The organism is Nocardiopsis sp. SBT366 (assembly GCF_001083815.1).
GTDB lineage: Bacteria > Actinomycetota > Actinomycetes > Streptosporangiales > Streptosporangiaceae > Nocardiopsis > Nocardiopsis prasina.
This window is the reverse complement of the sequence record NZ_LAVM01000038.1, coordinates 1-56,481: the sequence shown is the minus strand read 5'-3', so window position 1 is coordinate 56,481 and position 56,481 is coordinate 1. Positions and strand designations below refer to the sequence as shown.

Below are 56,481 nucleotides of genomic sequence, written 5' to 3'. Positions count from 1 at the left end.
CCCCTCAACCCCCGTCACCCCCGGAGGTTCGCCATGAGCCAGTCCCATGTGATCTACCTGTCGGCCCTGCTCGCCTCCGTGCTGCTGATGGTCGCCATCAGCTGGTGGGTCGCCCGGCGCACCAAGGACGGGGAGGACTTCCTCCTCGCCGGACGCGGTCTGGGCACCCCGTTGGTCATGGGCAGCACCCTCGCCACCCTGGTCGGCACCGGATCCAGCCTGGGCGCGGTCGGTTTCGCCTACCAGAACGGCTGGGCCGGGACCCTGTACGGGGTGGGCGGAGCGGCCGGAGTCCTCCTCCTGCTGTGGCTCTTCTCCGACGTGCGCGAGAAGGGGTTCATGACCTTCCCGGAGGAGATGAGCTACTACTTCGGCGCGAGCCGCGCGATCAAGGGGGTGGTGGCCGTCCTGCTGTTCCTGGCCTCGGTGGGCTGGCTGGGCGCGCACATCATGGGCGGGGCCATGTACCTGTCCTTCCTCACCGACATGGACCAGAACACGGCCAAGGTGGTCATCGCCCTGGGCTTTGGCGTGTACACGATCGTCGGGGGCTACCTTGCGGTGGTCATCACCGACGCCATCCAGGGCACCATCCTCTTCCTCGGCTTCACCGTCCTCGCCGTCCTGGCCCTGGTGAGCGTCGGCGGACTCGACGGGCTCAGCGAGGGCTCCTCCGATGAGGCGCTCTCCCTGTTCGGCTACGAGGCTCTGGGCCCGGTGCCCGCGCTCTCCCTCGCCGTGGTCATCGCCGTCGGTGTGCTGGCCACCCCCTCGTACCGCCAGCGGATCTACGCGGCCGTCAACGTGCGGACCGTTCGGCGCAGCTTCCTCCTCGCCGGCGTCCTCTTCGCTGCCTTCTCGGCCCTCCCGGCGATCGCCGGGATGTCCGCCCGCACCCTCGAACCCGCCCTGGAAAACCCGGACATGGCGTTCCCGTACCTGGTCACCACCCTGTTCCCGGTGTGGCTGGGCGCGTTCCTGCTCGTGGCGGGACTGTCGGCCACGATGTCCTCGGGTGACTCGGACGCCATCGTGAGCGTCACCATCCTGGTGCGCGACATCTCCCAGGTCGTCACCGGCAGACTGCCCGACCCAGAACACGTGGTGCGCTACTCGCGGTGGGGGTTGACCGCGGTGATGGGGCTCGCCCTGGTGTTCTCCCTCATGGCCACGACCCTCATCGGTTACATCACCCTGATGATCTCCACCGTGCTCACCGGCCTGCTGGTGGCGTCGCTCCTGGGCAAGTTCTGGCCCCGTGCGACCTGGCAGGGCGGGATCGCCGCGATGCTGGGCGGCTCGGTGGCCGCCCTGGTCGTCAACAACGTCCCGTCGTTCACCGCCTTCTGGGGCAACGCGGTGATCCCGTCGCTGGCGGTGGCCCTGGTCGCCGGGGTGGCCGTCAGCCTGGTCACACCGCGCACCCCCATCTCCAAGGAGGAGGCCCTGCGGCTGCTGACCGAGGAGCGGTCCGCCCTCGAGGTCGGCGCCAAACTCCGGGGCGGTTCCGGCGAGGACGCCTGACCCGGGATCACGAAGGGGGCCACCACCGCGCGCGGTGGTGGCCCCCTTGCCAGTCCCGTCGCTACAGCCGCCCCTGGGCCTTGAGGTTGATGTAGGCGTCCGCGAGCGCCGGAGCGATCTGCTCGGGACCCGCGTCCACCACCTCGGCGCCCATCCGGCGCAGCTCCCTGCTGATCCGGTGCCGCTCGCTCAGCGTCCGCTCGGCCGACGCCGCCCGGTACAGGGCCTCGGGGCTGCCCCGACCCGCGGCCATCTCCTCGACCTCCGGGTCCCTGATCCCCGCCACCAGCAGCAGGTGGTGAGCCGACAGCAGCGGCAGCCTCGGCAGCAGCCCCTCCTCGAGCGAGGTCGCGTCGAGGTCGGTCAGCAGCACCACGAGCCTGCGCGACCGCCCCTGGGTGAGCACGGAGCTCACCAGTGCCGCCGGGTCCGACTCCACGAGCGTGGGCTCCAGCGGGGCCATGGCCTCCACCACCCGGTTGACCTGGCTGCCCTTTCCGGAGGCCCGGACCTGGGCGCGCACGGTCCGGTCGTGGGCCATGAAGTCGACCCGGTCGCCCGCCTTGCCCGCCAGCGCCGTCAACAGCAGCGCGGCGTCCATCGCGTGGTCCAGTCGCGGGGTGTCGCCCACCCGGCCAGCCGAGGTGCGGCCGGTGTCCAGCACGACGAGGATGCGCCGGTCCCGTTCGGGCCGCCAGGTCCGCACCACCACGCCGTCGTTGCGCGCGGTGGCCCGCCAGTCGATGGAGCGCACGTCGTCGCCGGGCACGTAGTCGCGCAGCGAGTCGAACTCGCTGCCCTGGCCGCGCACCATCGCCGTGTGCTGCCCCTCCAGCTCACGAAGCCGGGACAACTTGCCGGGCAGGTGCCTGCGGCTGTGGAAGGGCGGCAGCGTCCGCACCGTCCAGGGGGCCGTGAGCGTGCGCTGCCGCCCGGCCAGCCCCAGCGGTCCGACGCTGCGCACGGTCACCCCGGCGGCGCGGGCGTCACCCCGGCGCGTGGGTGTGAGCGTGGTCCGCACTCGGCGCCGCTCCCCGGGGCCCACCAGCAGCGGCTGGGCCCTGGGAGAGGAGTGCGCGCTCGGCTGCCAGGCGTCGCGGACCCGGCCGCGCAGCCGCCGCCGGGTCGGGTTGGCCACCGTCACGAACACCTCGGCCGTCTCGCCCAGGCGCAGTGTGGTGTCGCCCTCCCGGGACAGCCGAAGCCGCCCCGGACCGGTCGCCAGCAGCACGTCCAGAACGATCAGCAGTACCACCAGGCCCGCCGAGACGTAGGTGACGATCCCGCCGATGTCGCCGGAGATCGCCACCGCGCCCGCCGCGACGAGCGCCAGCAGAGCCGCCCGGCCGGTGACCACCATCAGCGCGGCACCGGGACGGAGGACAGCACGCCGTCGAGGATGCCGTCGGCGGTCGCGCCCTCCAGTTCGGCCTCCGGGCGCAGACCGATCCGGTGTCGCAGTGTGCCCTTGGCCAGGGCCTTGACGTCGTCGGGGGTCACGTAGTCACGGCCGGACAGCCACGCCCACGCCCGGCTCGTGCGCAGCAGCGCCGTGGCGCCACGGGGCGAGGCGCCCAGCTGGAGCGAGGGGGAGTAACGGGTGGCCCGGCACAGGTCGACGATGTAGCCCAGGACCTCGGGGGCGATCCGCACCTGTGCCACCGACGCACGGGCGGCGTGCAGCTCGGCGGCCCCGGCCACGGCGGTCACCCCGGCGGCGGTCAGGTCGCTCGGGTCGAACCCGGCGGCGTGCCGGCCCAGCATGGCCACCTCGGCGTTGCGCTCGGGCAGCGGGACGGTCACCTTGAGCAGGAACCGGTCCAGCTGCGCCTCGGGCAGCGGGTAGGTGCCCTCGTACTCGACCGGGTTCTGGGTGGCAGCCACCATGAACGGGTCCGGCAGCGCGACCGGACGCCCCTCCACGGTGACCTGCCGCTCCTCCATGGCCTCCAGCAGGGAGGCCTGGGTCTTGGGCGGCGTCCGGTTGATCTCGTCGGCCAGCAGCAGGTTGGTGAAGACCGGGCCCTTCATGAACTCGAACTTCGCCGTGTGCTGGTCGTAGACGAGCGAACCCGTCACGTCGCCCGGCATCAGGTCCGGGGTGAACTGCACCCGCTTGTGGTCCAGCGACAGGGCCTGCGAGACCGTGCGCACCAGCAGCGTCTTGGCGACACCCGGCACGCCCTCCAGCAGTACGTGGCCACGGCACAGCAGTGCCACGACCAGACCGGTCACCGTCTCGTCCTGGCCCACGACCGCCTTGGCCACCTCGTGGCGCAGGGCGGTCAGCGCCGCCCGGGCCTCGTCGGCGGAGGGCAGTGCCTCGGGTGTGAAGGCGCTCACGTGCCGTCTACCTCTCTCGATACCTCAGTGGTCAGTTCTCGTCCGGGGCGCGGTGGCGCGGGGCTCACCGCAGTGCCTCGGAGAGTCGGTCAAGCTCCTCGGCCAGCCGCAGCATGGCCGAGTCGTCGGCCGTGTGGGGGTCGGGTTCGGCCGGGTACAGCAACGGCCCGACGGTCTGGGGGTCGGCCCCGCTCCGCTCGGCCACGGCGGCCACCACGGCGTCCGGACCGGCCTCCGAGTGCAGGCCGAGCCTCGGCACCGACCGCTCCAGGAAACCCGCGCGCAGCGCGGCGACCGCTCGGTCGCGCGCCTGCCGGGACTGGTACAGCCCGGCGCGGCCCTCGGTGGTCTCGGCCGCCCGGACCACGACCGGGAGCGCCTCGGGGACCAGCGCGCCCATCCGCCGCCCCCGCCAGAGGGCGAACAGCAGCAGGGCCAGCGTCAGCGGAACCAGCGACCAGCGCAGACCCGGCGGGACCAGTTCCCACAGGCTGGCGCCCCCGACCTCTTGCGGCGGGTCCGGCCGCAGCCACACCACGTGCTCCGCGTCGATCAGGTTGAGCATCAGCGCCGCGTTGCCCGCCGAGTCGAGATCACGGTTGGTGAGCGGGGCGCCGGTGCCCAGGACCGTCGTCGTGGAGCCGTCGGGCCTGGCCACCTGGAGGACCGAGAAGCCGTCCCCGGACGGGTAGCAGCCCAGGGCCTCGACCCCGGACCCGGCGGAGTAGACCTCACCGGCCACCCCGGCGTCCCCCGCGAGGGTGGCGTCGGGCAGCGCGCAGTCGGGCGCGAGGTTGGCGTCCCCGTGAGCCCTTCCGGTCACGTCCGCACCGGGCGCGAAGGTGGTGAGGGAGCGCAACGAGGGCTGTACCAGGAAGGTGTCGGTCTCCAGCTCGGCGAGCGCCTCCAGCTCCTCGGGGAGCAGCCGGTGGTCGAGCATGAGCAGCAGGAGAGTGTCGTCCCCGGACTGCTCCACCGCCCGGACGGCCGCCTCGGAGGTGCGGGTGACTGACACGTCGGAGTCCTCGTCGAGCAACTGCGCCAGCGCGCGGGAACCCTGGGGTTCGGGACTGCCGGGCTCCATGTAGCCGGACGGGAACTGTTCCTCGCCCAGCGACAACAGGACGGCGGCCACGACCAGCACGGTGATGACGGCGAGTGGTAGCCGGCTGGCACGCCACAGGCGTCCGGCGGCTGGTCGGGGAGTGACCGGTCCCGGTGCGGTGGTCGTCATCGGGCCCCTTCGTCGTCGAGTACGGGGCGGGCCGCGCTCAGCCGTACGTCCAGTTCACGCATGGTGCGGGCGGACTCGGTCGTGGCGACGCGGTCGCCGTAGACCACGTCGTTGAAGAGGCGGGCGCCCTCATCCAGTCCCTGGGCCTGCCCGGGCAGCGACCGGGCGGCCTCGGCGGCCAGCTCGGTGGCGGTCCGTCCGGGACGCGGTGCGACGATCGCCCGCTCCTCCAGGTCCACACTGATGGCACGCAGCCGCTCCGTCACGGCCTCGGCGAAGTCGCCCCGCGCCTCGGCCTGGTCGGACAGCGCGCGGTGGTCGGCGGCAGTGCGCACCGCGCCCTTGTGCAGGGGAGGTTCCACCCCTCGGTTGCGGGAGGGGCGCAGGTAGACGATCAGGGCGATCACCAGGACCGCCACCACCAGCAGCACCAGGCCAAGGAGCCACCCGCCGGGGATGACCCCCGCGCCCGCTGAGGCCAGGCGGTCCAGGAGTTCCCCCAGCCAGTTGAGGAACCGGTCCAGCAGGGAGGGCTCGCTCTTGCCGTAGAGGGGGTCGGACAGCTCCTCGATGGCGCGGCGCCGACCCTCCTCCCCGGTCACGTCCATGGGAGCGACGAGCGGCCTCACGCCCGGTACCCCGGAAGGTAGACCTCCGCGCCGACCGGCTGCCCCCGCTGGGCGATCTGGTGCAGCTGGAGGTCCAGACCCTCACGGCGCATCCGCAGGTCGATGTACAGCAGCGTGGTGACACCGGCCACGAAGGGCAGCGTGAGGGCGTAGATCAGCACGGTGGCCACGTAGTTGACGACACCCGCCAGGACCGGGCCGAAGGTCTCCACCTCGAACAGGAAGGGCATGGCGAGGCCGACCGGTCCGGCCAGGATCAGGTTGACCACCAGCACGATCAGCGCGCTGAGCAGCCAGTAGCCGAGGGTGCGCCACCAGGCGCCCTGGGAGATCCGCCACGAGCGAGCGATGGCCTGGCCCGGCCCGAGCCGTTCCAGCACGACCAACGGCATGGCGTAGTAGAGGCGCACCCAGATCCACAGCGCGGGGACGCCGATCACCAGTGCCGCCACGAGCATGATGAGGAACCCGATAATGAGCCCGACCACGGGGTCGGCCATGCCGAAGCCCGTGATGAGGCCGACGAAGAGGGCCACGAAGAAGGCGATGAAGGCGACGACGCCGATGATGACCTGGATGGCCAGCCTGATGAAGGCCAGACCGATGATGGAGCCGATCTGTCCGCGAACCGAGGCCCAGGCCTGCTCGATGGTGAGCCGGTAGCCCAGTACCGCCATGCCGACGACACCGGAGAGCATGCCGATCAGCATCGCCCCGCCGACCATGACGACGAGGCTGCCGAGGAAGCTCAGCATCGTGGCCATCGGCGAGGTCGCGAACATCGGGTCGTCCGGGTCGAACGCCTCCGGGTCCGCCATGATCTCGTCGAACATGTTCAGGGACGCCAGGGAGTCGCCCGTGGCCCAGGTCGCCGCGACACTGCCGATGATCGACGCGGCCGCCATGACGATCAGTGACAGCAGGAAGGTGGTCCGGGGGTTCTGGCGGACGTAGCTGAACGCGCCGTTGAAGACGTCGCCGAGCGACATCGGCCGAAGTGCCACCACGCCAGGCTTGATGGGCGCCGGGCGGGGGACCGTAGCCCTGCTGCCCGTAGCCGGGCTGCTGGCCGTACCCGGGCTGTTGCCCGTAGCCGGGCTGTTGCCCGTAGCCGGGCTGTTGCCCGTAGCCGGGCTGTTGCCCGTACCCGGGGGGCGGGCCGTACCCCGGAGGTGGCGCGTAACCGGGAGGGGTTCCCGGGCCCGGCTGCTGCGGGTGGCCGGGTGCCTGCCCGTACCCCGGCGGGGTGCCCTGCCCCGCAGGGTTGCCGTATCCGGGGGTCGGCACCTGCTCGGGGGGAGCGAAGCCGGGGGTCCCTTGACCTGGCCGCGGTCCCGGAGGCGTGGGTGTCGCACCACCCTCACCAGGTGCGGCGGGGCCCTGTCCCGGAGCGGCCCAACCACCCGCCCCGGTGTCTCCAGAATCGGGCGACCCCTGTCCTCCGGAAACGTCGGGGGCGTCCCCCGGCCTCTCCCGGTGGTCGTCCTCCTGGCTCATCTGCCCGCCCTCCGTGAGGTTCGGTTACTGCGCGCGAGCGTTTTCGCGCCAATTCTGACGTGTCGGAAACCAACCTACCGGCCGGTTCCACCGCTTCTCAGTGGGCTTGCAGTGTGTCGTAGGCAACCCACGCACTTCATTCCTTTTGTATGCTTTCTGTTACCAACCGGCCAAGTCACGAAGCTTTCCGGGCCTTCCTTGCCAGGGATGACGCCGCCGGTGACCGAATACGGTCCAAAAGGGCCCAACACCGCTGACCGCTCTTCCAACAGTGTCCGAAGCTGGCAAGGTTGGGGGAGACGAAACGCGGTCCCCAGTCGGGGATCGTTCCCCGACACGGGGATCACGGGCACCGACCACTGACGCCGCTTGAGTGTTCCAGGAGAGAGGAGTAGGCGCCGGTATCCCCTCCGCCCCGAGGCGGTTGCGGACCCCTGGCGCCGGACACACCAATGAAGGGACGTGTACTGGTTGTCGACGATGACCTCGCCCTCGCCGAGATGCTGGGCATCGTGTTGCGCGGTGAAGGGTTCGAGCCCTCGTTCGTCCACGACGGCGACAAGGCTCTCGAGGCCTTCCGCGAGACCAAACCCGACCTGGTCCTCCTCGACCTGATGCTGCCCGGGGCCGACGGGATCGACGTGTGCCGTCAGATCCGCGCCGAGTCCGGGGTTCCCATCGTCATGCTCACGGCCAAGAGCGACACCGTCGACGTCGTCCTCGGCCTTGAGTCGGGCGCCGACGACTACATCGTCAAGCCCTTCAAGCCCAAGGAGCTCGTGGCCCGCGTGCGCGTGCGCCTGCGGCGCACCGAGGAGCCCGCGCCCGAGGTCCTCCAGATCGGGGACATCACCATCGACGTCGCCGGGCACGCCGTGCGCCGCGACGGCGAGCAGATCAGCCTCACCCCGCTGGAGTTCGACCTGCTGGTCGCCCTGGCCCGCAAGCCGCGCCAGGTCTTCACCCGCGAGGTCCTGCTGGAGCAGGTCTGGGGCTACCGCCACGCCGCTGACACGCGCCTGGTCAACGTGCACGTGCAGCGCCTGCGCGCCAAGATCGAGAAGGACCCGGAGCACCCCGAGGTCGTCGTGACCGTCCGCGGCGTCGGCTACAAGGCCGGGACCGCCTGACCCGCTCGGGACCCACATGACCGCGTCCGAACCCGAGGAGGGGAGGGGAGCCGACTCCGAGGGGGAGCGGTCCGCCCCTCCCTCCGGCCTGCCCGAGAGCGGCGGCTGGCGGGAGAACAACACGGGCCTGACCCGTGCCTACCTCCTCGCCCAGCGCGCGGCCCGCGCGCTGGTGCGCGGAGTGCACACCAACTGGCGCCGCTCCCTGCACCTGCGGGTGATCAGCACGACCCTGGTCCTGTCGTTGCTGGTCATGGCGGGGCTGGGGTACGTGCTCATCTCCGAGGTGCGCAGCGGTCTGCTGGACGCCAAGACCAACGCGGCGGTCAACGACCACCGCGCGGGGCTCAGCTACGCGCTCGCGGAGCTCCAGGAGAACGAGATCGGTGACCGCAACCGTCTCCTGAACAACGTCGCCAGCGAGCTGACCAGCCGCAGCGGCGACACCGGTCTCTACAGCGTGTTCATCCTGCCGTCGGTGAGCGACGAACTCGGCTGGGCCACCGGCGAGGGCAGCGTCCCGCCGCGGCTGGTCGAGCAGGTCCGCCAGTCCGAGGTGTTCGATCAGCAGTACCACACGTACACGCGCATCGACATGGAGGACGGTTCGGTCGAACCGGCCCTGGTCGTGGGCGCGCAGATCAACCAGGCCTACGAGCTCTACTACATCTTCCCGCTCCAGCACGAGCAGGAGATCCTGGACCTCGTGCAGGGCACGGTCGCCCTGGTGGCGGTCCTGCTGGTGATCCTCCTCGGGTTGATCGCGTTCATGATCACCCGCCAGGTGGTCACACCGGTGCGCTCCGCCGCGCAGTCGGCCGAACGGTTGGCGGCCGGGGACCTGACCGAACGCATGACGGTGCAGGGCGAGGACGACCTCGCCCGGCTCGCGATGTCCTTCAACGACATGGCGGGCAACCTCCAGGAGAAGATCCAGGAACTGGAGGAGCTGTCCAAGCTCCAGCGCCAGTTCGTCTCCGATGTCTCGCACGAGCTCCGGACGCCGCTCACCACCATCCGTATGGCCGGTGACCTCCTGTTCGACGACCGCGAGGAGCTGGACGTCTCCCACCGCAGGTCCGTGGAGCTGCTCCAGAGCCAGGTGGAACGGTTCGAGGAACTCCTGGCCGACCTCCTGGAGATCAGCCGCCACGACGCCGGGGCCGCCACCCTGGGCATTGAGTCCGCGGACATCCGGGACTCCGTCATGAAGGCGGTGGGCGACGCCGAACAGATCGCGGAGCGCCGGGGCATCAAGGTGATCCTGCGCCTGCCCGTCGACCCCGTGGTCGCCGAGTTCGACACCCGGCGGATCAACCGCATCCTGCGCAACCTGGTGGTCAACGCCATCGAACACAGCGAGGGACGCGACGTGGTGGTCGCCGCCGCGGGCGACCGCGACGCCGTCGCCATCGCCGTGCGCGACTACGGGGTGGGGCTCAAGGAGGGGGAGGAGCACCTGTGCTTCGACCGCTTCTGGCGGGCCGACTACTCACGGGTGCGCACGACCGGCGGGACCGGTCTCGGCCTGTCCATCGCCAAGGAGGACGCCACTCTGCACGGCGGCTGGCTCCAGGCCTGGGGCCTGCCCGGCCAGGGCTCGCAGTTCCGGCTCTCCCTGCCCCGCCAGTCCGGCGCCGAGCTGCGCGGTTCACCGCTGCCGCTGGTGCCGCCGGAGATCGCGCTGGGACGCAACTACCCGCCCTTCGGCGACAAGGACGGCGGCAACGGGACCGAGGACGTGCGGGGACCGGAGCGGGGCCGGTTCGGTCCCGACGAGGAGGAGGCGCTGTGAGCGACGTGGAGCGCCAGGGGCGACTGGCCCGGGCCGTGCGGTCCATAGCGGCCGGAACGCTCGCCTGTGTGTCCCTGGCGGCCTGTGCGAGCGTCCCCATGACCGGACCCGTGGTCCCCAGTGAGGGCGGGGACGGCTCCGGCGACCCCTATGGCGGTTACGTGCGCCTCCTGCCCGCCGGTCCGCAACCCGGGGTGGAGCCCGAGGGGCTGATCGACGGGTTCCTCAAGGACCTCGGCAGCTTCGAGGAGGACCACAAGGCCGCCCGCAGCTACATGCTCCCCGAGCAGAGCGAGGAGTGGACCCCGGACGCCGCGGTCCGGGTCTTCTCCGACCTCGACGCGGTGGACATGGACTCCGAGGTCTCCTCGGACGGCCTCAGCGCCACCGTGCGCATCCGCAGCAACGAGATCGCCAGCATCGACCAGAGCGGCAAGTACGTCCCGGCCGAGACCGGAACCATGCTGGAGGAGACGTTCACCCTCGCCAAGGAGGGCGACGACCCCGAGGGCGAGTGGCGCATCCAGGACCTGCCGGACGAGATCATCCTCAGCCAGCTGGATGTGGAGCGCACCTACCGCCCGTTCAACCTGTACTTCTTCAACCCGGCGGGGACGGCCCTGGTACCGGACCCGGTGTACCTGCCCGTGAGCACCGACCAGCTGGCCGAACGCCTGCTGCGCAAGCTCATCGGCGGCCCCACCGACTGGTTGGCCCCGGCCGTGCTGTCCGCCTTCCCCGAGGAGACCGCGCCCCGACTGGAGATCGACGCCGAACGCGCGGTCATCAACATCAACGGCCAGAACGAGGCCGACGAGTACGGCATGGGCGCCCAGATCGCCTGGACCCTGCGCCAACTCCCCGAGATCCAGGAGTTCACCCTCAGGATCAACGGCGAGGAGGTGAGCTTCCCGCAGTCCGACGGAGACAGCTCCGACCGCCCCCGCCCGGGCAGCGACTACTGGTCGCGGGTCAGCCCCGGCGCCACCTTCTCGGGGGTCCACGCCTACTACACGCACGAGGGCCAGCTGTGGTCGGCGGCCGACTGGGACGCCGACAACTTCAACGACGCCGAGCGGGTCGCCGGCCCCCTGGGCGCGGGTGAGGTCCCGCTCGACCGGTTCGCGGTCTCCCTCGACGAGAGCACCATCGCCGGCATCACCCTGGGCGGCCGTGAGGTGGTCACCAGCTTCGCCAGCCCCGGAGCCCAGACCCGGGAGGTGCTCGGCGACGGCGTGTTCACCGAACTGTCCTGGGACGTGAACGGCGATCTCTGGGTCGTCGAGGAGACCGGGGACGGGGGCCGTTCCGAGGACGAGGACGACGACGAGGACGCGCCCCGCGCCGACGAGGAACCCGGTACCGAGGGCGCGGCCGAAGAGGACCCGCCCGCCCCCGGGGACATCGCGCTGTGGTTGCTCCGTGACGGGGACGAGGTGGTCCAGGCCGAGGTCAGGGGCCTGCGGGACCAGTCGCTGGTGCACTTCAGGATCTCCCGTGACGGCGCCCGCGCCGCAGTGGTCACCGAACGCGACGGAGAGCGCTCGCTCCAGGTCGGCCGGGTGGTGGAGAACGAGGACGGTCAGGTGTCCGTCGGCGCCTTCATCAGCCTCGCCGACCAGGAACTCGAGGACATCACCAGCATCTCCTGGCGTTCGAGCGACCAACTGGTCGTCCTGGGCAGCCGGGACGGCGGCACCACGCAGGCCCTGTTCGTCTCCCTGGACGGCGGTACGCCCGCCGCCAGCGCTGGCGCGCCGGTCGCCGGGATGATCTCCATCTCCGGTGCCCCCGGCCAGCCGCTGCTCGCGGGGTCGGACGACGGCAACATCTGGGTGTCCAACGACCCCCTGAACTGGCAGAACGTGGTGGAGGGCGGCTCGCCCACCTTCCCGGGCTGACCGCTTCCGGCTCGGTTGTCCACAGGCCGCGGTCCCGCACTGGCGCCCGGGGCCCGGACCGCACAAGCTGGAAGCATGAACCCGATCGGTGCCTCCTGCGGGAGGCGGTGGCTCGGCGCGCTCCTGCGGGTGCTCCGGATGGTCGCCGCCCTCCTCGACCCCCTGACCGAACTCGTGCAGCGCCGGGACTGCGCGGGCTGCTCCGGCCCCGGGGATCCCCTGTGCGCGGCCTGTCGGGCCCTGCTGGACCACCGGCCGCACCGGGCGCGGGGACGCGAACACTGTCCGCCGGTCTGGGCCGCCGGGCCGTACGCGGGACACCACCGCCGGGTCCTGCTCTCCCTCAAGCACGGCGGCGAACGCCGTCTCACGCGGTTCCTGGGGGAGCGGATGGCAGTCGCCTACCGCGCCTCGGGCTGGGCGGCCCCGGACACCCTCCTGGTGCCGGTCCCGGCGCGCGGGGGCCCGCGCCCGGGACGGAGCCCCGTCCTGGGCCTGGCGGGCGTCTGCGCCCACGAGGTGGGCCCCACGGGCACGGCCGGGGTGGCGCCGGTGCTCCGCTACCGGCACCGCGCCCGCCCCCAGGCGGGACTGTGCCGTGCGGACCGCCTGGGCAACCGGCTGGACGTCTTCACGGCCGAACCGCGCAGGCCCGGTGGGGCGTGGAGGGGTTGGCGGCGCCGGGTGGGTCAGCGCCGGACGGAACGGCTCGGTGTGCCCGGCCTCGGGACCGGGCGTCAGTCGACGAACGGACCACGCGAGGCTCCACCGGACGACGTGTCCACCACGGCGGTCCGGAACGCGGGTCCGCCCGCGGTGGCGCGGGGTGACCGAACGGGTGGCCTGACGGCAGAGCCCCGGTCCTGGAGGGGTTGGTGGCGCCGGAGCCGCCCGGGAGAGGTCCCGGCTCGTGCGGACGGGCCGAGGGGTCAACGCTGGGACGTCCGCGGGCGTCGGGTGGTCGTGGTGGATGACGTGCTCACCACCGGGGCGACGGTGGAGGAGGCGACCCGGGCGCTGCGCGCGGAGGGTGCGAGGGTGGTGGGCGCCCTGGTGTTCGCGGAGCGGGACCGGGTTCCGGGCCGTCCAGGTTCGGGATTGGGGAGCAGGTCGGAAAGAAGGTTTTACAAACCCCCCTGATCGGGCGAAACATGCCTGTTCGCAAGGGTTTGCGGCGCTTGTCGACCGCTTGGTACCCCGTTCGCTACCTGACATCCGCGCTGGGACAGGTTACGGTCCAGGTATGGCACCCGTCCGGGTCCGTGGTTGCGCCGGATACTCAGAGCTCCCCGAAACACCGTGGAGCCCATCCGGCAAGCCGATGCCAGGCGCAGGCGAAACGGCCCACGTAAGGCGACTTTTCGTCGACCGATCACGGTGCGCCTTAGAGGTAAGCCCTGCCCCGCTGAGGGTCCCGATGTCCCTCATGACCGGGAGAAGAGCAGTAGTCGCGTACAAGAGCGGCGACACTCTCAGCAGGCGGATGTGGGGACGAAGACCAGGTCGGCCGGACGGGTGGCATACCGACGTTGGGGGGTCCGTCGTGCCCGGGGTGCAGACCCCGGGGGCGCGGGCCCTCACGCGCTTGCCCACGGCCCGACGACGCCTCGGCACTCCCCTCCCGGAGCTTCCCGGGCTCCGATCGGCCCGCCCGGTGTGCGCCATCTGGTGGGTGACTCACCCCAATCGAGTCTCATGTCTTCTTTTCCCTCCAGAGGTCCCGGCCAATCGAGTCCCTGGGGCGCGTGATGACCCTGCCTCTGGTGGGTATACGCATTTCCAACCGAGCGGTGTCCCTCCAGGGAACGGGGCACGAACGGAAGGAGGGCTGACGCGTCACACCCTCCCCGCCACGGGAGGGGAGCAGAGCCAGCCTGGCCGTCGCCTTCACGGCGGCCACGCGATGAAGGGGGTCCTATGGACATCATCGTCAAAGGTCGACGCACTGGTGTGAGTGAGAAGTTCCGACAGCACGTCGAGAACAAGCTCGACAGGCTCTCCAAGTGGGAGCGCAAGGGCATGAGCGTCGATGTGGAGGTGTCCCAGGAGCGCAACCCCAAGCTCGCTGACGTCCGCGAGCGGGTTGAACTGACCATCCACTCCGACGGCCCGGTCATCCGGAGCGAGGCCGCGTCCGTGGACCGTCACGGCGCTCTCGACCTCGCGATTGACAAGATCGAGGCCCGCCTCCGCAAGTCCGCGGACCGCCGTAAGGTGCACCGCGGCAACCACACTCCCGTCTCCGTCGCGGCCGCGACGGCCGACCTCCCCGGGGATCTGCCCTCATCCGTCCAGACGGTCACCAAGGCCCCCCCGGCCCAGCGAGGTGACGACGAGGCGATCGACGGCGTCGAACTCGACGGACGCTTCTCCGACGAGTTCGTGGAACTCGAGACCCAGGGGGAGACCCCCGTCGTCGTGCGGGAGAAGTTCCACCAGGCCAAGCCGATGAGCATCGACCAGGCGTTGATGGAGATGGAACTCGTCGGACACGACTTCTACCTCTTCCACGACGAGGTCAAGGACACCCCGAGCGTCGTCTACCGCCGCAAGGGCTTCGACTACGGAGTCCTGCGTCTGGTGGACTAGTCCGCACCGTCCTCGTCCCCGACACCCCCGCACGGAGGTGCATCGAACAGACGCCGCGGCGGGCCCGAGCGGCCCGCCGCGGCGTCTGTGGTGTCAGGCCCTCCGCGGGTGCTTGATGCGGCGGAGCGGGGTCCCGTGCGGCTCCTCCGGCTCCAGCCGCGGCGGGTCCAGCACCACGTCACTGAGGATGTCGAACACGCCCGCCACCACCGCGGCGGCGACCATCAGGACCGCTCCGACGACCAGCAGCGGTACCGATCCGCCCAGGACCAGTGCCAGACCGCCGAAGCCGAACCCCACCACGGCGAGGGCCACGCACACCCACGACGCCGCGCTGCCCCGGTGCCCGTTGGTCGGGGCCAGCGAACCGCCCTGGCGCTGGAACCCCCGGATGTGCCCGTTGCGGGCCTGCTCTTCGTCCGTGGGGCGGTGCATCTCCCACGCGAGCCCGGGGTCCTCCTCGTCCCTGGGACCGAGCACGGAGGGGCGCCGTCCGTGGAGGAACTCGTCCACGGCGTCGTCCGGTGTCCTCGAAAGTCGGGGAGTGCCTGGTGTCTCGGTGGGTTCACGCTCTCTTCTGGTTCGCATGGTGATCCCCCTGGGAACACGGTCGCGTTCGGTGGAGATTCGCCCGAACCGGCCTGAAAGGTCGGCCGAAACCACCGCTCTCTCCCTTTGAACTACCCGGAACAATGCACGACTCTGCACGAATGTTCACGAAAAAGGCGGGAACATCCAAGCCCGTCCTGCTCGTTTGTCCAGAGGACGGGAAGCGGTTCCGGGTCCTCTAGGATGTAGGCCCGAGGACCCAGGATTGACCCCTGACCTCCGTGGCCAAGGGAAGCGGTCAGCGGGCCTAGATCTGACTCTCCACCCCCTCGGTGGAGCCAACCGCGATCTGCGAGGAGCGCATAGGAAGTGCCAGGCATACTCGACAAGCTCCTGCGCGCGGGTGAAGGTAAGATCCTGCGCCGGCTCAAGAAGTTGAAGGACCAGGTCAACGCCCTTGAGGACGACTACGTCGACCTCTCGGACGACGAACTGCGCGACCTGACCAAGGAGTACAAGGAGCGCTACGAGGAGGGGGAGTCCCTCGACGACCTCCTCCCCGAGGCCTTCGCGACCGTCCGTGAGGCGGCCAAGCGCACCCTGGGCCAGCGCCCCTTCGACGTTCAGATCATGGGCGCCGCCGCCCTTCACCTGGGCAACATCGCCGAGATGAAGACCGGTGAGGGCAAGACCCTGACCGGAAGCCTCGCGGTGTACCTGAACGCCCTCGCGGGCAAGGGCGCGCACGTCATCACCACCAACGACTACCTCGCCCGACGCGACGCCCAGAACCTGGGCCGGATCTTCCACTTCCTCGGACTGGAGGTCGGCGTCGTCGGCCCCCAGATGACCGCCGAGGCGCGTCGCAAGGCCTACCAGGCCGACATCACGTACGGAACGAACAACGAGTTCGGTTTCGACTACCTGCGCGACAACATGGCGCTCTCGCTCAAGGACACCGTCCAGCGGGACCACTTCTTCGCCCTGGTCGACGAGGTCGACTCCATCCTCATCGACGAGGCGCGCACCCCGCTGATCATCAGCGGTCCCTCCGAGCAGAACTCGCGCTGGTACGCCGAGTTCGCGAAGATCGCGCCGCGCCTGAAGAAGGACGACGACTACGAGGTCGACGAGAAGAAGCGCACCGTGGGCATCACCGAGTCCGGTGTGGCGAAGGTGGAGGACTGGCTGGGGATCGACAACCTCTACGAGGCCGTCAACACCCCGCTGATCAGCTTCCTCAACAACTCCCTCAAGGCGAAGGAGCTGTACCGCAAGGACAAGGAGTACATCGTCAAGGACGGTGAGGTCCTCATCGTCGACGAGTTCACCGGTCGCGTCCTGGCGGGTCGCCGCTACAACGAGGGCATGCACCAGGCCATCGAGGCCAAGGAGCGCGTCAAGATCAAGGACGAGAACCAGACTCTCGCCAAGGTCACGCTCCAGAACTACTTCCGCCTCTACGAGAAGCTGTCCGGCATGACCGGTACCGCCCAGACCGAGGCGGCGGAGTTCACGCAGACCTACAGCGTCGGTGTGGTGCCGATCCCGACCAACAAGCCGATGGTCCGCGAGGACGTCAAGGACGTCGTCTACAAGCACGAGGACGCCAAGTTCCAGGCCGTGGCCGAGGACATCGCCGAGCGCCACGAGGAGGGACGTCCGGTCCTGGTCGGTACGACCAGCGTCGAGAAGTCCGAACTCCTCTCCCGGATGCTCAAGCGCGAGGGCGTCCCGCACGAGGTCCTCAACGCCAAGAACCACGCGCGTGAGGCGTCGATCATCGCCCGCGCGGGCAAGCTCGCCTCCGTCACCGTGGCCACCAACATGGCCGGTCGCGGTACCGACATCATGCTGGGCGGCAACCCCGACTTCCTCGCCGACGAGGAGCTCCAGGCCCGCGGCCTGAGCCCCCTCGAGACCCCGGAGGAGTACGAGGCGGCCTGGCCCGAGGCGCTGGAGAAGGCCACCGCCGAGTTCGAGGCGGAGCACGAGAAGGTCGTCGAGGCGGGCGGTCTCTACGTGCTCGGCACCGAGCGCCACGAGTCGCGCCGCATCGACAACCAGCTCCGTGGCCGTTCCGGCCGTCAGGGTGACCCGGGCATGTCCCGCTTCTACCTGTCGCTCCAGGACGACCTGCTGCGTCTGTTCAACTCCAGTCGTCTGGAGGTGTTCATGAACCAGCTGAACATCCCCGACGACCAGCCGATCGAGTCCGGCATGGTGAGCAAGGCGATCGCCTCCGCCCAGGGCCAGGTCGAGACGCAGAACTTCGAGATCCGCAAGAACGTCCTCAAGTACGACGAGGTCCTGAACCGTCAGCGCAAGGTCATCTACGCCGAGCGCCGCAAGGTGCTGGAGGGTCAGGACCTGCGCGACCAGGTCATCGAGATGCTGGAGGAGGTCCTGCGCGGCTACGTCGTGGAGGAGACCACCCAGGGCGACCCGGACGACTGGGACCTCGACAAGCTCTGGAGGGCCTTCAAGCAGGTCTACCCGATCAGCTTCACGGTCGACGAGTTCATCGAGGAGAACGGCGACCTCCACACGCTGACCAGCGAACTCATCGCCACGCAGGTGGTCGAGGACGCCAAGGCCGCCTACGACGCCCGCGAGTCGGAGCTGGGCGAGGAGGCCATGCGCGAGGTCGAGCGCCGCGTCATCCTCCAGGTCATGGACCGCAAGTGGCGTGAGCACCTCTACGAGATGGACTATCTCCAGGAGGGCATCGGCCTGCGCGCGATGGCCCAGCGCAACCCGCTGATCGAGTTCCAGCGCGAGGGCTTCGACATGTTCCAGCAGATGCTGGAGGCGATCAAGGAGGAGTCGGTCGGCTTCCTCTTCAACGTCGAGGTCCAGGTCCGCAAGAAGGAGGAGCCCGCCCTGACGGCGGCCGCCGCCGCGCAGACCGCCTCCGCCGTCGGTGGATCCTCCGGCGCCACCGCGGTGGCCACGGCCGTCGACGAGGACGTGGAGGCCGCCAGGGCCGACGCCCCCGAGGAGGAGGCCGAGCCCGCCGAGGACGTGGTCGTCCCCGGTTTCGGTGAGGACCAGCCGAACAGGCTCCAGTACTCCGCGCCGAGCGAGGACGGCACCGTAGAGCGGCACAGCGAGACGGTGGACAACGAGTACGCGGGCACGGCCCGCAACTCGCCCTGCCCGTGCGGTTCCGGCAAGAAGTACAAGAAGTGCCACGGTGACCCCACGGCCAGGTAACGGCTGAGGGACACCAGAGATCACGCGTGTGGGCGCGGCTCCCGAGGGGGCCGCGCCCACACGCGTCACCGCCCGCTGTTGATCCGGGCGGCCCGCCGTGTCAGGTGGGCGCGTTCGGCGAGGTCGGGGGCGTCCAGGGCGGCCCGCGCGTACAGTCGCGCCGCCCGCTCGAGGTCGCCGCTGCGCTCGTACAGGTACGCGGCCACGGCCCGGTACCGGGGCAGTGACTCGTCCAGCTCACCGAGGGCTGCCAGTCCCGCCCGCGGACCCTCCGCCTCGCCCACGGCGACGGCCCGGTTCAGGCGGGCCACCGGGTTGTCGCTCAGACGCACGAGTTCGTCGTACCACTCGACGATCTGCGGCCAGTCCGTCTCCTCGGCGGTACGCGCGTCCGCGTGCAGCGCGGCTATGGCGGCCTGGGCCTGGTACTCGCCCAGGCGGTCGTGCGCCAGCGCACCCTGGAGCACGCGGACCCCCTCGGCGATGGCCCCCGTGTCCCAGAGGGAGCGGTCCTGCTCGGCGAGCGGTACCAGGGCCCCGTCCGGGGTGGTTCGCGCGGGGCGCCGGGCGTGGTGGATCAGCATGAGGGCGAGCAGACCGGCGGCCTCGGGGTGGTCGACGGCGGCGTTGAGCTGCCTCGTGAGCCGAATCGCCTCGGCGACGAGGTCGACGTCCCCCGAGTAGCCCTCGTTGAAGACCAGGTAGAGCACGCGGAGCACGGTTCGGACGTCCCCGGGGCGGTCGAACCGCACACCGGAGACAGTGCGTTTGGCACGGCTGACGCGCTGCGCCATGGTGGCCTCGGGGACCAGGTAGGCGCGGGCGATCTGCCGGGTGGTGAGTCCGCCGACGGCGCGCAGTGTGAGCGCCACCGCCGACGACGGGGTCAGGGACGGGTGGGCACACAGGAAGTACAGCAGGAGCGTGTCGTCCAGCGCCCGCGCGGTTGCGCTCTCCGGTTCCTCCTCCACGACCTCCTCGCGTCTGCGGCGAGCGGTGTCGGCGCGGGTGGCGTCCAGGAACCTGCGCCAGGCGACGGTGACCAGCCATCCCTTGGGGTCGCGGGGCGGCTCGGAGGGCCAGACCCGCACCGCCTCCACCAGCGCGTCCTGGACGGCGTCCTCGGCCGACGCGAAGTCGGCTCCTCGTCGGACGAGGAGGCCGGTCACCTCGGGGGTGAGGCCCCGGAGCAGGGCCTCGTCCACGTTGGCGGCCACGCGGGGCTCACTCCTCGATGGTGTGCGAGGCGCCCAGGAACGGACGCAGCTCCAGCCACTCGTGGATGGGCCTTCCCCCGGCTCCGGGAGCGGCCGACAGTTCACCGGCCAGTTCCAGCGCGCGGTCGTAGTCGTCGACGTCGATCACCATCCAGCCCGCGATGACGTCCTTGGTCTCCGGGAAGGGGCCGTCGGTGACGGGCGGGCGTCCCTCTCCGTCGTAGCGGACGAAGGTCCCCTCCGGGGCGAGCGCCTGGGAGTCCACGTACTCGCCGGTCCCCTCCAGTCGGGCCGCGAAGTCGTTCATGTACTTCACGTGCGCCGAGACCTCCTCGGGCGTCCACTGGTCCATGGGGACGTCGTTCACGGAGGCCGGGGCGCCTCGGTAGTGCTTGAGCAGCAGGTACTTGGCCATGGTCCCTCTCCTTGGTGCGGTGCGACCCATTGTGGTTCGCGTTCACACCGGGGACGGAGCCGGGCGCGCGTTCTCGACACTGCGGCCGGATTCTTTACCGGGACCTGGAACACCGACGGCCCGGCACCGCGTGTGTGCGGTACCGGGCCGTGTGTGCCGCCCGTGTGGCCCGAGGCCCACGGAGCGCGTGAGAACGCTTGGCTCAGGTGGTCTGGGTGACCTTGTTGAGGCCGCGCGGGACGTCGGGGTTGTAGCCGAGACGGCGGGCGAGGTGCTCGGTGAGCAGCTGGGCGGGGACGATGAGGTTCATCGGGGAGACCCACTCGGGAACGTCCGGAACCGCGACGGAGACGTCGCTGGCTGCGGCGAGGGCCGAACCCCCGCCGAAGCCGAACACCGGGGCGCCGGCGGAGCGGACCCGCTCGGCGAGGGCCACCGTGCCCTCCAGGGTGGGGCCGTTGGGCGCGGCCACCAGCAGGGCGGGGGTGCGCGGGTCCACGACGGCGATCGGCCCGTGCTGGAGGTCCGCGTAGGACAGCCCCATGGCGTGCAGGTAACAGGCCTCCTTGAGCTTGAGCGCGGCCTCCAGCGCGGTGGAGAAGGCCATGCCGCGCCCTGAGACCACCGCGCCCTGGACGGCCACCATCCGCTCCACGATCTCCTCGAGGGAGTCGGTGGGCGCCGCGAGGGACTGCTCGATGCCGTCCGGCACCAGCTCCAGCTCCCCGGCGTCCAGCTTCGCGCCCAGGCCCAGGGCCAGGACCGCGAGGGCGGCCAGCTGGGTGTTGTAGGTCTTCGTGGCGGGGACCGCGAGCTCACTCCCCGCCCTGGTGACCAGGGCGACGTCGGACTCGGAGGCCAACGGGGAGTCCGCGCCGTTGGTGACGCCGACGGTTCGGGCGCCGCAGTCGGCCGCCCAGCGCATGGTCTCGACGATCTCCTCGGTCCTGCCGGACTGGGAGATGGCCACGGCGAGGACGTCGGACAGGTCGATCCGCGCGCCGTAGGCGGTGGCGATGGAGGGGGAGCCCAGCGTGGCCAGGCGACCGGTGTGCGCCTGGAGGAGGTAGCTGCCGTAGACCGCGGCGTTGTCCGAGGAGCCCCGAGCGATGAACAGGACGTGCTTGGTGGCGCGGCCGAGCGCCTCGATCTCCCCGCGCAGGGGCAGCAGCTCGGCGAAGGTGCGGCGCAGGGCTTCGGGCTGATCGGCGATCTCGGAGCGCATCGCGCTCGTCGTGGTGGTCATGCGGAGCCTTCCGGTGGGGACGTGCGGTCCTGGACGTACGCCGGGGGCCGCGTCGGTCGCTCGTGGACGGCCCCGGACGAGGTCTCTGGCCAGCCACGATGCTGGTTCACACCGCGTGGCACAAGGAGGATTGACACGCGGGTCGAGCTATGGTCTAGTCCGGACTATACCAGTCAGATCCCGGCATGACCCGGCAAGTGTCACGAGTCCGGGCGGATGCCGCGCTAAGGTCGAACGCCGACCACCGGACCACCCGACCCGCCGACCGAGAAGGCCACTCGCTCCATGCCGATCGACGCCAGCAACCCCCTGCCCAAGTACGTCCAACTCCGCGATCTGCTCCTGGACTGGATCACCGCGGCCGGGCTGGGCGTGGACGACATGGTCCCCTCCGAGCGCGAGCTCAGCTCCACCTACGGCCTCTCCCGCATGACCGTGCGCCAGACCATCGACCTGCTGGTCGCCGAGGGCCGCCTGTACCGGGTGCCCGGCAAGGGCACCTTCGTGGCCCGGCCCAAGATCGAGATGTCCCTCGTCCTGGCCTCCTTCAGCGAGGACATGCGGGCCCGGGGCTTCGAGCCGGGAGCGCGGGAGCTGATTCGCCAGGTCATCCCGGCCAGCGGTCACACCGCACGCATGCTCGACATCGCCCCCGGCACCCTCGTCCACCACATCGAGCGCATGCGTACCGCCGACGACGAGCCCATGGCGGTCGAGCGCTCCAACATCCCGGCGGCCATGGTTCCCGGTCTGGAGGACCACGATCTGGCCGAACGATCCCTCTATGAGGTCCTGGAAAACGAGTTCGACATCCTGTTGGATTCCGGTGAGCAGACCATCGAGGCCGGGATCTGCGACTCGGCCGACTCCCGTCTCCTTGGCCTACCCGCCGGAAGCCCGGTGCTGATCATGCAGCGCCGCAGCTTCGCCAAGGGACAGTGCGTGGAACTCGCCCTGTCCACCTACCGTGCCGACCGGTACCAGCTGCACTCCCGTCTGGATCCGCGGAGGCACGGAGACTGACGTCTCGCGCCCTCGGGGCGCGCGTCCGAGAGGGAGGACCCCCCACCATGTCGGACCCCACCCCAGCGAAGAAGGCCTCGGACCAGTCCGGGGACCCCGCACGCAAACGCGGCTCCACCGCCCTGGCCGTGCTCCAACGGCTCGGCCGCAGCCTGATGATGCCCATCGCGGTCCTGCCCGCCGCCGCGATCCTGCTCCGCCTCGGCCAGGACGACCTGCTCGGCGCGCAGGGCCTGGCGGGAATCGACGGTATGGGCTGGATGCAGCCGGTCTCAGGTGCCGTGGGCACCGCCGGTGAAGCGATCTTCGAGGCCCTGCCGCTGCTGTTCGCGATCGGTGTGGCCATCGGCTTCGCCAGGCGCGCGGACGGTTCGACCGCCCTGGCGGCGGTGGTCGGCTACCTGGTCTTCGACCGCGTGGCCACCTGGACGATGGTGACGTTCGACGGCCCCACCGGTGACATCGGATCCCGGCTTGTCACCTATCCGCTGGAGACCGATCCGGTCACCAGGGAACCGGTCGCCGATCCGGAGGCGGTCAACGCCGTCGTCCCGATGATCGACCATGCGGTCAAGAACCCCACCGACGTGCTCGGCGGGATCGCGGTGGGCCTGGTCGCCGCGGTGCTGTGGCAGCGCTACCACCGGATCAAACTGCCCACCTGGCTCGGCTTCTTCGGCGGACGCCGCTTCGTCCCCATCGTCACGGCACTGGCCGGGCTGGGCATGGGCGTGGTACTCGGCCTGGTCTGGCCGATCGTCGGCATGTGGATCCAGAACCTGGGCGAGGCCCTCATCGGCGCGGGCGCTCTCGGCGCCGGGCTCTACGGGATCGTCAACCGCATCCTGTTGCCGATGGGTCTGCACCACGTGGTGAACTCGTTCGTCTGGTTCGTCTCGGGCACCTACACCGACGGGGACGGTGTGGTCTCGCACGGGGAGATCACGCGCTACTTCGCGGGGGACCCGGAGGCGGGCAGCATGCTGTCCGGGTTCTTCCCGGTGCTGATGTTCGGTCTGCCGGGCGCCGCGCTCGCGATGTGGCTGACCGCCTCCAGGGCCCGGCGCGTGCAGATCGGTTCGATCATGATCCCCGCTGCGCTGACCGCCTTCGTCACGGGCATCACGGAGCCGGTGGAGTTCGCCTTCATCTTCGTCGCTCCGGTGCTGTTCGGGGTGCACATCGTTCTCACCGGCGTCTCCCTGGCGGTGATGAACCTGCTCGACGTCCAGCTGGGCTTCGGGTTCTCGGCCGGGCTGATCGACCTGCTGCTGAACGCCACGAAGAGCAACACCGAGGGGTTGGGCGTCCTGCTGCTGTTCGGGGCCTTCTACTTCCTGGTCTACTTCGGGATCTTCTATGTGCTGATCAGCCGGTTCAACTTCCCCACCCCGGGACGCGAGCCGGATCCGGACGAACCGGGAACCCCTCAGGCCGCCCCGGCAGCCACGGCGGACGGCACGGCCGAACCCGGTCCGGACAACCCGACCGGCGCGGACTCCGGCCGCTCCGGCTGAGCGCCGTGTCCCCGGCGACGATCGACCACCGCGCCGACCCTGGCGTGTGAGGCACGCCACCTCTAAGCTCGGCTCAGACCCCCCGGGTCACGTGATCCCGGGTAGAGCACGGAGGGCACATGTCGGACAAGGCAACGGCGATCGTCGCCGGTTTGGGCGGCGCGGCCAACATCGAGGACATCGAGGCCTGCATCACGCGGCTGCGCACCGAGGTCGGCGACCCCGCGCTGGTTCGGGAGGCCGACCTGCGGTCGGCGGGCGCGCACGGCGTCCTGGTCTCGGGCAACGTCGTCCAGGTGGTGGTCGGTCCGGAGGCGGACTCCCTCACGGACGACATCCGGGACCTGCTCGAGTAGCCGCCGGAGCGGGCCCCGGAAAGTCAGGCCTTTGTGCTCTTTTGGCTGCCCCTTATCCGGGTTAAGTCCCGCTCCCAGGGAAGACCTCCCCCATGTCAGTCCTGAACGGTGCGCTGCGCGTACTCTCGCCCGTCTCCGGAACGGCCCTGTCCCTGGACACGGTGCCCGACCCGGTGTTCTCCCAGAGCATGGTCGGCCCCGGCGTGGCCGTCCACCCCGAACCGGGCCAGGAGGGCGGCCAGGAGTCCCAACACGAGGCGGTCGCCCCGATCGCCGGGACCCTGGTCAAGCTCCACCCCCACGCCTACGTGGTCATGGCCGCGGACAACCGGCGCGGTGTCCTCGTCCACCTGGGCATCGACACCGTGCAGCTCGCGGGGGAGGGGTTCACGCTCCTCGCGAAGGAGGGCACGGAAGTGGCGGCGGGCACCCCGGTGATCCGCTGGTCACCCGGAGCGGTGGCCGCCGCGGGCAAGCCCTCTGTGGTGCCGGTGGTGGCCCTGGACGGTGAGCCGGGCTCGCTCTCCGAGCTGGCCGCGGGAGCCGTCGAACCGGGGGAGGTCCTGTTCGTCTGGGAGTGACCCTCCGCGTTCGGCCCCCCGCCACGGCGGGGTGCGTCCAGCCCGCTCCCGCGAGCGGGTAGTCTCCGCCCGCAACCAGCGATCCGGTGGAGAAGAAGTCCCTATGAGACCGTCCGTTCCACGCGCCCTGGCCCCGGCCTGCGTGGCCCTCACCCTGATCACCACAGCGTGCACCACACCCGAGGAGGTGGAGACCTCGCCCGAGAACGACCCCGGCGCCGAGGCCACGGCCGAGCCCTTCGAGCCGGTCCTGGCCCCGCAGCTGCTCGCCGACATGGACCTGGACGACAAGATCGGCCAGCTCCTGGTCCTGACCGCGCAGGGCACCACGGCCGCCGACAACGCCGCGCAGATCGAGGCGCACCGGCCCGGCGGCGTCATCTACTTCGACGCCAACCTGGACGACGCCGAGCAGATCGCCCGGATGTCGGCGGGCATGCAGGACCAGGCTGCCGAACAGGGGCAGGGAGTCCCCCTGTTCATCAGCATCGACCAGGAACAGGGCCTCGTGGTGCGCATGCCCGTGGGCACCCTGTTCCCCGACGCCATGGCGGTCGGCGCCACCCGTGACACCGACCTCGCGGCGCTGCGGGCGTCGACCACGGCGGACGAACTCCTCGCGGTCGGCGTCAACATGAACTACGCGCCCGACGCCGACGTCAACACCGACCCCAACAACCCGGTCATCGGCATCCGCTCCTTCGGGTCCGACCCGGACCTGGTGTCGGAGATGGTGCTGGCCGAGTCGGACGCCTACGCCGAGCACGGCGTGGTGCCGGTCATCAAGCACTTCCCGGGCCACGGCGACACCGACGTCGACAGCCACACGGGCCTGCCCGTCATCGACCTGCCCCGCGACCGCTGGGAGGCCGAGCACCTGCCGCCGTTCCGGGCGGCGGTGGACGCGGGCGTGGACGCCATCATGACCGCGCACGTGCTGATGCCGCAGCTGGACCCGGGCGAGGACCCGGCCACCCTGTCGCCGGTGATCATCGACGAGATCCTGCGCGACGAGCTCGGCTACGACGGTGTGGTCACCACGGACGCCCTCAACATGGAGGGCGTGCGCCAGACCCACGCCGACGGCGAGGTCGCCGTCCGCGTGGTGGAGGCCGGTGTGGACCAGCTCCTCATGCCGCCCGACCCCGGCGCCGCTGTCGCCGCGATCCGCGAGGCGGTCGAGAGTGGTCGGCTCACCGAGGAGCGCATCGACCAGTCCGTGCTGCGCATCCTCACGCTCAAGGAGAAGCGCGGGATCCTGGAGCGCGAGTCCGCCGACCCGGCCGAGGCCGACGCGGCCATGGAGAACCCCGAGCACGCCGAGGCCGCCCAGCGGGTGGCCGACGCCTCCGTCACGCTCGTCAGGAACGAGGCGGACCTCCTGCCGCTGGACGCGGGCACACGTGTGCGCGTCCAGGGCGTGGGCGCCGACCGGATCGCCCCGGCGCTCACCGACGCCGGTCTGGAGGTCGTGGACAGCGGCGAGGACGTGCTCGTGGTGGGCACCAACGGGGCGCGCACCTCCGAGGAGCAACGCGGGATGGTGGCCTCCGGTCAGTCCGAGGGCACCCCGGTCGTCGTGGTCGCCCAGGGCGGGCCCTACGATCTGGAGGCCTTCCCGGAGGTGGACGGCTACATCGCCCTGTACTCGGCGGTGGAGGTCTCCCGCCTGGCCGCGGCCCGGGCGATCGCGGGGAAGATCGACCCCTCCGGCACGCTGCCGGTGGACATCCCCGGTGCCGACGTGACGTCGGGGACCGGTCTCGGGTACTGACGCCACCTGGTGGTCGCACGGTTGAACCGGGCGGGGAACGGGAAGAACCGTTCCCCGCCCGGCCTCTGTCGGCTCCACACAGGGTCGGGCGGGTTGTCCCCGAGGCGAACACCGAAGGAGGCGACCGGATGAGCGGCACCCGACGAGGGGTCATCTGCGACTGGGGCGGTGTGCTCACCCCACCCCTGCCCGAGGGAATCCGGGCCTGGCTCAGGTCCGACCGGATCGACATCGACCACTACCACGAGGTCATGCGTCCGTACTTCGACAACAGCGTGCCGAACAACCCCGTGCACGCGCTGGAACGCGGCGAGATCGAGACCCACCTGTTCGAGCGCGACCTGGCCGCCCTGCTGCGCTCCACCCACGGCGGCCCGGTGCGGGCGCAGGGCCTCATCGAGCGCATGTTCTCCCACTTCGATCCGGTCGACGCCATGTACGACACCCTGCGTACGGCCCGGGGAAGCGGGCACGGAACCGCCCTGCTGTCCAACTCGTGGGGCAACGGCTATCCGCGCGACCACTTCGCGTCCACCTTCGACACCGTGGTGATCTCCGGAGAGGTGGGAATGCGCAAGCCGGAGGAGCGCATCTACCTGCACACCTGCGAGCAGATGGGCCTGGAGCCCGAGGACTGCGTGTTCATCGACGACCTGGCGCACAACATCGAGACGGCCGAGTCCCTGGGAATGACCGGCATCCTGCACACCGACGTGGAGAGCACCCGCCGGGCGCTGTCCCGCTTCCTGGCCCCCGAGGACGATCACGAACGGCAGCCGGTCTGACCAGGTCGGGTTCTTTGGGAAACTCGTAGGGATCCGATCCCGTCCTGGAGAGCCCATGTACGTCTTCCTGCCCAGCACCGTCCCCGCGCTCACGGCCCTGCTCGACCGGGGCCGACTGGAGGGGGAGGCCCTCCCGGCCTTCACCGCCGACGCCGGGCCCGACGGGGACACGGAGGAGGCCGAGTACGACGCCATGTACGCGGCGGCCGAGGCGTCCCTGAGAATGCTCGCCGAGGACCCCGGGGCGCCCCGCCGCCGCCTGGTCCTCGCCGCCGAAATGCCCGACCCCGCCGTGGAGCGGGGCGGACGCCACGCCGAGGGGGTCGTCCGGGTGACCGTTCGGGGCGGCGTGCCCTACAAGAAGCTGCGTTCGGCCCACGTGGACGACACCGACGCGGCCGCCGACGTCGCCGAGGCCGCGGCCGACCCGGCCTCCGAAGCCGCCGAGGACCACGAACTCATGTGGTTCGGGGTCCAGGAGCTCCGCTACCTGGTCGAGGAGTCCCAGGCGTAGCAGTACGCGGGTACCCCGGGGGATCCGTCGAAGGCGTGCGTGATCGCGCCCAGACGCTCCCAGCCCAGGCGTTCGTACAGGCGCGCGGCGGCCCGGTCCTTGGCCATCACGTCCAGCACCAGGGCCGAGCCGTGCAGGCGTGCGTGGTCCATCACCGCGCGGGTGAGAGTTTCGCCCACGCCCCGGCCGCGCGCCCCGGGGCTCACGAACAGGCGGGAGAGCACCGTCGCCTCGTCGCGGGCGCGTCCGGTCCGTTCGCTCCACAGCGCGACCGCGTCCGCGCCCTCGGGTTCGGCCAGACTCACCTGTCCGAGGAGTGCGCCGTCGTGTTCGGCCACCCAGGAGCGGAGGAACCCCGGGTCGGTCAGCCAGGACCGTGGGTGGGCCACACCCTCCACCGGGTAGCCGTCGTGGGCGTGTACCCGGACGAGGAGCTCCCCCAACGGGGCGAGGTCCGCCTCGGTCCGCTCCCGGACCCGCACTCGGTCAGTCATCCGTCTCCTCCACCGCCATGTCGTAGTCGAGTGCTGCCAGGTCCGCCCGCATGACGAAGCGTGTCACCTCGAAGGGGTGGCCCGCCTGGTCGATCCCGGTGTGCAGCACTTCCAGAACCGGAACTCCCGTGGGGAGATTGAGTCCGCGCGCCTCCTCGTGGGACGGCATGCGAGCGGTGACCTCCTCGCGGCTCCGGGTGATCCGGTGCCCGCGCTCCTCGAAACGGGCGTACAGGCTGCCTTTGCCCAGGTTCGCCGAGTCCGCCAGGGGAGTTCCCTCGGCGATGGGCCAGGGTACGTACGTGACACCGACCTGCACGGGGTGTTCGGACGCACCGTCCGACGCGTAGTACCAGTTCTCCCTGCGGACCACGTCCGGGGTCCCGACGGGTAGCCTAAGCCGTTCGGCGATCTCCGTCGGAGCGACGACGCGTTGGATGGACACACAGTCCACCCGGGGGAGTAGACCCTGCTTCGCGAGTTCCGCGCGGTAGGGGGAGAGCCCGGTCTTCTCCCGCAGGCGTCGGGAGTACCGCTCGGCCCCGAACCTGAGTGCCCTCCGTCGTTCCCGCACGAACACCCCGGAGCCGTGCCGACGGTCGACCAGGCCTTCCTCGGCGAGGATGCGGATCGCCTCACGGGCGGTGTTGCGGGCCGTTCCGTGGGCCTCTGCGAGTTCGCGCTCGGAGGGCAACCTGCCCCCGGGGCGTAGATCTCCGTCCTGGATGGCCGCGCGCAGTTGGTCGGCGATTCTCCGGCTGGGGGGAGGTCGCTCACCGCGCTCCTCAGAAGTCATGCGGACATCCTACGCAACTGGTTTGAGCCAGTATCTTGACTGGCTTAAGCCACCCGTGCTCAGATGGTGCTGAGCGTCGCCATGGGATGACTCGGAGTCGATCTCCGTGGGGGCGCCGTTCGGGATTCCCCTGGTGGGCGAGGGACGTGTCCCCTCGCGCACCCCCTGGATCGGGAGCTGTGATGGCCGAGGTCAAGTGTGGTGCCTGTCGTGGTGAGGGAAGCTTCGTCATCACCAGTGACGGACAGAAGAAGGGTTGGGGGCAGGACAAGGAAGTGGTGACCTGCCAGGACTGCGGAGGCACGGGGACGGTTCATAAGTGATGGACCTCCAACGGATGCACTCTGACCTCGTACGCGGGCTGGACACGTCCGAGACGGTGCGTGCGGCCTTCGCCGATCATCCCCGGCACCGGTTCATCCCCGACCTGGTCTGGCCCGACATCCAGGGACTACCGCTCATCCGTTCGGCCGACCCCGCCCGGTGGGCCGCCTACGTCTACGGCGATGACGCGGTCGTCACCCAGGCCAACGACGGAGGCAGTGGAGCCGTCAACCACCCCTCCTCGTCCTCGTCCGCCCCACAACTCATGGCCGACATGATCGCCGCAGCCCGGATCGAGCCGGGCATGCGCGTACTCGAAATCGGCACCGGGACCGGGTGGAACGCAGCGATCCTCGCCTCCCTCGTCGGACCCACCGGCCATGTCACCACCATCGAAATCGACCCCAAGGTGGGCCAACGAGCCCGGCGGAACCTGGAAGGCGCTGAGGTGACGGTGGTCCATGGCGCGGAGCTGCCGGAAGAGGGTGCCTACGACGCCGTCATCGCCACCTGCTCGGTCAGTCGAGTGCCCGTCTCCTGGCTCGACGGACTGGAGCCGGACGGGCTGGTCGTGGTTCCCTGGGGACCGCGTTCGGACTCGCACGCCAGTCCGGTCGCCGCTCTGCGGAAGGCCGGACCGAAGAGCGCTGCCGGACCGTTCGTGTGCGAGGCGTTCTTCATGCGGGACCGTACCCAGAGGGTCCCTCGGGGTGAGTTCCCCGGGATGGGACGCGAGTCGGAAGGTACCCGAGTCCTGCCCTTCACCGTGGAGGACCTGACCGAGGATGATCGCGTCACCCGGTTCATGCTCATGCTTCCCGGGGTCCGTATCGGGATAGGAATGCGCCCGTTCGGCGGAGGAGTGGGACCCATCGTCTACCTCGGCGCCCCGGACGGCTCCTGGGCCTACCTGTGGCCGGACGGCGCCGCCCACGGCGGAGGCCCCACGGATCTGGTGGAGCGCCTGCGCGTGGCCCACGATCTTCTGGCAGGGGAGAGTTGGCCCGCTCTGGCGGAATTCTCCCTGGAAGCCGACCTCACCGCGGGAGTGTGTCGGGTCCGCGCCCCCTTCGGCGAGTGGGAGCACTCCGTGTAGGGGTGAAACCACGGGTGGGGGACAGGGGCGGCACGGGGGCTGAGCGTGTCCTGCCGTGCGGATGGGCGGCGCCGCATTACGAGGACGGCTCCGCCCAACGGCACGGAGCCCTGAACCGGGGATCGTCAGCATCTCGACTGGCGTGGAGTCCTTGTACGTGGAGGACGAGGCTTACGTGGATCGGCATAGGCTGATCTTCGACGGTGTCCACAATCTGGCCTTGGACCCGAATAAGTCCCTCGACCTGATCGAATCCATCGCCGCCGAGCACGACAAGCGAGCCTGATCATGCTGCTGGAGTTCCGTAAGTCCTCCTACTCCGGGCACCAGGACAACTGCGTTGAGGTCGCGCCCATCCTTACCTTCCGCAAGTCCTCCTACTCATCCGGCGGGGAGAACTGCGTCGAGGTGGCCCAGGTCGCTCCGACCTTCCGTAAGTCCTCCTACTCATCCAGCGGGGACAACTGCGTCGAGGTCGCTGACCTGCCCACCGGTGCTGCCATCCGTGACTCCAAGAACCCCGGCCACGGCTTCCTGCCGATCGGGGCCTCCGAGTGGGCCGCCTTCGCGCAGTTGATCGCCGCTCGTCCCTCGCACCTCTGAGGTTCCCGTGTAAGCGCCCCGGCCCTGCCACGGGCTGGGACCCGTCGCGTGTGCCTCGCGCGTCACACCAGGTCCGGGTCGGGGGCGCCCCTCTCCACCGAACCCTGGTTGATCGTGACGAACCCGCCCTCCGGCAGGCACTCTCCGGGCAGGTCGGGCACCTCGTTCAGGTCCGACGCGTCCGTGTGGGAGCCCCCGCTGGTGAAGGCGTCCCCGTCCACCAGCGCGCCCACCTCCGGAACGGTGACGCCGATGCGCCCGTCCTCGTGGAGGGGCTCCACGTCGCTCGGCCAGATCGGTGCCAGCACCTCCACGGGTTCACCGGTCTCGGCGTCGTTCGTGTGCACCAGGAGACAACCGTGCTCCGGCACGTACTCCAGGGTCAGGACGAGGAGCATGTCCTGCCCGAACGAGAAGTCGTGAACGATGACACGGGGATCGTCGCCGAGCACCGCCGTCCCGTCGCGGGGCGGGCTGCCGGGGGAGCAGGCAGTCAGGGCCACCGCCGTCGCGGCGAGTAGTGACAGCTTCCAGAATCCGGTCATCGGGGAAACCTTCCTTCGGGGGAGGGGTACGTCCGCTCACAGGCGTCCACAGGGGTTGAGACGCGGGAGGCGCCCCCGCCGCTCCGGCGATGACCGGGTTCGGACGCCGTTTTCTCCCTGAATCGCCCATCCGGCACAATGGTGGCGTCCCCGAACCCCGATCGCCGAGGAGTCAGCCATCAGCCGCCTGGTGCTATGGAACATCGACCTCACGCTCCTCGACGTGGGGCAGGTCATGAGGGCCGCCTACGCCGAGGCCTTCGAGAAGGTCACGGGGGAACCGCTGGTCTACCTGACCTCGGCGGCGGGCCGCACGGACTCCGAGATGTTCTTCGAGTTCTGCGCCCGCAACTACGTCGAGCTCGAACCCGACACCGAGGTCCTGGGCGACTTCCTCGCCGCCTTGGAGGCCTCCTTCGGGGCCCGCCATGAACAGCTCCTGGCCAAGGGGCGCGTCATGCCGGGTGCGGCCGCCTCCCTGGCCGCCGTGGCCGCGCTGCCGGACACCCTCCAGACCGTGGTCAGCGGAAGCACCCGGACCAACGCCACCGCCAAGCTGGTGGCCTTCGGCCTGGACACCCACCTCAACCTCGCCGTGGGCGGGTTCGGCTCGGTCAACTACCCCAAGTCCAGCCTGATCCAGTCCATCAGGCTGCACGCCGCCGGTGAGGGCGGCCGCGCCTTCTCGGAGGAGGAGACGGTGTTCGTCACCGGCTCGGCCCCGGACGTGCGCGCGGCGCTGATCGGCGGCGCGATCCCGATCGCGGTGCTCAACGGTTCCACGACCGAAGGGCAGCTGCGGGAGGCCGGGGCGCAGATCGTGCTGCCGGACCTGAGCGATCCCAGAGCGGTGATGACGGCCGTGCACCAGGCCACGACACGGTGATCGCGTCGGGCACACGGGTGTTCCGGCATGCGCCGCAATCCAGGTCTTACAGTGCGTAACTGGGCTGTAACGGTGTTGGTCCTGTTCTCAGGCGCGAAAAGCAGTAGCCTGGGGTCCGTCCCCACTCCGTGGGGGCAGAGGCCGGGACAACGACGTCCCGACCTCGTTTGACGCCACCTGTGCGCACAGGTACCAACCCAACCAACACCCTCGTGGGATCCTTGCGGCCCAAGGCCTCACGAGAATTCACAAGTCAGCCACAGAAGTTCACAGGTCGCCTGACGAGCCACACACGTCACATGACCGGGTGTCCTCAACTGCGCTCGTGCGACGTTGCTCACAAAGGAGTGAGAGATCCCTATGTCCGGGCAATCCGACGTCATTCTCCAGAAGCTGCTCAATGACGCGGCCTCCCGGTGGAGTCCGGGGGACCGACTGAGCCCCGAGGCCGCCGACGCGGTCCGCGCCTTCCTCCCCCTCTACTACCGCCACACGGACCCCGAGGAGATCAGCGGGCGCAGCCCCGAGCAGATCTGCGGGACCGCCGAGGCCCACCGCTCCTTCGGCGCCGAACGGGCACCGGGACGGGCGAAGGTCCGCGTCCACACGCCGACCCTCGAACACGACGGCTGGGAACAGCAGACCAGCATCGTCGAGATCGTCACGGACAACGCCCCGTTCCTGGTCTCCTCCGTGACCATGGCCCTCAGCGACCTGGGCGCCGGGGTACGGCTGATCATCCACCCGCAGATGACCGTCGGACGCGACCTGTCCGGCAACCTGGTCCAGGTCGACCCGGAGATCGGCGGCGACGGCCTGCTGCCCATCGACGAGTCGTGGATGCACATCGAGATCGACCGGCAGAGCGACCCCGAGCGGGTCAAGGAGATCAGCACCCGGCTGGAGCGCGTCCTCAGCGACGTCCGCTACGCCGACGAGGACTCCGCCAAGATGAGCGACCGGGTCATCCGGATCGCCGACGAGCTCTCCGCATACCCGGACCGCCTGGTGGCCGGCGGCGTCGACCCCCGCGAGATCGGCGAGAGCGTCGACTTCCTGCGCTGGATCGCCTCGCGTCACTTCACCTTCATGGGCTACCGCGAGTACGCCCTGGTCACCGACGAGAACGGCGACGACTCCCTGCGTCCCGAGCCCGGCACGGGCCTGGGCATCCTGCGCATGGACCCGTCCGCGTCCACCAGGTTCTCCGCGCTGCCCCCCGAGATCCGGGGCAAGGCCCGCGAGCCCTACCTGCTGGTGCTCACCAAGGCCAACTCGCGCGCCACGGTCTACCGGCCCAAGTACCTGGACTACATCAGCGTCAAGAAGTTCGACGCCCAGGGCAACATCGTCGGCGAGCGTCGCTTCCTCGGCCTGTTCTCGTCCCAGGCCAACACCAGCAGCATCGCCCAGATCCCCATCCTGCGCCGCAAGCAGGCCGAGGTCCTGGCCCTGGCCGGGTTCGAGGCCGACAGCTACGACGGCAAGGACCTGATCGAGCTCCTGGAGACCTTCCCGCGCGAGGAACTCCTCCAGATCCCTGTGGGCGAGCTCTACAGCATCGTCCGCGGTGTGCTGCGCCTGCGCGACCGCCGGGGCACCAAGCTGTTCATGCGCCGCGACCCCTACGGCGGCCGCTACATGTCCTGCTTCGTGTACATGCCGCGCGACGAGTACAGCACCCAGGTGCGCCTCGACATCCAGGACGTCCTGGCCGACGCCTTCCACGGCGCCACCATGGACCACAACGTGATGATCGGCGCCGCCCCGCTGGCCCGCCTCTACCTGGTGGCCCGGGCCCAGAGCGGACAGACGCTCGCCGACATCGACCAGGTCGAGCTGGAGGAGAAGGTCCGCCAGGCGGCGCGTTCATGGGACGCCGACTTCGACGACGCCCTCGTCGACGAGTTCGGTCCCACGCGCGCCACCACGCTCAAGGAGCGCTACGGCCCCGGTCTCACCGAGGCCTACAAGATCGACAACGACCCCACGGTGGCCGCCAAGGACATCTCCCGGATCGAGGAGCTGCTCCAGCGCACCGACTCCGAGGACCGCCAGGGCGAGTTCTCGGCCAGCCTCCACCAGCCGGAGGGTGCCCCCGGGACCTGGCGCTTCCGCCTGGCCCGGATCGGTGAGCCCATCTCGCTGTCCCACGTCCTGCCGGTCCTGGAGCACCTGGGCGTCGAGGTCGTCGACGAGCTGCCCTACGACATCACCGTCGGCGGGGTGGGCCGGGTCTGGATCTACGACTTCGGCCTGGGCCCGCTGGAGGCCTCCGACCTCTCCCCGAGCCGTCTGAAGAGCCTCTTCGAGGACGCCTTCGACGCCTCCTGGCGCGACCTCGGGGAGTCCGACCGCTTCAACGCCCTGGTCGTGCGCGCCGGACTCGACTGGCGCCAGCTCACCGTGCTGCGCGCCTACGCCAAGTACCTGCGTCAGACCGGATCGACCTTCACCCCCGACTACCTGGCCGACGTCCTCGTCGCCAACGTCGGGATCGCCAACCTGCTGGTGGAGCTCTTCGAGGCCCGCTTCGACCCCGACCAGCCCGACGAGGGCCGCACCGAGCGCGGCAACGTGCTCGTCGGCAAGATCGAGGGCGAGCTGGACGGCGTGGCCAGCCTGGACCACGACCGCATCCTGCGTTCGTTCCTGGCGGTCATCCAGGCCACCCTGCGCACCAATCACTACCAGGGCGGCTCCGAGGGGCGCCCCTACCTGGTGCTCAAGCTCAACCCGCAGGAGATCCCGGACCTGCCCCACCCGCGGCCCCGGTTCGAGATGTACGTGTACTCGCCGCGCGTCGAGGGCGTCCACCTGCGCTTCGGCTCCGTCGCCCGTGGCGGTCTGCGCTGGTCGGACCGGTTCGAGGACTTCCGTACGGAGATCCTCGGCCTGGTCAAGGCGCAGATGGTGAAGAACTCCGTCATCGTGCCGAGCGGCGCCAAGGGCGGGTTCGTCTGCAAGCGTCTGCCCTCCGGCGGTGGCCGTGAGGAGGTCATGGCCGAGGTCGTGTCCTGCTACAAGCAGTTCATCAGCGGCCTGCTGGACGTCACCGACAACCTCGTCGACGGCCAGGTCGTGCACCCCGAGCGCACCGTCCTGCACGACGGCGACGACTCCTACCTGGTGGTCGCCGCCGACAAGGGCACCGCGACCTTCTCCGACACCGCCAACGCGATCTCCATCGAACGCGGCTTCTGGCTGGGCGACGCCTTCGCCAGCGGCGGCTCGGTGGGTTACGACCACAAGGCCATGGGCATCACCGCCCGTGGCGCGTGGGAGTCGGTGAAGTACAACTTCCGCGAGATGGGCGTCAACGTCCAGGAGGAGCCCTTCAGCGTCGTCGGGATCGGCGACATGTCCGGTGACGTGTTCGGCAACGGGATGTTGCTGTCCCGCAAGATCAAGCTGGTGGCCGCCTTCGACCACCGGCACGTCTTCCTCGACCCCGACCCGGACCCGGCCACCTCCTGGGCCGAGCGCGAGCGCGTGTTCCGCCTGCCGCGCAGCACCTGGGAGAGCTACGACACGTCGTTGATCTCCGAGGGCGGCGGCGTGCACCCGCGCACCGCCAAGTCCGTACCGATCACCCCGCAGGTGCGCGAGGTCCTCGGGATCGACGAGGACGTCACGGCGCTCACCCCGGATGAGCTCATCCGGTGCGTGCTCACGTCGCCGGTGGACCTGCTCTGGAACGGCGGCATCGGCACCTACGTCAAGGCCAGCGGCCAGACCCACGCGGACGTCGGCGACAAGGCCAACGACCAGGTGCGGGTGGACGCCACCGAGCTGCGCGTGAAGGTGGTCGGCGAGGGCGGCAACCTGGGCCTGACCCAGCCTGCCCGCATCGAGTTCGCCCGCGACGGCGGCCGGGTCAACAGTGACTTCATCGACAACTCCGCCGGTGTGGACACCTCCGACCACGAGGTCAACATCAAGATCATGCTGGACCGCGAGGTGCGCTCCGGCGAGATGGCCAAGGCCGACCGCGACCAGCTGTTCATCGACATGACCGACGAGGTCGCGTCGCTGGTCCTGGACAACAACTACTCCCAGAACGCCGTGCTGGCCGCCGCGCGCAAGCAGACCCACGAGATGCTGCACGTCCACGGCCGCTACATGCGCCACCTGGAGCGCACCAAGGTCCTCAAGCGCAAGCAGGAGGACCTGCCCTCCGACAAGGCGATCGCCGAGCGGCGCGCCCAGGGCAAGGGGCTGACCGGCCCCGAGTTCGCCACGCTGCTCTCGTACACCAAGATCAGCCTCAAGGAGCAGATCGGCCTGTCCGACCTGGCCGACGACCCGTACCTGGCGTCGACCCTGACGAACTACTTCCCGACCCCGCTGCGGCTGGAGCGCTTCGCAGCCGGTGTGCGGTCGCACCCGCTGCGCCGGGAGATCATCGTCAACCAGGTGACCAACCAGATGGTCAACCGGTCGGGCACGACCTTCGCGTTCCGCCTCAACGAGGAGCTGGGCTCCAGCGCCGCCGACATCACCCGGGCCTACCTGGTCACCCAGGAGATCCTGGGACTGCGCCAGTACTGGGGCGAGATCGAGGAGCTGGACCACCAGATCTCGGTGGACAGCCAGCTGGTGCTCCTGCTGGAGATCCGCAAGCTGGCCGAGCGGTCCGCCCGGTGGCTGCTGCGCAACCGGACCTTCCCGTTCGACCTCGCCAGCGAGATCGGCTTCTTCGCCGAGGGCGTGGGCGAGGTGCTGCCGCAGCTCAAGGAGCTGTTGCGCGGTCGGGACCTGGAGGCCTTCGAGGAGCGCCGCGACCGGTACACCTCGCTGGGCGTGCCCAGGGACCTCGCGGAGCGCGTCGCCGTGATGGTCCCGGCCTACTCCACGCTGGACCTGGTGGAGATCGCCAGGCGTACGGGCCAGCCGGTCCGTCAGGTCGCCAGCCTGTACTTCGAGCTGGCCGACCGGTTCAACATCAGCTGGTGGCGTGAGCGGATCATCGACCTGCCCAGGGACGACCGCTGGGGCACGATGGCGCGTTCGGCGCTGCGCGACGACCTGTACTCGGCGCACGCGGACCTCACCAGCCGCGTGCTGGAGTCCGGTGGCGAGGGCTCCAACTCGGAGCTGATCCGCCAGTGGGCCGAGCAGAACGAGTCCTCGGTGCAGCGCGCGGGGATCACGCTCTCGGAGATCCAGGAGAACGAGCGCTTCGACCTCGCCACCCTCTCGGTGGCGCTGAGGTCGATCCGTTCGCTGGTCGACTAGCCGACTGGTTCCACAGGGGGAGGGGCGTCCGGAGCACCGGGCGCCCCTCCTTCTGTCGGGGCGGGCCCTTCGTGAGGGTGACGGTGGCCTCCCCGGCCGGATCCCGCTCCCGCGGATGGGGGCCGCCCTCCCACTGGGACCTACACTGGGTCCCGTGGCAGAACTGGACCCAGCAGAGAAGATCAAGGAACTCGCGGCGACCCTTGCGAGTGTGACCGCCGTGTTGGACCTGGAGGCCATGCAGACCGAGATCGCCGAGCTGCGTGAGCAGTCCGCGGACCCCGAACTGTGGGCCGACCAGGGCAACGCGCAGAAGGTGACGCGCCAGCTTTCGAGTCTGGAGTCCATGGTCAACAAGGTCAACGGCATCGGGCAGCGCCTGGACGACCTCGGGGTGCTCTACGAGCTCGCCGAGGCGGAGGACGACCCCGACACCAAGGCCGAGGCCGACCGTGAGCTGGAGCAGCTCCGCAAGGACATCGGTGAGCTGGAGGTGCGCACGCTCCTCAACGGCCCGCACGACGAGAGCGAAGCGATCGTCACCATCAACTCCCAGGCGGGCGGCGTTGACGCGGCCGACTGGGCGCAGATGCTCCAGCGCATGTACCTGCGCTGGGCGGAGCGGCACGGCTACCCCACGGAGGTCTACGAGACCTCCTACGCGGAGGAGGCGGGCATCAAGTCCACCTCGTTCGCGGTCAAGTCCGCCTTCGCCTACGGCACCCTGCGCGGAGAGCACGGCACCCACCGGCTGGTGCGCATCTCGCCGTTCGACAACCAGAACCGGCGCCAGACGTCGTTCGCGGGTGTGGACGTGGTCCCGATGGTCGAGCAGAGCGACCACATCGAGATCGACGAGACGGAACTGCGCGTGGACGTGTACCGCTCCAGCGGCCCCGGCGGCCAGGGCGTCAACACCACCGACTCCGCCGTGCGCATCACCCACATGCCCACCGGGATCGTGGTCTCCTGCCAGAACGAGCGCTCGCAGTTGCAGAACAAGGCGACGGCGATGTCGATGCTCCAGGCCAAGCTCCTGGCCCGCAAGCGCCAGGAGGAGCAGGCCGCGCTGGACGAGATCCGCGGTGACTCGGTGAGCAGCTGGGGCACCCAGATGCGCAACTACGTCCTGCACCCGTACCAGAGCGTGAAGGACGTCCGCACCGGTGCCGAGACCGGCAACACCTCCGGTGTCCTCGACGGCGAGATCGACGCGTTCATCGACGCCGAGATCCGGTGGATGCGCAGCCGCGAGAAGAACGAGCAGAGCTGACCCGTGGCGTCCCCGCCCGAGGGGCGGGGACACGCCCGGTCGCGCGCACGAACCAGAGACGGTGAACCCGCCTCGTAGCCCAACGGTGACGCGCACGACCCCGCAGTTTTACCGAAACTGCTATATGTGAACGTTATCATCGGTTGACACCTCCGATATGCTCGTGGCTGTTGTCCGATAGTGCTCTGATCTCCACAGATCTCTCGGGTGCGACAGGACCTGGACAATCCGGGCTCCTGCCCCCTCTAAACTGTCGGTGGCCATGCGGCCGGTACCATCCCGCGCGGAGCTCAGTCCGCCGGGTGCCCATACCTTCGAGAGCCTTGTGATGCGCCTGTGATCCACTTCGATAACGTCACCAAGCTGTACCCGACTCAGAAGCGCCCCGCGCTCGACGGTGTTTCCATCGACGTGGACAAGAGCGAGTTCGTCTTCCTGGTCGGCCCGTCCGGCTCCGGCAAGTCGACCTTCCTCAGGCTGGTGCTCAAGGAGGAGAAGCCCAACGAGGGACGGGTGCACGTCGCGGGCAAGGACCTCGCGCGCCTGTCCAACTGGAAGGTTCCGCACCTACGCCGCCGCATCGGCTGCGTCTTCCAGGACTTCCGCCTGCTGCCGAACAAGAACGTCTTCGAGAACGTCGCGTTCGCGCTGGAGGTCATCGGCAAGCCTCGGCGGTTCATCAAGAAGGTCGTCCCCGAGGTCGTCGAGCTCGTGGGCCTCGAGGGCAAGGCCGGGCGCATGCCCGGGGAGCTCTCCGGTGGTGAGCAGCAGCGCGTGGCCATCGCCCGCGCCTTCGTCAACCGCCCGCAGATCCTGCTGGCCGACGAGCCCACCGGAAACATCGACCCGGCGACCTCCATCGGCATCATGAAGGTGCTGGACCGAATCAACCGCACGGGCACGACCGTCGTCATGGCGACGCACGACGCCGCCATCGTCGACTCGATGCGCAAGCGCGTGATCGAGCTTGAAGAGGGCTTGGTAGTGCGCGACCAGACGCGCGGCGTCTACGGCCAGGCGTACTGACCCCTGGCACGCTCGTCGCCGGGCGGTCGGCGACCGCGAGACAACCGGCACGGCGAAGCCCCGAAGGATGGACCTTTAACAGATCATGCGAGCACAATTCGTTCTCTCCGAGACGTGGATCGGCCTACGTCGCAACCTGACGATGACCATCGCGGTCATCACGACCGTGGCCATCTCCCTCGCCTTGTTCGGTGCCGGTCTGCTGGTCAACCAGCAGGTTTCCGAGATGCGCAACTACTGGGACCAGCGGATCACGCTGACCATCTACATGTGCAACGACATCTCGCCGACCTCGGCCTGCCAGGAGAACGGCGCGGCGACCGAGGAGGACCGTGAGGCACTCGAAGCGCAGCTGAACTCGCTGCCCGAGGTCGACGACTTCCGGTACCTCACCGCCGCCGAGGCCTGGGCCGACTTCCAGGAGCGCATCGGCTCCTCCAACGAGGCCCTCGCCGAGGCCGCGCAGGAGGGTGACATCCCGGAGAACTACCGGGTGCAGCTCACCAACCCCGATAACTACGACACCGTTCGCGCGGCCGTCGACGGGGCCGCCGGTGTCGACTCCGTCTCCAACGACCAGCGCGTCCTCGAACAGTTCTTCGGGCTGCTCGACGGTCTTAAGTGGGCCGCTCTGGTGGTCGCCGGTGTGCAGCTGGCCGCCGCCGCGCTGCTGATCGGCAACACCATCCGGTTGTCGGCCTACAGCCGTCGCCGGGAGACCGGCATCATGCGCCTGGTCGGTGCGTCGAACTTCTACATCCAGCTGCCCTTCCTCCTGGAGGGCGCCATCGCCGGTCTCATCGGTGGTGTCATCGCGTCCGGGTTCATCGTGGCCACCAGGTACACGCTGCTCACCCAGATCGAGGAGTGGTTCCAGTTCGACGTGGCGCTGGGCACGGGCTCCCTGCTGTACGTCATCGGTGTTTCGATGATCCTCGGTGTGCTCCTGTGCACCGTGACCTCGTTCCTCACCCTGCGCCGCTACCTGAAGGTCTGACGGGTCACCCGCCAGTCGGGCGGGCGCCGGGTACCGGGGGGCCACACGAAGTGGCCCCCCGGACGCATGAAGGGATACAACCGTGGCCAAGGAAACCGGGCGGAAACTGATCGCCCAGAACCGCCGGGCCCGGCACGAGTACCACCTCGACGAGACCTACGAGGCGGGGCTGGTCCTGACCGGCACCGAGGTGAAGTCCCTGCGAGAGGGGCGCGCCTCCCTCGTGGACGGCTTCGCGCACATCCACGACGGTGAGGTGTGGCTCGAGGGCGTGCACATCCCCGAGTACTCACAGGGCACGTGGACCAACCACTCCGCCCGCAGATCACGTAAGCTACTCCTGCACCGCGAGCAGATCTCCCGGCTGATCGGCAAGACCCGGGAACCCGGGCGCACGCTGATCCCGCTGTCCCTGTACTTCAGTGACGGTCGGGCCAAGGTGGAGATCGCTCTGGCTCGCGGTAAGCGTGAGTACGACAAGCGCCATGCGATCGCCGAGCGTGAGGCCAAGCGCGACATGGAGCGCGCCCTTCGCCGTCGGCGTTGAGCTGTCCCACACAGAGGCGCCTGAAAGGAACACACAAGGTGTCCCCCCGTCCCCTCGGCCGCAGGATCGCGGCCGCCAGCAGTGGCCTGATCATCGCCCTGAGTCTCGCGGCGTGCACGACCCACCCCAGTCCCGAGGTGGCAGTCAGGTCCTTCCTGCTTGCCTGGCAGGACGGGAACCACGCCGAGGCCGCCCGTCACACCACCGGTGACCCGGAGGAGGTCGAGCGGGCGCTGACCGACGTCCACGACCAGCTCGACCTCGCCTCCGTCCGGTTCGACCTCGGCCGGATCTCCACGGAGGGAGAATCCGCGAACGCCGAGTTCGGCGTCACCGCGGACCTCGGCATCGGCGACCCGGTGTGGAACTACACCGGGCAGATGTCCCTGACCAACGGTCCCACCGGCTGGCTCATCGACTGGTCTCCGAGCGTCATCCACCCCGACCTCAGCGAGGGCGAGCGGCTGGCCGTCAGCTACGAGATCGAGGACCGCGGCCAGATCCTCGACCGGTCCGGAGAACCCCTCGTCTCCGCGGACAGCGTCACCGCCTTCGGTGTGCTGCCCGCCGACATGGAGGACAAGGAGGCGGGCGTCACCGAGCTCGCCGAACTCCTCGACGAGGACCCCGACCCGCTGCTCAACCGGGTGCGCTCCGCGCCGCCGGAGCAGTTCCAACCGCTGGTGCTCATGCGCGACGCGGACAGTGCCCTCCTGCGTGAGGCCGGGAGCATCTCCGGCGTCCAGACCCAGGAGGTCGAGGTCAACCTGTCGCCGCGCGCGGCCCCCTTCGTCCTCGGAGAGGTCGCGGGGACCTCGGAGCACCGGGTCTCCTCCCGTGTGGCCGGGTCCTACCAGGCGGGCGACACCGTGGGCCTGAGCGGCCTCCAGAACATCTTCCAGCAGGAGTTGGCCGGAACCGCCACCACCCAGGTGGTCAGCCTGGGCGAGGACGGCGACCAGACCGACGTCCTGGAGTCCTGGGAGGGCGTGCGCAGCGGCGGCATCGAGACCACTCTGGACCTGGCCACCCAGCAGGCCGCGCAGAACGCGACCGAGGCGATGCCGGGCGACGGGTACGTCGTGGCGGTCGACACCACCAACGGTGAGGTCCTGGCCGCCGCGAACGCCTCCGACAGTGCCGCGGACGACGCGGCCTTCACCGGCTCCTACGCTCCGGGCGGCATCTTCACCATGGTGTCGGCCCTGGCCGCCCTGGAGTCCGGTGCGGTCACCGCGGACAGCGCCATGCCCTGCGGGTTCCAGTCCGAGGTCGGTGACCAGGTGTTCACCAACCCCAGCAACGGCTTCCTCGCGGAGAACCCCACGCTGGTCCGCAACATGACCTACATGTGCACCGTCGGGTTCGTCGACGTCGCGCCCGAGGTCGGCGCCGACGCGCTCGCCGAGGCCGCAGGACAGCTCGGGCTGGGAGGCGACTGGCAGCTGCCGCTGCCCGTCTCCCCGGGCACCGTGGAGATCGCCGACGGGGACGCCGAACTGGCGTCCGCGATGATCGGCGACCACGGGGTCCAGGTGAGCCCGCTCTCCATGGCCCTGGCCGCGGGAGCCGTCGCGGACGGCTCCTGGCACGGACCGACCCTCGTCCGCGAGGAGGGCCCCAGCCCGGCCAACGCCAACGAGCTCTCCGAGGCCCACCTCGAGGTGGTGCGGGAGGGGCTGCGGGATGCGGTCACCATCCGCATGCCCGAGGTGAACGTCGGGGAGGAGCAGGTGTACGGCCAGGCGGCCCGCGTCGAACAGGACGACACCGCGCTGCACTGGTTCGTGGGCTACCAGGGGGACGTCGCCTTCGCGGTGCTCGCCGAGGTCGACCCCGAGATGAGCCAGTGGCAGCAGTACGCCGTCACCGCCGCGACCAGCTTCCTCAACGGGCTGGCCAACGGAGTCCCCGAGACCGAGGGCGTCCCCGGTACCGAGGAGACCCTCCCACCCGAGGTCCCCGGCACTGAGGGCCAGGGCGTCGAGGGCGAGGGACTCGAGGGCCAGGGCGTCGGGACCGACCTCAGCGGAAACTGAGGAGCGCGGCCGACCAGGAAAACGAGGACGCCGCCGGAGCAACCCACGGGTGCCCCGGCGGCGTCTTTCCTTGTGACTGGTACCGCGACAGCGGGCAGCGGGCCAGCGTGAGGACAGGACCTCGTCTCGGGGGAGGGCCCTGTCGCGTTTCAAGGTCGGCCCCGACCCAGGCCGACCGCCCCCGTGAGTGCGTCGACCGCTCTTGCGTCCGCCTCACGGGGGTTTCTCCATGCTTGGGGAATTCACCGGCGTCCCCTGGAATCAGCTTGGTGCCCACACTGTTCAAGAGGTAGAGTGACGATCACGCGAGTGCTCGTTCACTCGCTTGTCGGCCGCCCGGAGCCCTCGGGTGACAGGTGGTCTTGACAACTTCACAGGGGGTGATCGGTTTCGACTTTGGTAGTCGTTCCAGGGGAAGCGGGTCGAGGGTTGTGTTTGTGACCTCGTTAATCCTGCATTCGCATAAATTCAAGTGCCAATTCCAAGCGCACTGAGTTCGCTCTCGCTGCCTAAGCGATTGTGACTCTGTCGGTCCGGGCTCGTCATCGGCTCGGGATCCGGCACCATTTAGATGACTCACCGCTCGGATCAGGCCACGGGGCCTGAGCGGGACATTTTCGTGGCTGGGCCCGTCAGCGATGTGTCTGTACAAGCGCTGGGGCCGAGTAGAACGACACTACAGACTGCACCCGGAGAAGCCCTGGCTCGTTGCTGAAGGACGCGGGTTCGATTCCCGCCACCTCCACTTGTCTCGAAGGCGACCCTGCTCGCGCGTGAACGCGCTCGCCGGGTCGCCTTCGTTGTTCTTTCGGGGGGACGACCCCCCCGAACCCCCCGATGTGCACTCGCTTGCGCTCGTGCCCGGCGCGCCGCTTGGTGTGGGGGCCTTTGGCCTCCGCCCTGCGGGGCGCTTTGTTGTGTCCGGGGTGGGTGGGTGCGCCGTCCCCTTGGTGTGCTCTCGCTCGGGCTCGTGCCCGGCGTGCCCTGTGGTGTGGGGGCCTTTGGTCTCCGCCCTGTGGGGCGCTTTGTTGTGCCTGGGGTGGGTGTGATGGTGTGCTGCCCCCTGGTGTGCCCTCGCTTGCGCTCGTGCCCGGCGTGCCCTGTGGTGTGGAGGTCTTTGGTCTCCGCCCCGTGGGGCGCTTCGTTGTGTCAGGGATGCCGTATGGCTACATAGGTTGCGATCCTAACTAGGTAGGTCTATCGTCTAGATAGATCAACTGATGGAGGAGGCCCCCATGTCCCCAGATCTCACCGCTCCCGTCTTCTCTCCGGCGGCGCTGGTGGTTGCGGCCGTCGTCTTCGCCTACCTGCTCCTGGTCGAGCCCCTGTGGGGCAGGCGCATGTTCGAGGTCCTCAAGCGGGACCGGGACACCGACCCGGGCCTGTACGTGCGGTTCTTCGGTACCGGGATGGCGGTCTTCTGGGGGCTGACCGGGCTCACGGCGCTGACCGTCCTGCTCTCGCCCGGAGCGGAGTGGGCCCACCTGGGGCTGCACGGGGACGTCGACTGGGGGACCGTGGCCGGGATGTTCGTCGGCTTCGCGGTCGCGGCGGTGATGGTCACACTGCTCGCCCGCTGGAAGGCGATGCCCGTGTCCCCGACGCTGGACCCCATGCTGCCGCGCACCACGCGTGAACGCTGGTGCGCTGTCGGCGCCTCGGTCACGGCCGGGGTGTGCGAGGAGATCATCTTCCGAGGACTGCTCATCGCCGTCGGAGTCTCGCTGGGACTCCCGCTGTACGTCGCGGCGGGAGCGGCTCTGGTGGTCTTCACCCTCGCGCACCTCTACCAGGGCGCGAAGGACATGCTTCTCGTCGGCCTGCTGGGATGCGCGCTCACCTACCTGTACCTGAGCACCGGCAGCCTGATCGTGCCGATCCTCGTGCACGTTTTGGTCGACCTGCGCGCCCTGCTGCTCACCCCGAGGCCCGCGACCGGGAGGTCCGGGCAGTTCACCCCCGCGGCCTGAAGGAGAACGGATGGATCGTCGATCGAGCTGGCTGAAGGGGGTCCTCGACCTCCTGGTACTGGCCGGACTCACGGAGGGCGAGAGCTACGGCTACGCCCTCGCCGCCCAGCTGGACGAGGCCGGGTTCGGCCGGATCAAGGGCGGGACCCTGTATCCGGTGCTGAACCGGCTGGAGGAGGCGGGACTGGTCGTCGCGGAGTTCCGCGCGGCCGAGAAGGGGCCGGGACGGCGCTACTACCAACTGACCGACCAGGGCCGTGCGGTCCTGGCCGAACAGGGCGCCGCCTGGCTGGAGTTCGACGCGTCGGTGCGTGAGGTGCTGAGGAAGGGCGGAACCACGTGAGTTACCTCGAAGAGCTGGAGTCCCTGCTGCGGGCCCGTGGCGTCGCTGGGGAGCGGGTTCGGGAGACGGTGGACGACCTCGCGGCGTTCGTCGCCGAGAGCGGTGTCGACCCGGAGGAGGAGTTCGGTCCGGTCTCAGAGTTCGCTGACGACCTCAGGGGACAGGACGGCGAGGCCGGGCCGGAGTCGCTGGTGTGGGGCGCGGACTCCTTCGTGGCCCAGGGGCGGATGAACGAGCTGGGTGCCCAGGGCTGGGAGATCGACCGGCTGGACCGGCAGGGCCGGTTCGTGAGCCACCGGGACGAGCCCCCGCAGGCGTGGGAGTACCGGCAGGAGTCGGCGCTCGGACGCGGGGGCCGGGAGCGGTTGGCGCGGCAGCTGGCCCCGGAGGGCTGGGAGCCGTGCGGCCACTACCTGACCCACGCCTACTTCAAGCGGGCACGGGCCGCGGTGGTCGGACCGGAGGCCGCCGTGGAGGGGCGCCCCGAGCCCTCGGGGAAGCGGTTCTCCTGGGGCGTGCCGGGGGTGCTGGTGACCGGGTTCTTCCTGGTGGTCCTCGTGGTCTCACTGTTCAGACTGGGGCGGACCCTGTGGGAGGGGGACGCGGCCGACCGGGTGGCGACCCTTCTGGGCGCGGTGGTGGGCGGCGCGGTGGGCCTAGCGGCCATGACCGTCGTGGTCTGGCTCGCGTTCAGGCTTCTGGCGAGGATCAGGAACCGCTGACAGCGCGCCGGTGGATCACTGGACTTCGGTCAGAGAACCGAAGTGGTTTCGGGTGTCCCTCACGAGGGAGGCGAGCAGGGTCTCGGTGAGGGGCCTGACCAGCTGGACCGCACTGTCCAGGCCCTTCCACGGGGCGAAGGCGAAGGACCACACGAGCTTGCTGCCGTTGTCGAAGGGGAGCACGTGGTAGTCCTCGGCGAAGGCGCTGAAGAGGGGGAGGGTGGCCTCGGTGGCGTGGAATGACTTGCGCCGCTCCGTGTCGTCCCAGCGGAAGAACTCCTCCCGCATCCGGTACGTGCCGAGCACGCTGGCCTCGCGGACGGCGCCCACGCCGTAGGGCGGTTCGGAGACGTAGGTGACCTCGGGCAGGGCTCGGCACCAGGACAGCGGCCGGGACGAGGTCAGTCCCGCCCAGACCTCGTCGGGGGAGGCGGCCAGTTCCAGGCCCACCCGCCAGCGCATGGGCGCGGTCTCGAAGAAGGTCTCGTCGACGGGGTCGAGCCCGTAGCGGAAGGCGGTCACGAGAGGTCCTTTGCGTCCGGGGTCACCTGTGGCGAAGGTACCAAGCCCTCGGGAAACGCCGGACGGGGGCGGTACCCGTCGGCATCGCCCCCGTCGTGTCCCGCGGCCTACTCCTTGGTGGCCCCCACGAGCCACGCCACCTTGTGGGCGGTCAGTGACACACTGCCGCTGTTGCCCAGGTGGACCCCGAAGGAGGCGATGAACGCGAAGTCGTGTTCGCGCCGTTCGCAGATCACGTCCTCGACCGCGTGGACGGAGGACGGATTGTGCACCCGCAGGCAGAGCGCGGGCTCGTCCTTCACCTCCGCCTGGACCTCGTAGCGGGTCAGCTCGCTGGCGAGCTTGCCGAGGTGTTCGCGTTCCTCGGAGGGCACGCGGGTCGGCTGCTGGTCGTTGGCCTGTCTCGACTGAGCCATGGTGGTTCCTTTCGTGTCAGGCACGGTGCTTTCCTCGACGCCCTGTCCGTAATTGTCGCTCAGGGTCAAGTTACTAATCCGTACCGTGCTCACGACACGCCGTTAGAACACCGAAGTGTCCGATTTCCAGGCGCCACGGTACATCACCGAGGAGACCGAGAGGTCCTCGTCGAGGACGAGGAGATCGGCGTGGCCCCCGACCTCGATCCGGCCCGTGTCGGCCAGGCCCAGCGCCGCGGCCGGGACCGAGGAGGCCGACCGGATCGCGTCCGCGACGGGCACTCCCAGGGCCACCGCGTTGCGCACCGCCTGGGGGAGCACGATCGTGCTGGAGGCGATCGCGCCGTTCTCCACCAGTCTCGCCTCACCGTCCAGGACCCTGACCCGGAGGTCGCCCAGGGTGTACTCGCCGTCCCCCAGGCCGGTCGCCGACATCGCGTCGGTCACCAGGGAGACGCGCTCGGGCCCCGCCGAGTCGAACACCAGACCGGCCGCGCCCGGGTGGACGTGCACGTTGTCCAGGATCAGTTCCACCGTCACCCGCTCGTCGCCCAGGACCGCGGCGATCGGACCGGGGTCGCGGTGGTTCAGCGGCCGCATCGCGTTGTAGACGTGCGTGGCCACGGTCGCCCCCGCGTCGATCGCGGCGAGGGTCTGCTCGTAGCTGGCCTCCGTGTGCCCCACGGCGGCCACCACACCGGCGGAGCGGGCCGCGCGGATCAGGTCCAGTGCTCCGGGCAGCTCCGGGGCCACCGTGATCATCCGGACGTGGCCGCGTCCGGCGGTCAGCCAGGCGTCGAACTCCTTGATGTCGGGGTCGCGCAACAGGTCCGGGTCGTGCGCCCCGCACTTGGAGCGCGCGATGAAGGGGCCCTCCAGGTAGATCCCGGCCAGCTCGCCCGCGTCGCACAGGTCCGCCAGGGCGGAGACCTGGCGCAGTGTGTTCTCGGGGGTGGCCGCGACCAGACCGCCGACCACGGAGGTCACACCGGACCTGCGGTTGAAGGCGACGATCTCCCGCACGCCCTCCGGGTCGGCCTCGGGGAAGGCGTGCCCCGCGCCGCCGTGGATGTGGGTGTCGACCAGCCCCGGTGCGACCAGCCGTCCGCCGACGTCGTGTCGTTCACCCGGGCCGGGCTCGCCGGTGCCGAGCTCGCTGACCCGGCCGTCCTCGATCCGGATCCACCCGTCGTGGGTGCCGTCGGCCGTGACGACGCGCGCGCCGGTCAGCGTGAGGGGTGTCTGGGCCATGTCTGGGTCTCTCCCTGTGTCTGGGGGGTGCCGCCGTGGGGCGGAGGGTCGGGCGCTGTGTCGTAAATTACATTTCCGTGAACGGGGGGTTGGCAGGGGGCCGTGCGCGCCCCCGGCCCGTCACGTATCCCCAGCGGAGCAGGCTGATCCCGCTCCCTGGGACGGTTGTCCGCGAGGTGGACCGGCCCGCGCGGAGCCCGACACCCCCGAAGGAGGGGTGGCGGCACGCATTGACGATAGCGGCCGACGCGCCTCATGATGGAGCCATGTCCGCCGGTGAGCTGCTTGTCCAGCGCCTGCATGTCGATCTGCGACAGCAGGCGAGCGCGCTCTGTCGTAGCTAGCGCCTTGCGGGGCCCCGCCCCGTCACGGTTCTGAACCGTGCCCCCGTGCCCTTACGCAGACACCGGACGCTCATGACTCCCACCTGGGTCCCGGACCATCTCTCCCGGTCCGTGTGAGCACCCCCGACTGGACCGCCGCACACGAGCCCCGGACGACGACGTCCCGCTCGGTCGAGGTCCACGAGGAACAGCGGTTTCCCTCCGGTGTCTTCCGATCACCGCCCCCCGCGTTCCTTCCGGTCGATCCGGCTCGTTCTGACCGAACCCAGGAGTTCTCCGCAATGACTCGCTTCACTGTGCTCGTCGCCGCCCCCCAGTCCCATTCCTCCGTGCACACCGCCGCGCTGCGCGCCGCCGCCGAGGTCGCCACCCGCGCCGGGGTCACCTCGACACCCGAGATCATCGACCTGGCCGCCCTCGGCCAGGACCTGCTCGCCGAGGCCGCCGACTCCGTGACTGAGGCCCTCGAACAGGTGCGCCGGAGCGACGTGCTCCTGGTGGCGTCGCCGCAGGTCCACGGCACCTACACGGGTCTGCTCAAGGTCTTCCTGGACCGGCTGCCCGAGCTCGGCCTGGGGCACACCGTCGCGGTCCCGCTGGCAGTCGTCGACGACCTGCGCAACAGCCACGGGATCGAGGAGGACCTGCGCATCCTCCTGGCCGACCTGGGGGCCTGGGTGGCCGAGCCCGGTCTGATCCTGGCCTCCGACGAGACCCACAGCCCCGAGCGCGTCGTGCGCGCCTGGGCCGACGTGGCCGCTCCCGGTCTGCGCCAGGCCGTCTCCGTGGCGGCCTAGGAGCCAAACGCCGGTCGGTCCGGTCCGGGGATGCGAGTGTCCCTGGACCGCGACCCTCGGGGCCCGGCGGCGCCTGGTCCGGCGGGTGCGCCGCGCCTAGGCTGGCCGCATGCTTTCCACGGCACAACTGGCCGTCTTCGCCCCAGCCGCGCTGGCGGTGGCGGCCTCTCCTGGCGCCAACAACCTCCTCGCGTTCCGCAACGGCCTGCTGCGTGGGCCGCGGCCAGCGGTGGTGGCGCTCGTCGGGCGCTTCACGGCGTTCGCCCTCATGCTCGGCGTGGTCATCACCGGCCTCGGCGCGCTCCTCCACGCCTCCCAGACCGCCTTCGAGGTCCTCCGGGTGACCGGTGCCATGGTGATGGTCGGACTGGGTCTGTGGGTGGTGTGGTCGGCCCGCACGGCGCGGGCCTCCGACGAGGTCGGTGTCTGGCGGGGGAGCGAGTCGCCTTCCCCGGCGTCGTGGGGGCTGGTGGCCCAGGAGTTCGTCACTGCGGCGGCCAATCCCAAGGCCCTGTTGCTGTTCACCGCCTTCCTGCCGCCCTTCGTCGCCTCGGGGCCCGGGGCGGCTCCGGCCGCAGTCCAGTTGGTCGCGCTGGGAGCCCTCTACATGCTGTGTGAGGCCTGCGCCGCCCTGGGGTGGGTGGCCGCCGGGCGGATGGTGGCCCGTCGGCGACCGACCCGGCGGACCCTGCGGAGGCTCGACCAGGCGTCCGGCGGCGCCCTGGTCCTCTTCGGGGGAGGCCTGGCGTTGGCAGACCTGTCTCGACGTTAGGGATCCGAGGCACCAGGGGCGGTCGCGATGGTCGGGGCCTAGTCGCTGGCGGCGGGGGCCGGTTCGCCGCGCAACCTGCTGGTGTCGGCCTCGGCCTGGGCCACGTTGCCGCGCACCAGGACGACCACGACCAGAGTCAGCGCGAAGCCGCCGATCCGCAGCGCCAGCAGGAGCGGGTCCTCGGGCAGTTGCTCCCCGAACAGCAGCGTGCCGACCACCACCACGAACACGTTGCCCACCACGTTCGACACGGGCGCGGTGATGGAGGCCCGGGAGCGCTGGAGCGAGGTCTGGAAGAGCACGATCCCCACCGCCCAGCCCAGCGCGTACAGGTAGGGGTACGGGGAGAGCAGGGCGGGCACGATCGCGGCCAGGAAGCCGTTGTCGGCGAGCAGTCCGCCCAGCCCCTTGCCCTGGAGTCCGGCGCTGCCCTGCGCGAGCCCGGCCGCGGCGCCCATGGCGGCGGCGGAGACGTACCTGCCCCGGCCGCCCACGAACCCCATCACGGCCACGCACGCCACGACGGTGACCACGCTGACGCCGACCAGCAGCGGGGTGTTCGCGGTGGTCCCGGTCTCGGCGCCGTCCACGGTGGACAGGCTGAGCAGGCCGAGGGCCACCGGCATGACGCCGAGCGCCACGTACTCGCCCCGGGTGATCCGCTCCCCCCGCACCAGGGTGACGACCAGCAGGGTGGTGGCCACGCCGGCGGCGAAGGCGGGCTGGGCGACGGACACGGGGGCCAGCCCCAGGGAGACGATCAGTCCCACGCTGCCCAGGGCCGCGAAGGCACATCCGAACACCCATCGCGGGTTACCCAGCAGTACCCTGGCCAGGTGGAGAGGCCGGTTGATCGAGATCGACTCGGAGCCGTGCAGCGCGCGCTGTTCCACGGTCAGGCCGATCGTGTAGACCAGCGCGGAGAGCAGCGCGACCAGGAGTCCGATCACGGTGAGGGGGCCTTTCGGCTCGGTGCCGCCGGACCCGGCGGGGCCAGAAGGTTGACGGCATCCATATAACCAGTTCTAGTCTTGTCTGGCGAGTGATCGCCCCCTGGTCGCTGGACTAGGGGTAACGACGCTCCGGCGCTGAACCAGAACCTGTAACTACCGCGGCGGCGAGAGATGGGGCATGGTGCAGGACCCGGACGAGGACGCCACCCCCGAACGGCGCGGTCCGGCCGCGCGGTGGGCACCCCGCCCGCCGTACTGGCTCACCGCCGACTTCTGGCGCGACCTCAGCTGGCGCGACCTCGCTGTCTGGCGCCGCCCCGGCTCACGGTTCGAACCCGGCCCGCTCGGACTGCTCGGAGTCATGCTCTCGGCCATGGCCGTCACCCTGCTGCTCCTCCAGACCGGATCCGGCGGGCTCGGTGGTGAGCAGGACGCCGCCGACGATGAGCCCCTTCCTGTACCGGGTCCGCCCGACGGCGAACTGCGCATCATGATGGTGGGCGACTCCGCGACCCAGGGCAGCAGCGGCGACCACACCTGGCGTTACCACCTGTGGTCGCACCTGTCCGGTCAGGGAGTCGAGTTCGACTTCGTCGGCCCCAACGACGACATGTACTCCCTCGACGACGAGGAGCCCGGAGACCTCAGCTACGCGGAGCCCGAGTTCGACACCGACCACGCGGCCCGCTGGGGCGCCACCGCGCAGGAGCTGTCCACCGACATCGCGCAGGTCGCGGCCGAGCACGACCCCCAGTACCTGCTGCTGCTCGCCGGAACCGAGGACATCCTCGCCGGAGGCGGGGCGGACCAGGCGCTCGACGGCGTCGCCGAGACCGTCTCCACCGTGCGGGTCGTGCTCGACGACGCCCGCTTCGTGGTGGGCGAACTCCCCGCCGTGGACGGCACCAGTGACGACCCCGGGGTCAACGCCGAGATCACGCGCTTCAACATGGGTCTTGTCGACCTCGCGCAACAGCTCACCTCCGCCACCTCACCCGTGGTCGTCGCCCAGGTCGCCAGGGAGTACGCGCCGGCCTTCGACAACTGGGACGCGACCCACCCCAACGCGCGCGGGGAGCTCAAGATCGCCGCCGCCTTCGCCGACGCCCTGGCCGCGCCGCTGGGGGTGGGGGAGGAGTACGCGCGCCCCCTTCCCGAGCTCTCCGTCGGACCGCTGACCGCTCCCGAGCCCGAGTACGAGCAGACTGACGACGGCCTGCTGCTGAGCTGGAAGAACGTGCCCGGGGCCACCGACTACCGGGTGGTGCAGCGCCGGGTGGATCCGGACCCGGACGCGGCCGGGGTGATCCCCGCCGACGTCGAGAGCGACGAGGACGACCGCTCCATGCTGGTCGGTTCGCTCTTCAGCGGCGCCCGGTACGAGTTCGTCGTCCACCCGTTCAAGGGACGGGACGAGGGCACCGAGTCCGAACCCCTCCAGGTGCTGTGGGACGCCGAGCCGCCGCCCGCGCCGTCGTGGATCCGCGTGCACGACGGGGGCGCCCTCGTGACATGGGAGGACGTTGCGGAGGCCGGTCACTACGAGGTGTGGATCCGACAGCTGGAGTGCGGGCGGGACGACCTGGACGTCTCCCGTGACCGCCGGGTGTTCACCACCCCGAGGGAACTGGTCGGTCCCCGCCCGGGGAACCCGGCCACCGACGACCAGGAGGTCCCCGACGTCACCGAGCCGGGGGTCGAGGAGCCGGGGCCGACCCCCACGCAACGACCGGAACCGTCCCGGCCCGAACCAGAACCCGGACCGGCCCCCGAACCCTCCGTTCCGGCGGCGCCCGTACCCGGTGTCACCTGCGCGCCCCAGGACGGTCAGGGCCCCGGGAACGGCGACGGCTGGCGCTCGCTCGGCTCCGTCGGCGAGCGTCCGCGCTGGGTGGCGTCGGTGTCCGGCCCCTACGAGATCGTGGTCCGCACCTACCGGGACTACGTGGAGGGCGGCTACTCCGACAGCGTCGTCCTCTCGGAGGGCTGATGCGGTCCGCCGCGCGGCTCCCGGCCCGGGTGCTGCCCTGGTTGGTGGGCGTGGTGGCCGGGGTGCTCGCGCTGGGGCCCGCCCTGGGGCCGGGCTACGTGCTCCGGTACGACATGCTCTTCGTCCCCGACCTCTCACTGTCCGCGGTGCTGGCCGGGGCGGACGGCTTCCCGAGAGCGATCCCGAGCGACGCGGTGGTGGCGGCCCTGTCACTCCTGCTGCCGGGTGACGTGGTGCAGACCCTCGCCCTGCTGGCGGTGTTCGCGGTGGGTGGCGCGGGCGCCTTCCGGCTGTTGGTCCGCGTGGTGTGTGACGGCTCGGCCGCACCCGGGGGCGGCCGGGTGCCGGGTGCGGTACTGGCCGCCGGGGCCGCGTCCGGGGTCCTCTACGTGTGGAACCCGTTCGTGGCCGAGCGCCTGCTGCTCGGGCAGTGGGCGATGCTGCTGGGGTACGCGGGGCTGCCGTGGGTGCTGTGGGCGGTGGTGCGACTGGCGTCGGCCCGACCGGGCGCGGGCCTGGCCGGGGTGGTCTGTTCGTTGGTCCCTGCGGCGATCGGCGGGTTCTCCTCGGTGGTGCTGAGCGCGCTCACCGTCGGACCTCAGGCGCTGGCCGGGCCGCGCCGCCTCCGGAACGCGGGACTGTTCGCGGCGGGCCTGGTCGTGGTGTCGCTGCCGTGGTTGATGCCGTCCCTGACCAGCGGCGCCGTCACCGATCCGGCGGGGGTCGAGGCCTTCGCGGCACGCTCGGACACCCCCTTCGGGGCGGTGGGGTCCCTGCTGTTGCTCGGAGGGGTGTGGAACTCGGGCGCGGTGCCGCCCGGCTACGGCGAACCGGTGACCGCGACGGCCCGGTTGCTGGTGTGCGCGGTGTCCCTGGCGGGCTGGGTCTGGTGGTTGCGGCGGAACCGCCCCGTGGTGGGGGTCGGGCTGTCGGTGTCGGCGGTGGTGGGGTTTGCTGTCGCGCTCCTGGGGGTGTTCGCGCCGGGGCGCGAGCTCCTGGTCGTGCTGATCGACCTCTGGCCGGGGTTCGGTCCGCTCCGGGACGGTCAGCTGTACCTGGCGCCCCTGGCCCTGGTGCAGGCTCTGGGGGCGGGCGCCGCGGTGCTGTGGCTGCTGCGCGCCCTGCCTGTTGGCGAAGGGCGGGACTCACGGGGCCTGCGGGACTCACGGGGCCTGCGGGGCCTGCGGGGCCATGGTGGTCCGGGTGGCGGAGGATCGGTTGGGCGGGCAGCCGAGGAAGGGGACCCCGCCCGTGCGGGGGGTGACGGTTCACAGGGCTCGCGGGGCCGTGGTGGTCCGGGTGAAGGGGGCCGGTCCGGACGTGACCTTGGGGGAGCGACTGCCCGGACGGTGACGAGAGAGGGCCACCGTGGTCCCGAGATCCCACTGTGGCGAGTGGTGGGCACGGTGCTGGTGGTGCTGGCGCCCGTGGTGGTGCTGCCGGGCCTGCTGTGGGGAGCGGGAGGACGGCTGGCGCCCGTGGAGTACCCGCGGGAGTGGCTGGCGGCCCAGGAGGCGGTGGCCGCCGACGACCGGCCGGGAGCGGTGCTGGTCCTGCCCTGGAGCGCCTACCGGGGCCTGGAGTGGTCCGGCGAACCGGTGGTCGCGCTCGACCCGGCGACCAAGCTGTTCGACCGGCGCGCGATCTGGAACGACGACCTCAGCGTGGGCACCCCCGACGGCGGCCGGGTCGTGGTGACCGGTGAGGACACGCGGGCCAGGGAGGTCGCGCGCCTGCTCGAACCCGACCCCGCGACCGGCCTGCCCTCGGACCGGTGGTTGTCCGACCCCGACGCACTGGCGGAGCGACTGGGCGGCCTCGGGGTCCGCCACGTGGTCGTCTCGGCACCCGTCGATAACCGGTTCTGGTCTGGTGCGGAGTCCCTGTCCCCGGTGGTCGAGGGTGCGGATCTGACCCTTCTGGAAGTGGATGACCAGCACATCAGTGCGGACAAAGACCCTTTGTCGGGGTTGGAAGTTACCAGCGGGTTAGTTACAGTTGGGGCAATCATCTGGTCTATGGCTAGATCAGGTTCTAGTCTCGGGTTCCAGCGTCCCCAACCACGATCGGAGCGGGGCGCGCGGAAGGAGATCCCCAAGTGATCAAGGTAATCGCCGCCTGCGTGATCGGCGCGGCTCTGGCGGGCGGTGCCACCGTGGTGGCCACCAACCTCGCCACCGAGTCCACCGCGACCGCGGAACCGGTGAACGAAACCCTCTACAACTACGGCGACCGCTAGGCGGCCGTTCTTGCCGAGGTAGGCGGGCGCTCGGCCGCCAGTGGGGCGCCCGCCCCGCCCCCCTCACGGTCGCACCCCTCGTGACCGCCCATCCCCAATGACGTCCGGTCGACGGGCCCGTTCGGCGTGCGCTCGGTGCATCCCATGAGCGCTCGCTCAGCGTGCTCGCGCGTGTTCTCCGCGTTCACGCCAGGGTCCGCGCCGGGCACCGCGCGGAAGGAGAGCGTGTGGTCTTCCAGAAGGTCCCAGCCCGGGTGGAGTCCGGCCTCCCCACGGCCACCCCCGCCCAGGCCACCGTTCCCGCACCGGCCAACGCCCCCGAGCCCGCACCCGCGCGCTGGCAGGCCCGGGTGCCGCGAGGGTGGCGTTGGCCGGTGCGGGAACGGGGGCCTGGGCGGGGCTGGACGCGGGGCGGCTGGGCTTCACCCGGGCTGGGACCTTGCGGACGGCCAACGGCTCTCGT

At 70.3% G+C, this 56,481-nt stretch carries 47 protein-coding genes, 1 other RNA gene and 1 pseudogene; 33 read left to right on the top strand and 16 right to left on the bottom strand.

Annotated features, from left to right (window positions below):
* Window positions 1-33: 33 nt before the first annotated feature.
* Entirely contained in the window at window positions 34-1,524 is a 1,491-nt protein-coding gene (locus ADX84_RS13680; protein ID WP_049573297.1) for a sodium:solute symporter family protein, read from the top strand.
* A gap of 61 nt (window positions 1,525-1,585) precedes the next feature.
* Here the strand turns inward: ADX84_RS13680 and ADX84_RS13675 are convergent, their stop codons facing one another.
* The 5 genes from ADX84_RS13675 to ADX84_RS13655 all read right to left on the bottom strand — a co-directional run bounded on the left by ADX84_RS13675 (window position 1,586) and on the right by ADX84_RS13655 (window position 6,737).
* Window positions 1,586-2,884, bottom strand: coding sequence for a DUF58 domain-containing protein (locus ADX84_RS13675; RefSeq protein ID WP_049573293.1), 1,299 nt, complete (start codon window positions 2,882-2,884; stop codon window positions 1,586-1,588).
* A complete protein-coding gene (locus ADX84_RS13670; protein WP_049573287.1) occupies window positions 2,884-3,867 on the bottom strand; it encodes a MoxR family ATPase in 984 nt (327 codons plus the stop codon). The genes ADX84_RS13675 and ADX84_RS13670 overlap by 1 nt, the downstream gene beginning before the upstream one ends.
* Before the next feature lie 64 nt (window positions 3,868-3,931).
* On the bottom strand, window positions 3,932-5,101 hold the full coding sequence (locus ADX84_RS13665; protein ID WP_049573283.1) for a DUF4350 domain-containing protein: 1,170 nt from the start codon (window positions 5,099-5,101) through the stop codon (window positions 3,932-3,934).
* A complete protein-coding gene (locus tag ADX84_RS13660; RefSeq protein ID WP_082206484.1) occupies window positions 5,098-5,709 on the bottom strand; it encodes a DUF4129 domain-containing protein in 612 nt (203 codons plus the stop codon). The genes ADX84_RS13665 and ADX84_RS13660 overlap by 4 nt, the downstream gene beginning before the upstream one ends.
* A gap of 17 nt (window positions 5,710-5,726) precedes the next feature.
* Window positions 5,727-6,737 (bottom strand): glycerophosphoryl diester phosphodiesterase membrane domain-containing protein, encoded by a 1,011-nt coding sequence (locus tag ADX84_RS13655; protein ID WP_199776589.1) that lies wholly within the window; start codon window positions 6,735-6,737, stop codon window positions 5,727-5,729.
* Window positions 6,738-7,679: 942 nt separating this feature from the next.
* Between ADX84_RS13655 and mtrA the strand changes: the two genes are divergently transcribed.
* The 5 genes from mtrA (at window position 7,680) to hpf (ending at window position 14,642) form a co-directional block, all read left to right on the top strand.
* On the top strand, window positions 7,680-8,357 hold the full coding sequence (gene mtrA / locus ADX84_RS13650; RefSeq protein ID WP_014908694.1) for an MtrAB system response regulator MtrA: 678 nt from the start codon (window positions 7,680-7,682) through the stop codon (window positions 8,355-8,357).
* A gap of 16 nt (window positions 8,358-8,373) precedes the next feature.
* A complete protein-coding gene (gene mtrB, locus ADX84_RS13645; protein WP_049573275.1) occupies window positions 8,374-10,152 on the top strand; it encodes an MtrAB system histidine kinase MtrB in 1,779 nt (592 codons plus the stop codon).
* Complete coding sequence (locus tag ADX84_RS13640) at window positions 10,149-12,053, top strand: LpqB family beta-propeller domain-containing protein (RefSeq protein ID WP_049573271.1); 1,905 nt, start codon at window positions 10,149-10,151, stop codon at window positions 12,051-12,053. The genes mtrB and ADX84_RS13640 overlap by 4 nt, the downstream gene beginning before the upstream one ends.
* Window positions 12,054-12,128: 75 nt before the next feature.
* Window positions 12,129-13,193 (top strand): phosphoribosyltransferase family protein, encoded by a 1,065-nt coding sequence (locus tag ADX84_RS27035; RefSeq protein ID WP_049573265.1) that lies wholly within the window; start codon window positions 12,129-12,131, stop codon window positions 13,191-13,193.
* 777 nt (window positions 13,194-13,970) lie between these two features.
* On the top strand, window positions 13,971-14,642 hold the full coding sequence (hpf, locus tag ADX84_RS13630; RefSeq protein ID WP_049573262.1) for a ribosome hibernation-promoting factor, HPF/YfiA family: 672 nt from the start codon (window positions 13,971-13,973) through the stop codon (window positions 14,640-14,642).
* Window positions 14,643-14,735: 93 nt separating this feature from the next.
* Here hpf and ADX84_RS13625 read toward each other — a convergent pair whose 3' ends face one another.
* Window positions 14,736-15,230, bottom strand: a complete 495-nt coding sequence (locus ADX84_RS13625) for a hypothetical protein (protein ID WP_049573310.1) — start codon at window positions 15,228-15,230, stop codon at window positions 14,736-14,738.
* A gap of 330 nt (window positions 15,231-15,560) precedes the next feature.
* Here ADX84_RS13625 and secA point away from each other — a divergent pair, with 330 nt between their 5' ends.
* Entirely contained in the window at window positions 15,561-18,407 is a 2,847-nt protein-coding gene (gene secA / locus ADX84_RS13620; protein WP_049573259.1) for a preprotein translocase subunit SecA, read from the top strand.
* Window positions 18,408-18,472: 65 nt separating this feature from the next.
* On the opposite strand, the gene ADX84_RS13615 is transcribed toward secA, so the two are convergent.
* The 3 genes from ADX84_RS13615 to ADX84_RS13605 form a co-directional block, all read right to left on the bottom strand.
* Complete coding sequence (locus ADX84_RS13615; RefSeq protein ID WP_049573307.1) at window positions 18,473-19,612, bottom strand: RNA polymerase sigma factor; 1,140 nt, start codon at window positions 19,610-19,612, stop codon at window positions 18,473-18,475.
* Between the two features lie 19 nt (window positions 19,613-19,631).
* A complete protein-coding gene (locus tag ADX84_RS13610) occupies window positions 19,632-20,039 on the bottom strand; it encodes a YciI family protein (RefSeq protein WP_049573256.1) in 408 nt (135 codons plus the stop codon).
* Between the two features lie 202 nt (window positions 20,040-20,241).
* Window positions 20,242-21,285, bottom strand: a complete 1,044-nt coding sequence (locus ADX84_RS13605; RefSeq protein WP_049573255.1) for an SIS domain-containing protein — start codon at window positions 21,283-21,285, stop codon at window positions 20,242-20,244.
* A gap of 285 nt (window positions 21,286-21,570) precedes the next feature.
* Between ADX84_RS13605 and ADX84_RS13600 the strand changes: the two genes are divergently transcribed.
* The 7 genes from ADX84_RS13600 (at window position 21,571) to ADX84_RS13570 (ending at window position 27,835) form a co-directional block, all read left to right on the top strand.
* The gene (locus ADX84_RS13600; RefSeq protein WP_017542475.1) at window positions 21,571-22,308 is read left to right on the top strand and encodes a GntR family transcriptional regulator; all 738 of its coding nucleotides are present in this window, start codon (window positions 21,571-21,573) and stop codon (window positions 22,306-22,308) included.
* A 47-nt stretch (window positions 22,309-22,355) separates the two neighbouring features.
* Window positions 22,356-23,825: a PTS transporter subunit EIIC gene (locus ADX84_RS13595; protein ID WP_049573253.1), complete on the top strand. Its 1,470-nt coding sequence runs from the start codon at window positions 22,356-22,358 to the stop codon at window positions 23,823-23,825.
* Window positions 23,826-23,944: 119 nt separating this feature from the next.
* Window positions 23,945-24,181 carry a glucose PTS transporter subunit EIIB gene (locus tag ADX84_RS13590; RefSeq protein ID WP_049573250.1) on the top strand — a complete coding sequence of 79 codons (237 nt, stop codon included), beginning with the start codon at window positions 23,945-23,947 and terminating at the stop codon, window positions 24,179-24,181.
* A 92-nt stretch (window positions 24,182-24,273) separates the two neighbouring features.
* A complete protein-coding gene (locus tag ADX84_RS13585) occupies window positions 24,274-24,762 on the top strand; it encodes a PTS glucose transporter subunit IIA (protein ID WP_049573247.1) in 489 nt (162 codons plus the stop codon).
* Between the two features lie 103 nt (window positions 24,763-24,865).
* Window positions 24,866-26,536 (top strand): glycoside hydrolase family 3 protein, encoded by a 1,671-nt coding sequence (locus ADX84_RS13580; RefSeq protein ID WP_049573243.1) that lies wholly within the window; start codon window positions 24,866-24,868, stop codon window positions 26,534-26,536.
* Between the two features lie 128 nt (window positions 26,537-26,664).
* A complete protein-coding gene (locus ADX84_RS13575) occupies window positions 26,665-27,321 on the top strand; it encodes an HAD family phosphatase (protein ID WP_049573241.1) in 657 nt (218 codons plus the stop codon).
* A gap of 55 nt (window positions 27,322-27,376) precedes the next feature.
* Window positions 27,377-27,835 carry a DUF6912 family protein gene (locus tag ADX84_RS13570; RefSeq protein ID WP_049573239.1) on the top strand — a complete coding sequence of 153 codons (459 nt, stop codon included), beginning with the start codon at window positions 27,377-27,379 and terminating at the stop codon, window positions 27,833-27,835.
* Here the strand turns inward: ADX84_RS13570 and ADX84_RS13565 are convergent.
* Together ADX84_RS13565 and ADX84_RS13560 are read right to left on the bottom strand one after the other, a co-directional pair.
* Window positions 27,808-28,329 (bottom strand): GNAT family N-acetyltransferase, encoded by a 522-nt coding sequence (locus ADX84_RS13565; RefSeq protein WP_049573237.1) that lies wholly within the window; start codon window positions 28,327-28,329, stop codon window positions 27,808-27,810. The two genes, ADX84_RS13570 and ADX84_RS13565, sit on opposite strands and share 28 nt — an antisense overlap.
* Window positions 28,322-29,125, bottom strand: coding sequence for a GntR family transcriptional regulator (locus ADX84_RS13560; protein WP_049573233.1), 804 nt, complete (start codon window positions 29,123-29,125; stop codon window positions 28,322-28,324). The genes ADX84_RS13565 and ADX84_RS13560 overlap by 8 nt, the downstream gene beginning before the upstream one ends.
* Window positions 29,126-29,462: 337 nt before the next feature.
* Between ADX84_RS13560 and ADX84_RS13555 the strand changes: the two genes are divergently transcribed.
* From ADX84_RS13555 to ADX84_RS13550, 3 genes and pseudogenes are all read left to right on the top strand, one after another.
* Window positions 29,463-30,545 (top strand): methyltransferase domain-containing protein, encoded by a 1,083-nt coding sequence (locus tag ADX84_RS13555; protein WP_234003957.1) that lies wholly within the window; start codon window positions 29,463-29,465, stop codon window positions 30,543-30,545.
* Window positions 30,546-30,651: 106 nt separating this feature from the next.
* Window positions 30,652-30,831, top strand: a pseudogene (locus ADX84_RS25480) (Scr1 family TA system antitoxin-like transcriptional regulator); the annotation flags it as partial.
* Window positions 30,832-30,833: 2 nt separating this feature from the next.
* A complete protein-coding gene (locus ADX84_RS13550) occupies window positions 30,834-31,148 on the top strand; it encodes a DUF397 domain-containing protein (protein ID WP_199776587.1) in 315 nt (104 codons plus the stop codon).
* A 62-nt stretch (window positions 31,149-31,210) separates the two neighbouring features.
* On the opposite strand, the gene ADX84_RS13545 is transcribed toward ADX84_RS13550, so the two are convergent.
* The gene (locus ADX84_RS13545; RefSeq protein ID WP_049573227.1) at window positions 31,211-31,693 is read right to left on the bottom strand and encodes a hypothetical protein; all 483 of its coding nucleotides are present in this window, start codon (window positions 31,691-31,693) and stop codon (window positions 31,211-31,213) included.
* A gap of 190 nt (window positions 31,694-31,883) precedes the next feature.
* Between ADX84_RS13545 and ADX84_RS13540 the strand changes: the two genes are divergently transcribed.
* The 11 genes from ADX84_RS13540 (at window position 31,884) to ADX84_RS13495 (ending at window position 46,734) form a co-directional block, all read left to right on the top strand.
* Window positions 31,884-32,579 (top strand): HAD family hydrolase, encoded by a 696-nt coding sequence (locus ADX84_RS13540; RefSeq protein ID WP_049573224.1) that lies wholly within the window; start codon window positions 31,884-31,886, stop codon window positions 32,577-32,579.
* 360 nt (window positions 32,580-32,939) lie between these two features.
* Window positions 32,940-37,817 carry an NAD-glutamate dehydrogenase gene (locus tag ADX84_RS13535; RefSeq protein ID WP_049573221.1) on the top strand — a complete coding sequence of 1,626 codons (4,878 nt, stop codon included), beginning with the start codon at window positions 32,940-32,942 and terminating at the stop codon, window positions 37,815-37,817.
* Window positions 37,818-37,971: 154 nt separating this feature from the next.
* The gene (prfB, locus tag ADX84_RS13530; protein ID WP_049573219.1) at window positions 37,972-39,090 is read left to right on the top strand and encodes a peptide chain release factor 2; all 1,119 of its coding nucleotides are present in this window, start codon (window positions 37,972-37,974) and stop codon (window positions 39,088-39,090) included.
* A 336-nt stretch (window positions 39,091-39,426) separates the two neighbouring features.
* The gene (gene ftsE, locus ADX84_RS13525; RefSeq protein WP_017542492.1) at window positions 39,427-40,116 is read left to right on the top strand and encodes a cell division ATP-binding protein FtsE; all 690 of its coding nucleotides are present in this window, start codon (window positions 39,427-39,429) and stop codon (window positions 40,114-40,116) included.
* An 85-nt stretch (window positions 40,117-40,201) separates the two neighbouring features.
* Entirely contained in the window at window positions 40,202-41,113 is a 912-nt protein-coding gene (gene ftsX, locus ADX84_RS13520; RefSeq protein ID WP_210843484.1) for a permease-like cell division protein FtsX, read from the top strand.
* Window positions 41,114-41,195: 82 nt separating this feature from the next.
* Window positions 41,196-41,660, top strand: a complete 465-nt coding sequence (gene smpB / locus ADX84_RS13515; protein WP_017542494.1) for an SsrA-binding protein SmpB — start codon at window positions 41,196-41,198, stop codon at window positions 41,658-41,660.
* Between the two features lie 38 nt (window positions 41,661-41,698).
* On the top strand, window positions 41,699-43,699 hold the full coding sequence (locus ADX84_RS13510) for a penicillin-binding transpeptidase domain-containing protein (protein WP_049573214.1): 2,001 nt from the start codon (window positions 41,699-41,701) through the stop codon (window positions 43,697-43,699).
* Between the two features lie 376 nt (window positions 43,700-44,075).
* Window positions 44,076-44,447, top strand: a transfer-messenger RNA (tmRNA) gene (ssrA, locus tag ADX84_RS25475).
* 487 nt (window positions 44,448-44,934) lie between these two features.
* The gene (locus tag ADX84_RS13505; protein WP_049573300.1) at window positions 44,935-45,669 is read left to right on the top strand and encodes a CPBP family intramembrane glutamic endopeptidase; all 735 of its coding nucleotides are present in this window, start codon (window positions 44,935-44,937) and stop codon (window positions 45,667-45,669) included.
* Window positions 45,670-45,679: 10 nt separating this feature from the next.
* Window positions 45,680-46,012 (top strand): PadR family transcriptional regulator, encoded by a 333-nt coding sequence (locus ADX84_RS13500; RefSeq protein ID WP_049573213.1) that lies wholly within the window; start codon window positions 45,680-45,682, stop codon window positions 46,010-46,012.
* The gene (locus ADX84_RS13495; protein ID WP_049573211.1) at window positions 46,009-46,734 is read left to right on the top strand and encodes a hypothetical protein; all 726 of its coding nucleotides are present in this window, start codon (window positions 46,009-46,011) and stop codon (window positions 46,732-46,734) included. Before ADX84_RS13500 ends, ADX84_RS13495 begins: the two co-directional genes overlap by 4 nt.
* A 15-nt stretch (window positions 46,735-46,749) precedes the next feature.
* Here the strand turns inward: ADX84_RS13495 and ADX84_RS13490 are convergent, their stop codons facing one another.
* The 3 genes from ADX84_RS13490 to nagA form a co-directional block, all read right to left on the bottom strand.
* Window positions 46,750-47,256: an SRPBCC family protein gene (locus tag ADX84_RS13490; protein ID WP_049573209.1), complete on the bottom strand. Its 507-nt coding sequence runs from the start codon at window positions 47,254-47,256 to the stop codon at window positions 46,750-46,752.
* Between the two features lie 107 nt (window positions 47,257-47,363).
* Window positions 47,364-47,672 (bottom strand): hypothetical protein, encoded by a 309-nt coding sequence (locus tag ADX84_RS13485; protein ID WP_049573203.1) that lies wholly within the window; start codon window positions 47,670-47,672, stop codon window positions 47,364-47,366.
* A 102-nt stretch (window positions 47,673-47,774) separates the two neighbouring features.
* Window positions 47,775-48,923 (bottom strand): N-acetylglucosamine-6-phosphate deacetylase, encoded by a 1,149-nt coding sequence (gene nagA / locus ADX84_RS13480; protein WP_049573201.1) that lies wholly within the window; start codon window positions 48,921-48,923, stop codon window positions 47,775-47,777.
* Between the two features lie 625 nt (window positions 48,924-49,548).
* Here nagA and ADX84_RS13475 point away from each other — a divergent pair.
* Window positions 49,549-50,064, top strand: coding sequence for an NADPH-dependent FMN reductase (locus tag ADX84_RS13475; RefSeq protein ID WP_049573198.1), 516 nt, complete (start codon window positions 49,549-49,551; stop codon window positions 50,062-50,064).
* 109 nt (window positions 50,065-50,173) lie between these two features.
* Window positions 50,174-50,836 carry a LysE family translocator gene (locus ADX84_RS13470; RefSeq protein ID WP_049573195.1) on the top strand — a complete coding sequence of 221 codons (663 nt, stop codon included), beginning with the start codon at window positions 50,174-50,176 and terminating at the stop codon, window positions 50,834-50,836.
* A 38-nt stretch (window positions 50,837-50,874) separates the two neighbouring features.
* Here the strand turns inward: ADX84_RS13470 and ADX84_RS13465 are convergent, their stop codons facing one another.
* Window positions 50,875-51,786, bottom strand: coding sequence for a hypothetical protein (locus ADX84_RS13465; RefSeq protein WP_049573192.1), 912 nt, complete (start codon window positions 51,784-51,786; stop codon window positions 50,875-50,877).
* A gap of 181 nt (window positions 51,787-51,967) precedes the next feature.
* On the opposite strand from ADX84_RS13465, the gene ADX84_RS13460 reads away from it, so the two are divergent.
* The 3 genes from ADX84_RS13460 to ADX84_RS26340 are packed head-to-tail and all read left to right on the top strand — an operon-like array spanning window position 51,968 to window position 56,018.
* On the top strand, window positions 51,968-53,779 hold the full coding sequence (locus ADX84_RS13460) for an SGNH/GDSL hydrolase family protein (RefSeq protein WP_049573189.1): 1,812 nt from the start codon (window positions 51,968-51,970) through the stop codon (window positions 53,777-53,779).
* On the top strand, window positions 53,779-55,881 hold the full coding sequence (locus tag ADX84_RS26645) for a membrane protein (protein ID WP_049573185.1): 2,103 nt from the start codon (window positions 53,779-53,781) through the stop codon (window positions 55,879-55,881). The genes ADX84_RS13460 and ADX84_RS26645 overlap by 1 nt, the downstream gene beginning before the upstream one ends.
* A complete protein-coding gene (locus ADX84_RS26340; protein WP_017542507.1) occupies window positions 55,878-56,018 on the top strand; it encodes a hypothetical protein in 141 nt (46 codons plus the stop codon). Before ADX84_RS26645 ends, ADX84_RS26340 begins: the two co-directional genes overlap by 4 nt.
* The last annotated feature ends 463 nt before the right edge of the window (window positions 56,019-56,481 follow it).

What these genes read in the sequence shown, in the direction of transcription:
- ADX84_RS13680 (WP_049573297.1), top strand. Translation starts at nt 34, where the DNA reads ATGAGCCAGTCCCATGTGATCTACCTGTCGGCCCTGCTCGCCTCCGTG.
- ADX84_RS13675 (WP_049573293.1), bottom strand. Translation starts at nt 2,884, where the DNA reads ATGGTGGTCACCGGCCGGGCGGCTCTGCTGGCGCTCGTCGCGGCGGGC.
- ADX84_RS13665 (WP_049573283.1), bottom strand. Translation starts at nt 5,101, where the DNA reads ATGACGACCACCGCACCGGGACCGGTCACTCCCCGACCAGCCGCCGGA.
- ADX84_RS13660 (WP_082206484.1), bottom strand. Translation starts at nt 5,709, where the DNA reads ATGGACGTGACCGGGGAGGAGGGTCGGCGCCGCGCCATCGAGGAGCTG.
- mtrA (WP_014908694.1), top strand. Translation starts at nt 7,680, where the DNA reads ATGAAGGGACGTGTACTGGTTGTCGACGATGACCTCGCCCTCGCCGAG.
- mtrB (WP_049573275.1), top strand. Translation starts at nt 8,374, where the DNA reads ATGACCGCGTCCGAACCCGAGGAGGGGAGGGGAGCCGACTCCGAGGGG.
- ADX84_RS27035 (WP_049573265.1), top strand. Translation starts at nt 12,129, where the DNA reads ATGAACCCGATCGGTGCCTCCTGCGGGAGGCGGTGGCTCGGCGCGCTC.
- hpf (WP_049573262.1), top strand. Translation starts at nt 13,971, where the DNA reads ATGGACATCATCGTCAAAGGTCGACGCACTGGTGTGAGTGAGAAGTTC.
- ADX84_RS13625 (WP_049573310.1), bottom strand. Translation starts at nt 15,230, where the DNA reads ATGCGAACCAGAAGAGAGCGTGAACCCACCGAGACACCAGGCACTCCC.
- ADX84_RS13610 (WP_049573256.1), bottom strand. Translation starts at nt 20,039, where the DNA reads ATGGCCAAGTACCTGCTGCTCAAGCACTACCGAGGCGCCCCGGCCTCC.
- ADX84_RS13605 (WP_049573255.1), bottom strand. Translation starts at nt 21,285, where the DNA reads ATGACCACCACGACGAGCGCGATGCGCTCCGAGATCGCCGATCAGCCC.
- ADX84_RS13600 (WP_017542475.1), top strand. Translation starts at nt 21,571, where the DNA reads ATGCCGATCGACGCCAGCAACCCCCTGCCCAAGTACGTCCAACTCCGC.
- ADX84_RS13595 (WP_049573253.1), top strand. Translation starts at nt 22,356, where the DNA reads ATGTCGGACCCCACCCCAGCGAAGAAGGCCTCGGACCAGTCCGGGGAC.
- ADX84_RS13590 (WP_049573250.1), top strand. Translation starts at nt 23,945, where the DNA reads ATGTCGGACAAGGCAACGGCGATCGTCGCCGGTTTGGGCGGCGCGGCC.
- ADX84_RS13585 (WP_049573247.1), top strand. Translation starts at nt 24,274, where the DNA reads ATGTCAGTCCTGAACGGTGCGCTGCGCGTACTCTCGCCCGTCTCCGGA.
- ADX84_RS13580 (WP_049573243.1), top strand. Translation starts at nt 24,866, where the DNA reads ATGAGACCGTCCGTTCCACGCGCCCTGGCCCCGGCCTGCGTGGCCCTC.
- ADX84_RS13575 (WP_049573241.1), top strand. Translation starts at nt 26,665, where the DNA reads ATGAGCGGCACCCGACGAGGGGTCATCTGCGACTGGGGCGGTGTGCTC.
- ADX84_RS13570 (WP_049573239.1), top strand. Translation starts at nt 27,377, where the DNA reads ATGTACGTCTTCCTGCCCAGCACCGTCCCCGCGCTCACGGCCCTGCTC.
- ADX84_RS13565 (WP_049573237.1), bottom strand. Translation starts at nt 28,329, where the DNA reads ATGACTGACCGAGTGCGGGTCCGGGAGCGGACCGAGGCGGACCTCGCC.
- ADX84_RS13560 (WP_049573233.1), bottom strand. Translation starts at nt 29,125, where the DNA reads ATGACTTCTGAGGAGCGCGGTGAGCGACCTCCCCCCAGCCGGAGAATC.
- ADX84_RS13555 (WP_234003957.1), top strand. Translation starts at nt 29,463, where the DNA reads ATGCACTCTGACCTCGTACGCGGGCTGGACACGTCCGAGACGGTGCGT.
- ADX84_RS13550 (WP_199776587.1), top strand. Translation starts at nt 30,834, where the DNA reads ATGCTGCTGGAGTTCCGTAAGTCCTCCTACTCCGGGCACCAGGACAAC.
- ADX84_RS13545 (WP_049573227.1), bottom strand. Translation starts at nt 31,693, where the DNA reads ATGACCGGATTCTGGAAGCTGTCACTACTCGCCGCGACGGCGGTGGCC.
- ADX84_RS13535 (WP_049573221.1), top strand. Translation starts at nt 32,940, where the DNA reads ATGTCCGGGCAATCCGACGTCATTCTCCAGAAGCTGCTCAATGACGCG.
- ftsX (WP_210843484.1), top strand. Translation starts at nt 40,202, where the DNA reads ATGCGAGCACAATTCGTTCTCTCCGAGACGTGGATCGGCCTACGTCGC.
- ADX84_RS13505 (WP_049573300.1), top strand. Translation starts at nt 44,935, where the DNA reads ATGTCCCCAGATCTCACCGCTCCCGTCTTCTCTCCGGCGGCGCTGGTG.
- ADX84_RS13500 (WP_049573213.1), top strand. Translation starts at nt 45,680, where the DNA reads ATGGATCGTCGATCGAGCTGGCTGAAGGGGGTCCTCGACCTCCTGGTA.
- ADX84_RS13485 (WP_049573203.1), bottom strand. Translation starts at nt 47,672, where the DNA reads ATGGCTCAGTCGAGACAGGCCAACGACCAGCAGCCGACCCGCGTGCCC.
- nagA (WP_049573201.1), bottom strand. Translation starts at nt 48,923, where the DNA reads ATGGCCCAGACACCCCTCACGCTGACCGGCGCGCGCGTCGTCACGGCC.
- ADX84_RS13475 (WP_049573198.1), top strand. Translation starts at nt 49,549, where the DNA reads ATGACTCGCTTCACTGTGCTCGTCGCCGCCCCCCAGTCCCATTCCTCC.
- ADX84_RS13470 (WP_049573195.1), top strand. Translation starts at nt 50,174, where the DNA reads ATGCTTTCCACGGCACAACTGGCCGTCTTCGCCCCAGCCGCGCTGGCG.
- ADX84_RS13460 (WP_049573189.1), top strand. Translation starts at nt 51,968, where the DNA reads ATGGTGCAGGACCCGGACGAGGACGCCACCCCCGAACGGCGCGGTCCG.
- ADX84_RS26645 (WP_049573185.1), top strand. Translation starts at nt 53,779, where the DNA reads ATGCGGTCCGCCGCGCGGCTCCCGGCCCGGGTGCTGCCCTGGTTGGTG.